The organism is Streptomyces sp. H27-H1 (assembly GCF_026627445.1).
GTDB lineage: Bacteria > Actinomycetota > Actinomycetes > Streptomycetales > Streptomycetaceae > Streptomyces.
In genome coordinates this window covers 28,045-82,592 of record NZ_JAPNLJ010000035.1, presented here as the reverse complement: position 1 = coordinate 82,592, position 54,548 = coordinate 28,045, and the positions used below count along the sequence as shown (strand labels likewise).

53 protein-coding genes and 1 pseudogene (1 of these 54 running past the window's edge) are annotated in these 54,548 nt (G+C 72.7%); 27 read left to right on the top strand and 27 right to left on the bottom strand.

From position 1 onward, the window contains the following. From OTB20_RS30300 to OTB20_RS30290, 3 genes are all read left to right on the top strand, one after another. Positions 1-172, top strand: the 3' end of a protein-coding gene (locus OTB20_RS30300; protein WP_267822346.1) for a DUF4180 domain-containing protein. The gene continues 263 nt to the left of window position 1, outside the view; 172 of the gene's 435 nt are visible here — the last part of the coding sequence; its start codon lies beyond the left edge, outside the window; it ends in the stop codon at positions 170-172. Positions 173-247: 75 nt separating this feature from the next. Then, positions 248-1,903: a sigma-70 family RNA polymerase sigma factor gene (locus OTB20_RS30295; protein ID WP_267822344.1), complete on the top strand. Its 1,656-nt coding sequence runs from the start codon at positions 248-250 to the stop codon at positions 1,901-1,903. Between the two features lie 129 nt (positions 1,904-2,032). Beyond that, positions 2,033-4,546, top strand: a complete 2,514-nt coding sequence (locus tag OTB20_RS30290; RefSeq protein ID WP_267822342.1) for a DEAD/DEAH box helicase — start codon at positions 2,033-2,035, stop codon at positions 4,544-4,546. Between the two features lie 180 nt (positions 4,547-4,726). Here OTB20_RS30290 and OTB20_RS30285 read toward each other — a convergent pair whose 3' ends face one another. After that, a complete protein-coding gene (locus OTB20_RS30285; RefSeq protein ID WP_267822340.1) occupies positions 4,727-6,118 on the bottom strand; it encodes a glutamate decarboxylase in 1,392 nt (463 codons plus the stop codon). Positions 6,119-6,214: 96 nt separating this feature from the next. Here OTB20_RS30285 and OTB20_RS30280 point away from each other — a divergent pair, with 96 nt between their 5' ends. From OTB20_RS30280 to melC2, 3 genes are all read left to right on the top strand, one after another. Then, the gene (locus OTB20_RS30280) at positions 6,215-6,379 is read left to right on the top strand and encodes a hypothetical protein (protein ID WP_267822338.1); all 165 of its coding nucleotides are present in this window, start codon (positions 6,215-6,217) and stop codon (positions 6,377-6,379) included. A 326-nt stretch (positions 6,380-6,705) separates the two neighbouring features. Beyond that, the gene (gene melC1, locus OTB20_RS30275; protein ID WP_267822336.1) at positions 6,706-7,107 is read left to right on the top strand and encodes an apotyrosinase chaperone MelC1; all 402 of its coding nucleotides are present in this window, start codon (positions 6,706-6,708) and stop codon (positions 7,105-7,107) included. Then, complete coding sequence (gene melC2, locus OTB20_RS30270) at positions 7,107-7,970, top strand: tyrosinase MelC2 (RefSeq protein WP_267822334.1); 864 nt, start codon at positions 7,107-7,109, stop codon at positions 7,968-7,970. The genes melC1 and melC2 overlap by 1 nt, the downstream gene beginning before the upstream one ends. Here the strand turns inward: melC2 and OTB20_RS30265 are convergent. Continuing rightward, positions 7,910-8,632, bottom strand: coding sequence for a response regulator (locus OTB20_RS30265; RefSeq protein ID WP_267759639.1), 723 nt, complete (start codon positions 8,630-8,632; stop codon positions 7,910-7,912). The genes melC2 and OTB20_RS30265 overlap by 61 nt on opposite strands. Continuing rightward, on the bottom strand, positions 8,629-10,329 hold the full coding sequence (locus tag OTB20_RS30260) for a sensor histidine kinase (RefSeq protein WP_267822332.1): 1,701 nt from the start codon (positions 10,327-10,329) through the stop codon (positions 8,629-8,631). The genes OTB20_RS30265 and OTB20_RS30260 overlap by 4 nt, the downstream gene beginning before the upstream one ends. A 126-nt stretch (positions 10,330-10,455) precedes the next feature. Here OTB20_RS30260 and OTB20_RS30255 point away from each other — a divergent pair, with 126 nt between their 5' ends. Further along, positions 10,456-11,820 carry a cation:dicarboxylate symporter family transporter gene (locus OTB20_RS30255; protein ID WP_267822330.1) on the top strand — a complete coding sequence of 455 codons (1,365 nt, stop codon included), beginning with the start codon at positions 10,456-10,458 and terminating at the stop codon, positions 11,818-11,820. A 229-nt stretch (positions 11,821-12,049) separates the two neighbouring features. Next, positions 12,050-13,855 carry a S8 family serine peptidase gene (locus tag OTB20_RS30250; RefSeq protein ID WP_267822328.1) on the top strand — a complete coding sequence of 602 codons (1,806 nt, stop codon included), beginning with the start codon at positions 12,050-12,052 and terminating at the stop codon, positions 13,853-13,855. Between the two features lie 60 nt (positions 13,856-13,915). On the opposite strand, the gene OTB20_RS30245 is transcribed toward OTB20_RS30250, so the two are convergent. The 3 genes from OTB20_RS30245 to OTB20_RS30235 all read right to left on the bottom strand — a co-directional run bounded on the left by OTB20_RS30245 (position 13,916) and on the right by OTB20_RS30235 (position 17,247). Further along, positions 13,916-14,596 (bottom strand): (2Fe-2S)-binding protein, encoded by a 681-nt coding sequence (locus OTB20_RS30245; protein ID WP_267822326.1) that lies wholly within the window; start codon positions 14,594-14,596, stop codon positions 13,916-13,918. Positions 14,597-14,780: 184 nt separating this feature from the next. After that, positions 14,781-15,833, bottom strand: a complete 1,053-nt coding sequence (locus OTB20_RS30240; RefSeq protein ID WP_267822324.1) for an SIS domain-containing protein — start codon at positions 15,831-15,833, stop codon at positions 14,781-14,783. A gap of 157 nt (positions 15,834-15,990) precedes the next feature. Continuing rightward, complete coding sequence (locus OTB20_RS30235) at positions 15,991-17,247, bottom strand: PTS transporter subunit EIIC (RefSeq protein WP_267822322.1); 1,257 nt, start codon at positions 17,245-17,247, stop codon at positions 15,991-15,993. A 176-nt stretch (positions 17,248-17,423) separates the two neighbouring features. On the opposite strand from OTB20_RS30235, the gene OTB20_RS30230 reads away from it, so the two are divergent. Continuing rightward, positions 17,424-18,200: a GntR family transcriptional regulator gene (locus OTB20_RS30230; RefSeq protein WP_267822320.1), complete on the top strand. Its 777-nt coding sequence runs from the start codon at positions 17,424-17,426 to the stop codon at positions 18,198-18,200. A gap of 112 nt (positions 18,201-18,312) precedes the next feature. Here OTB20_RS30230 and OTB20_RS30225 read toward each other — a convergent pair whose 3' ends face one another. Next, positions 18,313-19,119, bottom strand: a complete 807-nt coding sequence (locus tag OTB20_RS30225) for an alpha/beta fold hydrolase (protein ID WP_267822318.1) — start codon at positions 19,117-19,119, stop codon at positions 18,313-18,315. A 140-nt stretch (positions 19,120-19,259) separates the two neighbouring features. On the opposite strand from OTB20_RS30225, the gene OTB20_RS30220 reads away from it, so the two are divergent. Beyond that, positions 19,260-19,946, top strand: a complete 687-nt coding sequence (locus OTB20_RS30220) for a GNAT family N-acetyltransferase (protein WP_267822316.1) — start codon at positions 19,260-19,262, stop codon at positions 19,944-19,946. 49 nt (positions 19,947-19,995) lie between these two features. Here the strand turns inward: OTB20_RS30220 and OTB20_RS30215 are convergent, their stop codons facing one another. Together OTB20_RS30215 and OTB20_RS30210 are read right to left on the bottom strand one after the other, a co-directional pair. Next, positions 19,996-21,024 carry a TolB-like translocation protein gene (locus OTB20_RS30215; protein ID WP_267822314.1) on the bottom strand — a complete coding sequence of 343 codons (1,029 nt, stop codon included), beginning with the start codon at positions 21,022-21,024 and terminating at the stop codon, positions 19,996-19,998. Between the two features lie 32 nt (positions 21,025-21,056). Continuing rightward, positions 21,057-21,344, bottom strand: coding sequence for a hypothetical protein (locus OTB20_RS30210; RefSeq protein ID WP_420716516.1), 288 nt, complete (start codon positions 21,342-21,344; stop codon positions 21,057-21,059). Between the two features lie 340 nt (positions 21,345-21,684). Between OTB20_RS30210 and OTB20_RS30205 the strand changes: the two genes are divergently transcribed. Beyond that, positions 21,685-22,971 (top strand): alpha/beta hydrolase, encoded by a 1,287-nt coding sequence (locus OTB20_RS30205; RefSeq protein ID WP_267822313.1) that lies wholly within the window; start codon positions 21,685-21,687, stop codon positions 22,969-22,971. On the opposite strand, the gene OTB20_RS30200 is transcribed toward OTB20_RS30205, so the two are convergent. Further along, on the bottom strand, positions 22,949-24,439 hold the full coding sequence (locus OTB20_RS30200) for a carboxylesterase/lipase family protein (RefSeq protein WP_267822311.1): 1,491 nt from the start codon (positions 24,437-24,439) through the stop codon (positions 22,949-22,951). The two genes, OTB20_RS30205 and OTB20_RS30200, sit on opposite strands and share 23 nt — an antisense overlap. 157 nt (positions 24,440-24,596) lie before the next feature. On the opposite strand from OTB20_RS30200, the gene OTB20_RS30195 reads away from it, so the two are divergent. Both OTB20_RS30195 and OTB20_RS30190 read left to right on the top strand, forming a co-directional pair. Then, the gene (locus tag OTB20_RS30195; protein WP_267822310.1) at positions 24,597-24,980 is read left to right on the top strand and encodes a hypothetical protein; all 384 of its coding nucleotides are present in this window, start codon (positions 24,597-24,599) and stop codon (positions 24,978-24,980) included. 110 nt (positions 24,981-25,090) lie between these two features. Beyond that, positions 25,091-25,384 (top strand): chaplin, encoded by a 294-nt coding sequence (locus tag OTB20_RS30190; protein ID WP_267822308.1) that lies wholly within the window; start codon positions 25,091-25,093, stop codon positions 25,382-25,384. A 68-nt stretch (positions 25,385-25,452) separates the two neighbouring features. On the opposite strand, the gene OTB20_RS30185 is transcribed toward OTB20_RS30190, so the two are convergent. The 7 genes from OTB20_RS30185 to OTB20_RS30155 all read right to left on the bottom strand — a co-directional run bounded on the left by OTB20_RS30185 (position 25,453) and on the right by OTB20_RS30155 (position 31,448). Continuing rightward, positions 25,453-26,316 (bottom strand): tyrosinase family protein, encoded by an 864-nt coding sequence (locus tag OTB20_RS30185; RefSeq protein ID WP_267822306.1) that lies wholly within the window; start codon positions 26,314-26,316, stop codon positions 25,453-25,455. 6 nt (positions 26,317-26,322) lie between these two features. Beyond that, positions 26,323-26,712, bottom strand: coding sequence for a tyrosinase family oxidase copper chaperone (locus tag OTB20_RS30180; protein ID WP_267822304.1), 390 nt, complete (start codon positions 26,710-26,712; stop codon positions 26,323-26,325). A gap of 74 nt (positions 26,713-26,786) precedes the next feature. Then, on the bottom strand, positions 26,787-27,314 hold the full coding sequence (locus OTB20_RS30175; RefSeq protein ID WP_267822302.1) for a GNAT family N-acetyltransferase: 528 nt from the start codon (positions 27,312-27,314) through the stop codon (positions 26,787-26,789). Positions 27,315-27,330: 16 nt separating this feature from the next. Then, entirely contained in the window at positions 27,331-27,942 is a 612-nt protein-coding gene (locus tag OTB20_RS30170; RefSeq protein ID WP_267822301.1) for a trimeric intracellular cation channel family protein, read from the bottom strand. Between the two features lie 166 nt (positions 27,943-28,108). Then, positions 28,109-29,257 (bottom strand): acyl-CoA dehydrogenase family protein, encoded by a 1,149-nt coding sequence (locus tag OTB20_RS30165; RefSeq protein WP_267822300.1) that lies wholly within the window; start codon positions 29,255-29,257, stop codon positions 28,109-28,111. Beyond that, on the bottom strand, positions 29,254-30,447 hold the full coding sequence (locus tag OTB20_RS30160) for an acyl-CoA dehydrogenase family protein (protein WP_267822299.1): 1,194 nt from the start codon (positions 30,445-30,447) through the stop codon (positions 29,254-29,256). Before OTB20_RS30160 ends, OTB20_RS30165 begins: the two co-directional genes overlap by 4 nt. Further along, on the bottom strand, positions 30,444-31,448 hold the full coding sequence (locus tag OTB20_RS30155) for an NADPH:quinone oxidoreductase family protein (protein WP_267822298.1): 1,005 nt from the start codon (positions 31,446-31,448) through the stop codon (positions 30,444-30,446). The genes OTB20_RS30160 and OTB20_RS30155 overlap by 4 nt, the downstream gene beginning before the upstream one ends. A 212-nt stretch (positions 31,449-31,660) precedes the next feature. On the opposite strand from OTB20_RS30155, the gene OTB20_RS30150 reads away from it, so the two are divergent. The 5 genes from OTB20_RS30150 to OTB20_RS30130 all read left to right on the top strand — a co-directional run bounded on the left by OTB20_RS30150 (position 31,661) and on the right by OTB20_RS30130 (position 37,115). After that, the gene (locus OTB20_RS30150) at positions 31,661-32,773 is read left to right on the top strand and encodes a hypothetical protein (protein ID WP_267822297.1); all 1,113 of its coding nucleotides are present in this window, start codon (positions 31,661-31,663) and stop codon (positions 32,771-32,773) included. Between the two features lie 171 nt (positions 32,774-32,944). Further along, entirely contained in the window at positions 32,945-33,844 is a 900-nt protein-coding gene (locus tag OTB20_RS30145; RefSeq protein WP_267822296.1) for an SDR family oxidoreductase, read from the top strand. 115 nt (positions 33,845-33,959) lie between these two features. Beyond that, complete coding sequence (locus tag OTB20_RS30140) at positions 33,960-35,522, top strand: multicopper oxidase family protein (RefSeq protein ID WP_267822295.1); 1,563 nt, start codon at positions 33,960-33,962, stop codon at positions 35,520-35,522. A gap of 121 nt (positions 35,523-35,643) precedes the next feature. After that, positions 35,644-36,246 (top strand): TetR/AcrR family transcriptional regulator, encoded by a 603-nt coding sequence (locus OTB20_RS30135; protein WP_267759681.1) that lies wholly within the window; start codon positions 35,644-35,646, stop codon positions 36,244-36,246. A 65-nt stretch (positions 36,247-36,311) separates the two neighbouring features. Beyond that, entirely contained in the window at positions 36,312-37,115 is an 804-nt protein-coding gene (locus OTB20_RS30130) for a hypothetical protein (RefSeq protein ID WP_267822293.1), read from the top strand. On the opposite strand, the gene OTB20_RS30125 is transcribed toward OTB20_RS30130, so the two are convergent. Next, positions 37,102-37,935 carry an enoyl-CoA hydratase/isomerase family protein gene (locus OTB20_RS30125; protein ID WP_267822291.1) on the bottom strand — a complete coding sequence of 278 codons (834 nt, stop codon included), beginning with the start codon at positions 37,933-37,935 and terminating at the stop codon, positions 37,102-37,104. The two genes, OTB20_RS30130 and OTB20_RS30125, sit on opposite strands and share 14 nt — an antisense overlap. Positions 37,936-37,958: 23 nt before the next feature. After that, positions 37,959-38,723 carry a PIG-L deacetylase family protein gene (locus OTB20_RS30120; RefSeq protein WP_267822290.1) on the bottom strand — a complete coding sequence of 255 codons (765 nt, stop codon included), beginning with the start codon at positions 38,721-38,723 and terminating at the stop codon, positions 37,959-37,961. A gap of 18 nt (positions 38,724-38,741) precedes the next feature. Here OTB20_RS30120 and OTB20_RS30115 point away from each other — a divergent pair, with 18 nt between their 5' ends. Both OTB20_RS30115 and OTB20_RS30110 read left to right on the top strand, forming a co-directional pair. Then, positions 38,742-39,095, top strand: coding sequence for a hypothetical protein (locus OTB20_RS30115; protein ID WP_267822288.1), 354 nt, complete (start codon positions 38,742-38,744; stop codon positions 39,093-39,095). Positions 39,096-39,209: 114 nt separating this feature from the next. After that, positions 39,210-39,722, top strand: a complete 513-nt coding sequence (locus tag OTB20_RS30110) for a DUF3887 domain-containing protein (protein ID WP_267822286.1) — start codon at positions 39,210-39,212, stop codon at positions 39,720-39,722. Between the two features lie 12 nt (positions 39,723-39,734). Here OTB20_RS30110 and OTB20_RS30105 read toward each other — a convergent pair whose 3' ends face one another. Both OTB20_RS30105 and OTB20_RS30100 read right to left on the bottom strand, forming a co-directional pair. After that, positions 39,735-41,045, bottom strand: coding sequence for an alpha/beta fold hydrolase (locus tag OTB20_RS30105; protein ID WP_267822285.1), 1,311 nt, complete (start codon positions 41,043-41,045; stop codon positions 39,735-39,737). A 173-nt stretch (positions 41,046-41,218) separates the two neighbouring features. Then, positions 41,219-42,304, bottom strand: coding sequence for an S-(hydroxymethyl)mycothiol dehydrogenase (locus OTB20_RS30100; protein WP_267822283.1), 1,086 nt, complete (start codon positions 42,302-42,304; stop codon positions 41,219-41,221). A gap of 290 nt (positions 42,305-42,594) precedes the next feature. Here OTB20_RS30100 and OTB20_RS30095 point away from each other — a divergent pair, with 290 nt between their 5' ends. Further along, a complete protein-coding gene (locus OTB20_RS30095) occupies positions 42,595-43,545 on the top strand; it encodes an IS481 family transposase (RefSeq protein ID WP_267822282.1) in 951 nt (316 codons plus the stop codon). Here the strand turns inward: OTB20_RS30095 and OTB20_RS30090 are convergent. Beyond that, positions 43,542-44,504 (bottom strand): LysR family transcriptional regulator, encoded by a 963-nt coding sequence (locus tag OTB20_RS30090; protein ID WP_267822280.1) that lies wholly within the window; start codon positions 44,502-44,504, stop codon positions 43,542-43,544. The genes OTB20_RS30095 and OTB20_RS30090 overlap by 4 nt on opposite strands. Before the next feature lie 70 nt (positions 44,505-44,574). On the opposite strand from OTB20_RS30090, the gene OTB20_RS30085 reads away from it, so the two are divergent. From OTB20_RS30085 to OTB20_RS30075, 3 genes are all read left to right on the top strand, one after another. Next, a complete protein-coding gene (locus OTB20_RS30085) occupies positions 44,575-45,492 on the top strand; it encodes a dihydrodipicolinate synthase family protein (RefSeq protein ID WP_267822278.1) in 918 nt (305 codons plus the stop codon). A gap of 109 nt (positions 45,493-45,601) precedes the next feature. Next, positions 45,602-46,552 carry a DUF5954 family protein gene (locus OTB20_RS30080; RefSeq protein ID WP_267822277.1) on the top strand — a complete coding sequence of 317 codons (951 nt, stop codon included), beginning with the start codon at positions 45,602-45,604 and terminating at the stop codon, positions 46,550-46,552. A gap of 446 nt (positions 46,553-46,998) precedes the next feature. Beyond that, positions 46,999-47,670, top strand: a complete 672-nt coding sequence (locus OTB20_RS30075) for a LysM peptidoglycan-binding domain-containing protein (protein ID WP_267822275.1) — start codon at positions 46,999-47,001, stop codon at positions 47,668-47,670. Between the two features lie 30 nt (positions 47,671-47,700). Here OTB20_RS30075 and OTB20_RS30070 read toward each other — a convergent pair whose 3' ends face one another. Continuing rightward, positions 47,701-48,345, bottom strand: coding sequence for a MerR family transcriptional regulator (locus OTB20_RS30070; RefSeq protein WP_267754199.1), 645 nt, complete (start codon positions 48,343-48,345; stop codon positions 47,701-47,703). 96 nt (positions 48,346-48,441) lie between these two features. Here OTB20_RS30070 and OTB20_RS30065 point away from each other — a divergent pair, with 96 nt between their 5' ends. Beyond that, positions 48,442-48,951 (top strand): DUF4188 domain-containing protein, encoded by a 510-nt coding sequence (locus tag OTB20_RS30065; protein WP_267822273.1) that lies wholly within the window; start codon positions 48,442-48,444, stop codon positions 48,949-48,951. Between the two features lie 396 nt (positions 48,952-49,347). On the opposite strand, the gene OTB20_RS30060 is transcribed toward OTB20_RS30065, so the two are convergent. Beyond that, entirely contained in the window at positions 49,348-51,054 is a 1,707-nt protein-coding gene (locus tag OTB20_RS30060; RefSeq protein ID WP_267822271.1) for a serine/threonine-protein kinase, read from the bottom strand. On the opposite strand from OTB20_RS30060, the pseudogene OTB20_RS42560 reads away from it, so the two are divergent. After that, positions 50,951-51,277 (top strand): annotated as a pseudogene (locus OTB20_RS42560) (hypothetical protein); the annotation flags it as partial. The gene OTB20_RS30060 and the pseudogene OTB20_RS42560 overlap by 104 nt on opposite strands. Positions 51,278-51,521: 244 nt before the next feature. Here OTB20_RS42560 and OTB20_RS30055 read toward each other — a convergent pair. From OTB20_RS30055 to OTB20_RS30045, 3 genes are all read right to left on the bottom strand, one after another. Continuing rightward, positions 51,522-51,788, bottom strand: a complete 267-nt coding sequence (locus OTB20_RS30055) for a GlsB/YeaQ/YmgE family stress response membrane protein (protein ID WP_267822269.1) — start codon at positions 51,786-51,788, stop codon at positions 51,522-51,524. Between the two features lie 112 nt (positions 51,789-51,900). Next, on the bottom strand, positions 51,901-52,782 hold the full coding sequence (locus OTB20_RS30050) for a hypothetical protein (RefSeq protein ID WP_267822267.1): 882 nt from the start codon (positions 52,780-52,782) through the stop codon (positions 51,901-51,903). Further along, on the bottom strand, positions 52,779-53,603 hold the full coding sequence (locus tag OTB20_RS30045) for a phosphatase PAP2 family protein (RefSeq protein WP_267822265.1): 825 nt from the start codon (positions 53,601-53,603) through the stop codon (positions 52,779-52,781). The genes OTB20_RS30050 and OTB20_RS30045 overlap by 4 nt, the downstream gene beginning before the upstream one ends. Positions 53,604-53,809: 206 nt before the next feature. On the opposite strand from OTB20_RS30045, the gene OTB20_RS30040 reads away from it, so the two are divergent. Then, a complete protein-coding gene (locus OTB20_RS30040) occupies positions 53,810-54,442 on the top strand; it encodes a TetR/AcrR family transcriptional regulator (protein WP_267822263.1) in 633 nt (210 codons plus the stop codon). Positions 54,443-54,548: the final 106 nt, after the last annotated feature.

Here is a 54,548-nt window from a genome sequence, read left to right as displayed (position 1 = left end):
GTCGAGTTCCGCCCTGCGCGATCTCGTACGGGAATCGAACCAGGGTCGGCACATCTGGTTCCTGCCCGACCTCGGCGCCCTGGCCGACCGACTCGCCCCGGCCCCCGCGCCCGCCCCGGGCCCCGCCCCGGACCCCCCGGATTCCGCATCCGCGGATCCGTTCGTCGGATAACCGTTATCGGACTCCGCCTCGACGGTCTCCCAGGTATTGGGCATCATCGAGCGCCGGTACGGACAGGGACTTTCTATGAGCACTCAGCACACGGCAGCGCTGGTCGCCGCGGCCCGTGCGGGCGATCCCCGCGCGCAGGACGACCTGGTCAGCGCCTATCTGCCGCTGGTCTACAACATCGTCGGGCGCGCCCTGAACGGGTCCGTCGACGTGGACGACGTGGTGCAGGACACGATGCTTCGGGCACTCGACGGGCTGAGCGGCCTGCGCGACGACCACAGCTTCCGGTCCTGGCTGGTCGCGATCGCCATGAACCGGGTGCGCGCCCACTGGCAGGCCCGCCGCAGCGCCCCCGGCGAGAGCGGTCTGGAGGCCGCCTGGGAGCTGGCCGATCCGGGTGCCGACTTCGTGGACCTGACCGTCGTACGCCTCCAGCTCGAGGGCCAGCGCCGGGAGACGGCCCGCGCCACCCGCTGGCTGGAGCCCGACGACCGGGCGCTGCTGTCCCTGTGGTGGCTGGAGTGCGCCGGGGAGCTGACGCGCGCCGAGATGGCGCAGGCACTGGAGCTGTCCCCGCAGCACACGGCGGTACGGGTTCAGCGCATGAAGGCGCAGCTGGAGGCCGCCCGGGTGGTGGAACGGGCCCTGGGCGCCCAGCCGCCCTGCGAGGACCTGCGGGCGATGGCGGCGAGCTGGGACGGCCTGCCCTCGGCGCTGTGGCGCAAGCGAATAGCCCGGCACGCCCGCGAGTGCATACGGTGCGCCGGGCTGTGGAACGGCCTGCTCCCGGCCGAGGGGCTGCTCGCCGGGCTGGCGCTGCTGCCGGTCTCGGCGGCGCTGTTCGCGGGCATACGGGCGGCCGCGGCTTCCGACTTCACCTCCGTGGGCCTGACCACCACCGCTTCGGCGTACGACACGGACGGGCCCCTCGCCCCGGGCCCCCACTCCGCCGACGGCGGCGGCGACGCGCAGTTCGCCGCTGAGGGCGGTCCCGGGGACGGGCGCGCCTCGCTGCGCAGACAGCGGCAGACCCGCGGCCGGCGCCGGGTGATCGGTGGCGCGGTGCTCGCCGCCTGTGTCGTGGGAGGCGGGCTGACCTACCTCGGCACCCGGCCCGGAACGGTCGCCCCCGAGGCACCGGCGGCCGCGCTCGTGGCGCCCCGGTCGGGGACCGCACTGCCCCTGGAGTCGGCGTCGCCCACCCCGAGCCCCTCGGTGTCCGCCTCCCCCAGCCCCTCCCCCAGCGCCACCCCGAGTCCGAGCGCGAGCCCGACACCGAAGCCGACGCCCACCCCGAAGCCGAGCCCGAAGTCGACCCCGCCGAAGAAGCCCGCTCCCGCCCCGCCGAGCGGCGCCGCCGCCCAGGTGATCGCCCTGGTCAACGCCGAGCGCTCGAAGGCCGGCTGCGGGCCGCTCAAGGAGGACGCGCAGCTGCGCAACGCCGCCCAGGGGCACTCCGACGACATGGCCCGGCGGAACTTCTTCGCGCACACAAACCCGGACGGCGCGGACCCGGGCAAGCGGACGACCGCCGCCGGGTACCGCTGGTCCACCTACGGGGAGAACATCGCGAAGGGGCAGCGGACCCCGGCTCAGGTCATGGATTCCTGGATGAAGAGCCAGGGCCACCGGGAGAACATCCTCAACTGCTCCTTCAAGGACATCGGCGTGGGCATCCACCAGGGCACCGGCGGCCCGTGGTGGACGCAGAACTTCGGGGCCCGGATGTAGGGCTCCCCCCGGCCCCTCTCCCCCTTCCCCGGCCCGCCGTACCCGACCGACTCGATCTCCCCCCAATGATTCAAAATGGGGGCAAGATAGGAGCTGGAAGGAAATCGGCAGATCACGGGGGTGATGCGCATGAGCAGGCAGAAGCTCCGTCCGCACCAGCGTGAGGCCGTCGACGCGGCCGTGCGGGCGCTGGAGCTGCCCGCCGGGCGCAGGGTCCCACGGACCGGACTCCGTACGCAGGTCATCATGGCGACGGGCTCCGGCAAGTCGCTGGTCGCCGTGCACACGGCCGAGGAACTGCGGGCCGGTCGGGTCCTGGTGCTGGTGCCCTCCCTGGACCTCCTCGTACAGACCGCGACCGCCTGGCGCGAGGGCGGCCGGACCGGCCGCGCATTCGCCGTGTGCTCGCTGCGCGGCGAGGACGCGGGGGTGCCCACCACCACCGACCCGGCCGAACTGGCCGGCTGGGCGGGCCCGCCCGTCGACCGGGTCACGGTGTACGCCACGTACGCCTCGCTCGGCCTCGGCACCATCGAACGCGCGCACCGCGAGGGGCTGCCCGGCTGGGACCTGATCGTGGTCGACGAGGCGCACCGGACCTCGGGGCGGATCGGCAAGCCCTGGGCGGTGGTGCACGACAACACCCGGATCCCGTCGGTGCGCCGGCTGTACATGACGGCCACGCCCCGGGTCTGGCAGGACGGCGAGGACACCGATCCCGCCGAGGGCGCCGACCATCCGGAGGGGGCGCACGGCCGGGGCGACCTCGTGGCCTCCATGCAGGACGACCCGGACGGGCCGTTCGGTGCCCGCTGCTACACCCTCACCCTCTCCGAGGCCATCGACCGGGGCATCTGTGCTCCCTACCGGGTGGTCTGCGTGGACGTCAGCGATCCGGAGTTCCAGGCGGCCGTACTGCTCGGCCCGGATGGACGCTCCGACGCCGTGCGCGGGGTGCGGCTCGCGGCGCTCCAGACGGCGCTGGTGACGGCGGCCGTACGGCAGGGGTTCCGGCGCACCCTCGTCTTCCACCACCTGACCAAGGAGGCCGAGGCCTTCGCGGCCGGGCTGCCGGCGGTGGCCGCCCGACTGCGCGCCACGAGCTGGACACCCCGGCCGGTGTACCCCCGTACCGTCTGGGCGGACTGGCTGTGCGGGCAGCACACCGTGGCGCACCGGCGACGGGTGCTGGGCGCCTTCGCGGACGACCGGGTCGCGGACAAGGCCTTCCTGGGCAGTGTCCGGGTACTGGGCGAGGGCGTGGACACCAAGGAGTGCGACTCGGTGTTCTGGGCCGACGTACGCGGTTCCATGCCCGACCTGGTCCAGGCCGTCGGCCGGGCGCTGCGCATCCGGCCCGGGGAGGGCAAGGTCGCCTCCCTCGTCGTGCCGGTGCTGCTGGGGCCCGGCGAGTCCCCCGAGACGATGCTGACCTCACGGGCGTACGGGGACCTCGCGCGGCTGCTGGAGGCGCTACGGGCCCACGACACCCGGCTCGTCGAGTCCCTGGCCCAGCCCCAGGCCCCGAGCCGGCGCGGGGCCCCCGGCACGAGCGGTACGGAGTCCCTGAGCGGCTCCGGGCTGCGCGGCGGCGCGCAGTCCCTGCTGAGCTTCTCCACCCCCCGCGACCCGGCGCTGCTGGCGGCCTTCGTCCGGCTGCGCGTCCTGCACCCGGAGCACGAGCACTGGCGGCGCGGGGTGGAGGCCGCCCGGATCTACGCCGGGGCCGCCGGAGACCTCAAGGTGCCGTTCGCGTACAAGGTGCCCGAGGGCGGTGGAGCCACGGCGGCCGGTGGGGTCCCCGAGGCGACCGCGGCGGCCGGTGGAGACCTCGGAGCCGAGGTGCGGTGGCCGCCGGGGCTGGCCAGGTTCCCGCTCGGCCAGTGGATCGCGGATGTCCGGCGCACGTACCGGCGTGGCGCGCTCGGCCGCGAGCGGGTGACCCAGCTCGACGAACTGGGCATGGTGTGGAGCCACTTCGACGTGGCCTTCGAGGAGGGGCTCGCGGCGGCGAGCGGCTGGGCGGCCGAGCACGGGCACCTGCTGCCTCCCGTGGACGCCACCTGGCGCGGCGCCCCGGTCGGGGTATGGGTCAAGAACCAGCGGGCGGCGGCCCGCCGTGAGGGCCCCGGAGCCCTGTCCGAGGAGCGCCGCGAGGCCCTGGAGGCCGTCGACGCGTCCTGGTGTCCGGCCTGGGAGATCTCCTGGCAGCGGGCCTTCCACCTGACCCGGGTCCACCTGGACTCGGGCGGCCGGCTCCCGACGCGTCCCGGAGAGGCCGTGGTCCAGGGCGAGGACCTCGGGGTGTGGCTGCGCGGCCAGCGCACGTCCTGGGAGCGCCTCGCCTGGGCCCAGCGCTGGCTGCTGGAGCACGCCCTCGGGGTGACCCCGGCCGAGGGCGCGGACCGGCCGAAGCCCCGGGTCGCCCATGGGGCCGCGTGGGCGGCGCACCTGGAGGCGGCCCGGCAGTTCCACGACCGCGAGCGGCATCTGCGGGTGCCCCGTACGCACGTGGAGCGGGTCGGCGACCGCGACCTGCGCCTGGGTTCCTGGATCGCCAACCAGCGCTCCCGCTCCGCGTCCCTGGCCCCCGAGCGGACGGCCGCGCTGACGGAACTGGGGATGCGCTGGCCGGCGCCCTGAGCCGTGCCGAGCCAAAGGGCGCCCGTGTGCCCTTGATCGTCACTGGGGCGCAGTGGCCCTTCCGGTGACCCAGGGCGCGCTTCAGCAACCCAGCCGCCCGGAACCCCGAGCCCGTCCGTGAGCTCGGCCGGCAACTGTCCTTACCGAAACGGGCGTTACGCCCTTCGGTGCTCAGACTCCTCAGTGGTGGAAGCCGGACCGGGGCGGGCCCGCGGGGACCGGCTGCGGGTGCGCGACGAGGTGTTCCACGGCGCTGCGCACGTCGGATACCAGCAGTGCGATCTGGTCCCGGGTCACCCCGTGCCGGATCAGGACGCGCTGGATGACCGTGTCCTCGCGGTCGGCCGGCAGGGGGTACGAGGGCACCTGCCAGCCGCGCATGCGGAGCCGGTCGGAGAGGTCGTAGAGGGTGAAGCCCGCACCCTGGGGGTCGGTGAGCCGGTAGGAGACGGCCGGCAGCGCGCCCTGGCCGTCGTAGAGGAGGGTGAAGGGGCCCATGCTCTCGATCTCGCGGGCCAGGTACTGGGCGGTGTCGGCGCAGGCCTGCTGGACGCGCTTGTAACCGCCCCGGCCCAGGCGCAGGAACAGGTAGTACTGGGCGATGATCTCGCCGCCCGGGCGGGAGAAGTTGAGGGCGAAGGTGGGCATGTCCCCGCCGAGGTAGTCCACGGAGAAGACGAGGTCGGCCGGGAGCAGATCGGCTGTGCGCCACACGATCCAGCCGACGCCCAGCGGTGCGAGGCCGTACTTGTGCCCGGAGGTGTTGACGGAGGCCACGCGCGGCAGCCGGAAGTCCCAGACCACGTCGGGGTGGAGGAAGGGGGCCACGAAACCGCCGCTGGCGGCGTCCACGTGGATGGGCACGTCCCAGCCGTACTCGGCCTGGATCCGGTCGAGTTCGGCGGCGATCTCGGCGACGGGTTCGTAGACGCAGGTGTAGGTGACGCCGAGAATGGCGACGACGCCGATGGTGTTCTCGTCCACGTGGGCGGCGAGCTGCTCGGCGCGCAGGCCGGTGGCTCCGGGCTCCAGGGGGACCTGGCGGAGCTCTACGTCGAAGTAGCGGGCGAACTTCTCCCAGCAGATCTGGACCGGTCCGCACACCAGGTTCGGCCTGTCGGTGGGCAGTCCGGCGGCGCGGCGGCGCTCGCGCCAGCGCCACTTGAGGGCGAGGCCGCCGAGCATGGCGGCCTCGCTGGAGCCGGTGGTGGAGCAGCCGGTGCCGGTGGTGCCGGCGGGTGCGTTCCACAGGTCGGCCAGGATGTTGACGCAGCGGGCCTCGATCTCGGCCGTCTGCGGGTACTCGTCCTTGTCGATCATGTTCTTGTCGAGGCACTCGTTCATCAGCCGGTGGACCCCGTCGTCCGACCAGGTGGTGCAGAAGGTGGCCAGGTTCTGGGCGGCGTTGCCGTCGAGGAGTAGCTCGTTGTGGAGGAGCTCGTAGACCACTTCGGTGGGCGAGTGGTCTTCGGGCATCCGGTGCTTGGGGAGGATCTCGCCGCTGAGGGCGGACGCGAAGACGTCCGTCTCGGCGTCGCGGGAGCGCGGGTCCTTCGTCTCGTGGAGAGCCATAGCGGGACTATATCGGGATGAAACTTGACAGATCGTCCTTAACTCGACTTCAGGATGCCTCAGGGAAGCGGCCCGAGGACCTGCCGCGCCCAGGCCATGACCACCGCGGAGAAGTCGGTGTCCGGCGGCAAGATCACGGACGACCTGCCACTCCTGGCCCGACTCGACGCGGGCCAGTCACCCGAGCGGGTCACCCTCGGCCTCCGCGACCCCTTACGGGCCACCGCGGCCCGGCGCCCAGAAGGACGGCGGTTACCGTGACCGTCACTTCCGGGGCGGACGGGCCTGGGCCGGCCATCGCACGGGACATCGCGTCGGCCCATGGGGCGACCTGAGCGCCGGACCGGGACCCGGGGGGCGCTTCCTGCTGCGGCTTCCGGCCGTCTCCGCAGTGTGATCCCTCCCATACCCTCCCCCCGCGACCGAAAGACTTCCTGGCAACTAGGCCTCTTTGCGCAGATCTTCCGGTTTGGACCACTGGAGCCGATCCGGACGGGAAGATCATCCAACTAGTTCGACCGGAAACTTATCCGTGGATGTCCGGATAGCGGCCCTCTGTTCCCCATGCCCTGATACCTCTTCGACCCATGAACAAGATCACCCGCCGACAGGCCTTAGGCGCAACCGCCGGCGCACTCACCGTCCTCGGCCTCGCAGGCGCCACCGCGCACGCAGCCGTCACCGGATCCCGTCCCGCCAGACCCGCCACCCCCGCGGGCACCGTCGACGAGGTCTACCAGGGCCGCCTCATACGGATAGTCCCCGCCTCGGGCGGCGGCGACCACGGCGGCCATCACGGCGGCCACCAGTCGCCCGGCCTGCCGACCGTCCTCATAGACGGCCGCGAACTGCACGTGATGCAGAACGCCGACGGCAGCTGGATCAGCGTGGTCAACCACTACGAGACCTACTCCGGCCCGCTCCCGCTCGCCCGCGCCGCCGTGCGCGAGCTCCAGGGCGCCTCCCTCGTCCCGATGGGCGGCATGTGATGACGATCCGCAAGAATCAGGCCTCGCTCACCTCCGAGGAGAAGCGGGCCTTCGTCGCGGCGCTCCTCGAACTCAAGCGCACCGGCCGCTACGACCGCTTCGTCACCACCCACAACGGCTTCATCATGGGCGACACCGACTCGGGTGACCGGGTCGGCCACCGCTCCCCCTCCTTCCTGCCGTGGCACCGCCGGTTTCTGCTGGAGTTCGAGGCGGCGCTGCAGGCGGTTGATCCGTCGGTGACCCTGCCGTACTGGGACTGGACCGCCGACCGGACCGCCCGCTCCTCCCTCTGGGCCGCCGACTTCCTCGGCGGCACCGGACGGGCTCGTGACGGGCAGGTCCTCGACGGGCCGTTCGCGTACGCGACGGGCAAGTGGGAGATAGCCGTACGGGTGGACGGGCGCTCCTATCTGCGGCGCGCGCTCGGTACCGGAGTGGCCCAGCTGCCGACCAGGGCCGAGGTGGACGCGGTCCTCGCGGTGCCGGTGTACGACGCGGCGCCCTGGAACAGCTCCTCGGGCGGGTTCCGCAATGCCCTGGAGGGCTGGCGCGGGGCCAACCTGCACAACCGGGTGCACGTGTGGGTGGGCGGCCAGATGGCCACCGGGGTCTCCCCCAACGATCCGGTGTTCTGGATGCACCACGCCTTCATCGACAAGCTGTGGGCCGATTGGCAGGCGCTGCACCCGCAGTCGCCGTACCTGCCGGCCGGCGGTACCCCGAACGTCGTGGACCTGGGCGACACGATGCGGCCGTGGAACGACGTGACCCCGGCCGACATGCTGGACCACCGGAAGTTCTACACCTTCGACACCGAGCCGGTCCCGGCGGCGGCCGGGGCCGCCGCCAGCCAGCGGTAGTGCAGTTCGGGGCGGCCGACCTGGCCGTACCGGGGGGTGCGGTCCGCGCGGCCGGTGTCCACCAGGTGTTCCAGGTACCGGCGGGCGGTGATCCGGGAGATCCCGGCCGCCTCGGCCGTCCCGCCCGCGGTCAGCCCCTCGGGGGCCGCCCGTAGCAGGCCGGCGACCCGGTCCAGGGTCGGGGCTCCGATCCCCTTGGGGAGTTCGGCCGGCCGGGGTGCGCGCAGGGCCGCCATGGCGCGGTCCACGTCGTCCTGGCCCGCCGCCTCACCCGCCGCAGTCGCACGGAACTCCGCGTAGCGCAGAAGCCGTTCGCGCAGGGTGGGGAAGGCGAAGGGTTTCAGTACGTACTGTACGACCCCCAGCGAGACGCTCTCGCGGACGACCCCCAGGTCCCGCGCCGAGGTCACCACGATCACGTCGGCGGGATGGCCCGCGGCCCGCAGGCCGCGGGCGAAGCGCAGCCCGTGGCCGTCGGGCAGGGTCAAGTCGAGCAACAGCAGGTCGATCCGGGTCCGCTCCAGGACCCGGGTGGCCTCGGCGAGGGAGTGGACCGCCGCGACCGCGGTGAAGCCGGGCACGCGCGCGACATACAGCGCGTGTGCGTCCGCGGCCACCGGATCGTCCTCGATGACGAGGACCCGCACGTCGGGCGCGCTCATACGTCCGCCTCCCCGCGCGCCGGCAGCCGTACGGTGAACCGCGCGCCTCCGTCGGGCAGTTGGTCGGCCTCGGCGCTGCCGCCGTGCCGGTGGGCCACCTGCCGTACCAGCGCGAGGCCCAGGCCCCGCCCCTCACCCTTGCCCGACCAGCCGCGCCGGAACACGTCCGCGCCCTCGGGAAGTCCGGGGCCGTTGTCGGCCACGCTCAGCAGCAGTCCCTGCCCGTGGGGGCCGGCCGGGCCGTCGGGGCGGACGGTGACGCGGATCCGGCCGCCGGGTACGCCGGTGAGGGCGTCGACGGCGTTGTCGACGAGGTTCCCGAGCACGGTGACGAGGTCCCGGGCGGGCGGGCCGCCGGGCCCGGCTCCGATGACTCCGCTGTCCGGGGTGACGACCAGCTCGACCCCCCGTTCGTGGGCCTGTGCGGCCTTGCCGAGCAGCAGGGCGACGAGCACCGGCTCGCCCACGGCGGCGATCACCTCGTCGGTCAGGGCCTGGGCGAGAGACAGTTCCGCTGTGGCGAAGTCCACCGCCTCGTGGCTGCGGCCGAGTTCGATGAGGGAGACCACGGTGTGCAGCCGGTTGGCCGCCTCGTGGGCCTGCGCCCGCAGCGCCCGGGTGAATCCGCGCTCCTGGTCCAACTCCCCTGTAAGGGACAGTAGTTCGGTGTGGTCGCGCAGGGTGGTCACGGTGCCCCGGCGGCCGCCGCCCGCGACGGGGGCGCTGTTGAGTACGAGCACCCGGTCCGCGGTCAGGTGCACCTCGTCCACCCGGGGCCGGTCGGCGAGCAGCGCGCCGGTGAGCGGGGCGGGCAGGCCGAGGTCGGCCACGCCGGTCCCCTTGACCTCCCCGCGCAGGCCGAGGAGTTCGCGGGCCGCGTCGTTGACGAGGGTGATCCTGCGCCGGCCGTCGAGCATCAGCAGCCCTTCGCGGACCCCGTGCAGGGCGGCCTGGTGGTAGTCGTACATCCGGCTCAGCTCGGCCGCGTTCATCCCGTGGGTGTGGCGGCGCAGCCGGGCATTGACGATGTAGGTGCCCGCCCCGCCGAGGGCGAGGGCCCCGCCGGCCATCCAGGCGAGCGCGGAGAGCCGGGCGGCGAGGCCGGCGCTTACCGCGCGGACGGTGATGCCGGCGGCGACCATGCCGATGACCCGGCCCTCGTCGGTGATCGGGGTGACCACGCGGATGGAGGGTCCGAGCGTGCCGGTGTAGGTCTCGCTGAAGGTCTCGCCCCGCAGGGCGGGGGCGGTGTTGCCGACGAAGGGCTCGCCGATGCGCTTCGGGTCGGGGTGCGTCCAGCGGCGTCCGTCCGGAGCCATGATCGTCACGAAGTCCACGCCGGTGTCGACGCGGACCCGCTCCGCGTAGGGCTGCAGGGCCGCGGTGGGCCCGCCGGGGCCACCCCTCCCGCGCACGGTTCCGCGTACGGCCCCGCCCGCGGAACCCGGCACGTCATCGCGCACCTCGGCGCGCACGTCATCGCGCACCTCGGCGCGCACCGCCTCCCGTACCGACGGGGAATCCGCAACCGCGCGGGCCACCGCCCCGGTCTGACGCCGGGCGGCCTCCTCGGCCTGGTCGCGGGCGGCCGCGTACGCGAAGACGGCGCAACCGGCGACGACCGCGGCGACCAGCACCACCTGCATGGCGAAGAGCTGACCGGCGAGGCTGCGCGGCGGCCGGGGGAAGCGGAACATGGCGCTCAGTGTGCACCCGGGCGTGAACTCAATGAACGCAAGGGTGACCGGGGTCACAGCGGCGGGCGATGGTCTCCCGGGACGCCTTCGACATCTGGGAGGCGAAGGGCACTACCAGGAGGCATCGTGGCCGCCAGACGCGACAAGACGCATTATCTGTACATCGCGGTGATCGGCGCGGTGCTGCTCGGCATCGCCGTCGGGTTCGCCGCGCCCGGCGTGGCCGTGGAGCTCAAGCCGCTGGGCACCGGGTTCGTCAATCTGATCAAGATGATGATCTCGCCGGTGATCTTCTGCACGATCGTGCTGGGCATCGGCTCGGTGCGCAAGGCCGCCAAGGTCGGTGCGGTGGGCGGGCTGGCTCTCGGCTACTTCATGGTGATGTCCACGGTGGCGCTGGCCATCGGACTGCTGGTCGGCAACCTGCTGGAGCCGGGCAGCGGACTGCACCTGACCGAGGCGGCCCGGCACGCGGGCGAGGCGCAGGCGAAGGCGGGCGGCGCGGAGAGCACGCCCGAGTTCCTGCTGGGGATCATCCCGACCACGCTCGTGTCGGCCTTCACCGGGGGCGAGGTGCTGCAGACGCTGTTGGTGGCGCTGTTGTCCGGGTTCGCGCTCCAGGCCATGGGCGCGGCGGGCGAGCCGGTGCTGCGCGGGATCGGGTACGTGCAGAAGCTGGTGTTCCGGGTACTCGCGATGATCATGTGGGCGGCGCCGGTGGGCGCGTTCGGCGCGATCGCGGCGGTGGTCGGAGCGACCGGAATGGACGCACTGAAGTCCCTCGCGGTCATCATGATCGGCTTCTACACGACCTGCCTGATCTTCGTCTTCGTGGTCCTGGGCACGCTGCTCCGGCTGTGTACGGGGATCAGCGTCTTCGCCCTGCTGCGCTACCTGGGCCGGGAGTTCCTGCTGATCCTGTCCACCTCCTCCTCGGAGTCGGCGCTGCCCCGGCTGATCGCGAAGATGGAACACGTGGGGGTCTCGCGGCCGGTGGTCGGCATCACGGTCCCGACGGGCTACTCCTTCAACCTCGACGGGACCGCGATCTATCTGACGATGTCCTCGCTCTTCGTCGCGGAGGCGATGGGCAAGCCCCTCGCACTGGGCGAGCAGATCTCCCTGCTGCTGTTCATGATCGTGGCCTCGAAGGGCGCGGCCGGAGTGACGGGCGCGGGTCTCGCCACCCTCGCCGGAGGGCTCCAGTCGCACCGGCCTGAACTCGTCGACGGTGTCGGCCTGATCGTGGGCATCGACCGGTTCATGAGTGAGGCGAGGGCGCTGACGAACTTCGCGGGCAACGCGATCGCGACCGTGCTGATCGGCACCTGGACGAAGGAGTTCGACCGGGTCCGGGCCGCCGAAGTCCTTTCGGGCCGACTGCCGTTCGACGAGACCACGCTCACCGACGACGCGCACGAGCAGGCCGCCGCCGTACCCGTCCAGCCGGACGGTTCCAAGGACGGCACCAAGGACGGCGTACCCGTCTGACGGGGACGTCCCGCGGACCGGCCGGACAGGGCTCGCCCCCACGGTGCCCAGCCCGGCCGGTCCCGACACCTCTCGGAAGCGTCTTTTTTCAGCCAAGATCACATTAGCTGTCTAGCGGTAAAAGGTACTTCCGTACCGGGGCAGGCTTCTGACATCTTGCGTCCACCACTCGTTTCGTTACGGCCCGGTAGGTGCCACCCGCACCGCGGGGCCGTCATCGGAGGACGCATTGATACCCCACATATCCAGCCGACCTCGCCGCACCCTCGTACTGGCGGCCGCCCTGGGCGCGCTGGCCTTCGGGACTCCCGCCGCGCTCGCCGGCACGGCGCCCGTCTCCCCGGCGGGCATCCCGACCGCCTCCGCACCCGCCAAGGCCCCGGCCGCGGCGCCGGCTTCCCAGAGTGCGACCTGGGCTGCCGGCACCCGCGCCTACCTGGTGATCACCGCAGCCGGTGACAGCTCGGCGGTCCGCTCCGCCGTCACGTCGAACGGCGGCACGGTCTTCTCGTACTACGACTCCATCGGCGTGATCGTCGCCCACTCGACCTCCTCGACCTTCGCGGCCACCATGCGCGGGGTCAGCGGTGTCCAGAAGGTCGGCGCGACCCGCACCTCGGACGTCCCGGCCGACGCCTACAACCCGGCGCTGCCCGCCAACCCGTCCCAGTCGACGACCCCCACGGGCGAGCCCGTACGCGTGGACATGAGCCAGATCAAGGCCGACCAGGCCTGGGCCGTGACCACCGGCTCGGCCTCCGTCAAGGTCGGCATCCTGGACACGGGCGTCGACGACCAGCACCAGGACCTGGCGCCGAACTTCAACGCCGCCGACTCCGCCTCCTGCGCGTACGGCAAGCCCGACACCCGCGTCGGCGCCTGGCGCGACGTGGACACCCACGGCACGCACGTGGCGGGCACCGTCGCCGCCGCCAAGAACGGCAAGGGCGTCGTCGGCGTGGCCCCCGGCGTGAAGATCTCCTCGGTCCGCGTGGCCGAGCCGGGCAACTCCTTCTTCTTCGCCGAGAACACCATCTGCGCCTTCGTATGGTCCGGCGACCACGGGTTCAAGGTCACCAACAACAGCTATTACACGGACCCGTGGCAGTTCAACTGCCCGGACAACATCGACCAGGCCGCGATCATCGAGGGCGTCAAGCGCGCCCAGGAGTACGCGGAGAGCAAGGGCTCCCTCCAGGTCGCCGCGGCGGGCAACGAGAACTACGACCTCGCCCACAAGACCACCGACTCGGCGAGCCCCAACGACTCGAACCCGACCACCCGGACCATCACCAACGCCTGCCTCGACATCCCGACCGAACTCCCGGGCGTGGTCACGGTCGCGGCCAACGGCACCGGTGTCACCAAGGCCTCGTTCTCCAACTTCGGCCAGGGCGTCATCGACGTCGCGGCGCCGGGCAGCAACGTCTACTCCACCGCGCCTGGCGGCGGTTACAGCACCAAGAGCGGCACCTCGATGGCCACCCCGCACGTCGTGGGCGTCGCGGCGCTCATCGCCAGTGCCAACCCGGGCATCACCCCGGCGCAGATGCGCGACAAGCTGGCCACCCAGGCCAACGACATCGCCTGCCCGTCGGACACCCGCTGCACCGGGACCACCGCCAACAACGGCTTCTTCGGCGAGGGCCAGGTCGACGCGCTGAAGGCGGTCGGCGGTTCGACGCCGCCGCCCGGCAAGTACTTCGAGAACCTCACCGATGTCGCGATCACCGACAACGCGACCGTGAACAGTGCCATCACGGTCAGCGGGGTGACCGGCAACGCGCCGGCCACCCTCAAGGTGGGCGTGGACATCAAGCACACCTACATCGGTGACCTCAAGGTCGACCTCGTGGCTCCGGACGGCTCGGTCTACGTCCTGAGCAACCGGGCCGGCGGCAGCACGGACAACATCCTCCAGACCTACACCGTCAACGCCTCCAGCGAGGTCGCGAACGGCGTCTGGACCCTCCGTGTGAACGACAACGCCAACTCGGACATCGGCAAGATCGACGCCTGGAACCTGACCTTCTGATCAGGGGCACCACGGGGCCATCGGGGAGCGGTACGACCGCGCCCCGGTGGCCCCTTCCGGCTACCGGGTCCGCAGTACGCAGTCCCCGCAGAGCCCGCCGCCCGGCACCTTGTAGTACAGACAGCAGCTGCGGCGCACGAACGCCACCCCGAGGCCGGGTTCGTGGACGAAGGTGCCGGTCCCGCCGAGCGGGCCGCCGTCGGCGAGCAGCGCGGCCGCGAGGGCGGCCGCCTCCTCCCCCGGCACCCGGTCGGTGAGCACCCGGACGGCGCCGACCAGCCCGGAGGCCACGTTGCCGCGCAGCACCCGGGGCGAGACGCCGAACCGCTCGCGCAGCCTCGCGTCGAGCACCGCCACGTTGGCGAGCACCGTGTCCGCCAGGGCCTGCGCCGGGGTTTCCCCGGGCTGTTCGACGGGCTCGGGCAGCCACAGCTCCAGCGACCCCGCAGCGGGCAGTCGCCACCACAGGCGGTCGGGACCCAGGTCCGGCACCCGCCCGGACAGGACGGCGCAGCCGAGGGCGAGCGACCAGAGCCGGGAGGCGATCCCGAACTGCGCCGTCGAGGCGGCCACCCGACCCGGCCCGCTGCCGATACGGCGCCCCACCTCGTCGACGTAGGGCCCGAGCTGCTCCCCGTACAGCTCGCCGAGCGGCCGGAAACCGCTCCCGGGCGGCTCCTTCCCGTACGCCACGGTGAAGAACGGCCCGACGGAACCCAACTGCCGCAGTACGCCGTCCATCCCGGGCTCCGTCCATCGTGAAGGGGTCCCTCGTGCGGGGGTCCGTCCGGTGATGATCTCAGGTCGGCGCCGGGCCGCTCCGCGCCGGGGACGCGGCGGCGCGTGCGGCGGAGCCCTGCACGAACGAACGCCACGACCCGCGGGATCCGGAGGATCCGCGGGTCGTGGCGCCGGCGCCCGGGGGTCAGGCCTGGGTGAAGTCCGCGACCTCGAAGTCGGACATGTCGAGGCCGCCCTGCTTGGTGTCGTCGTTGGCGAAGACGAAGGACTCGATCGGGACGTCCCGCTCGGCGCTGAGCTGGGCGACCAGCTCCTGCAGGACCACCGTCTCCAGGACCACCCGGACCGCGTCCGCGACCTCGGGCAGGCGGACGACGGACAGGCTGTCCGCCGGCTCCACCTCCGCCGCCGTGATCAGCAGCGTGAGGTGGCCCGCGCCCGCCAGCGAACGGGCCAGCTCGGTCTCGCGGCCGTCACCGTAGACGAGGTGGAGGGTGTTGCCCGCCGACTCCATCTCGCCGTGCAGGTAGTTGCGGGTCGCCGAGGCGGCCGCGGTCATCCGCACCACCTCGCGCAGGAGCAGCGCGCCCTCTTCGGCGGAGGCCCGGGAGGCCCCGGCCGCCACGCCGTCGGAGGCGATGCAGAGGGCGCCGCGCTCCCGCAGGCCCGCCACGATTTCGGTGGCCTGGTGGTGGACCGCGGTGGTCTGCTCCTCGATCTCGCCCCACGGGTCACCGGCGCGGCCCGCGACGGCCCCGGCGATGAGGTCGAGGGCGACGATGGTGCCGGTGTAGCCGATGGTCGAGGCGTACGAGTCGGCCTCGTTGCCGAGGTCCACGGTGAGGTCGGCGAGGTCGCCGAGCGGCGAGGGGACCACGTTGAGCAGTGCTGTCTTCGTGATGCCGGGGGCGGCGCATTCGAAGGCGGCGATGGTCTCGGAGCTGCGGCCGCCCTGGGAGACGGCGATCAGGCAGTCGGTGTCGAAGCCGGCGGTGCCGGTCTCGATCTCGCTGGACAGTACGCGCTGGGTGACGATCCCCGCCTCGCGCAGCTGCTGTACGGGGACGGCGAGGGCGGCGTACGAGGCTCCGATGCCGGTGAAGAGGGGGCGCTCGGAGGCCCGTAGCCCGGCGAGATCCGGGGAGGCGAGCTGGGTGCGGACGCGGTCGGCGATCCGGGCGAGGGCTGCGCCCTGGCCGGCCTGGCCTTCGAGGAACGTGATGCGGGATCCGGACATGGTGGGGGTCCTTGGGAGGTGTGTGGGGTCGCGGCGCCCCCGCCGGTACGGCGGGCCGGGGGCGGGGCATTCGGGCGGGGCGGGACGATCGGCGCGGGGCCGTCCGCGCGGGGCGGCGGGGCCGTCGGCCCGGAAGCGGCCGGCGCTCGGCGCGGGGTCAGGCGGAGGCGTCGGCCCTGGCGGCCGGCTGGGACTCCTCGTCGCGTTCGCGGCCCGGGGTCGGGAGGTCGAACCTCACGATCGCCCAGCGGAAGAGCACGTAGTAGAGGGCGGCGAAGGCCAGGCCGATCGGGATGAGCATCCAGGGCTTGGTGGCGATGCCGTAGTTCACGACGTAGTCGATGGCGCCGGAGGAGAAGCCGAAGCCGTCACGGATGCCGAGGGCGTAGCAGACGGCCATCGAGACGCCGAAGAGGAAGGCGTGGATCGCGTAGAGCACCGGGGCCACGAACATGAAGGCGAACTCGATGGGCTCGGTCACGCCGGTGACGAAGGAGGTCAGGGCGACGGAGATCATCATGCCCTTGACCATGACGCGGTTCTCGGGGCGGGCGGTGTGCGCGATGGCCATGGCGGCCGCCGGGAGCGCGAACATGTAGATCGGGAAGCCGCCGGTCATGAACTGGCCCGCGGTCGGGTCTCCGGCGAGGAAGCGGGCGATGTCCCCGTGCACCTCGGTGCCGGTGGCCGGGTTGACGAAGCTGCCCGCCTCGAACCAGGGGAAGACCGAGAAGAAGTGGTGCATCCCGATGGGGATGAGGGCCCGGACGACGAGGCCGAAGAGGCCCGCGCCCCAGGCGCCGGTGCCGACCAGCCACTCGCCGAAGTGGAAGAACCAGCTGCCGACCGTGGGCCAGACCACTCCGAATACCACTCCGATGCCGACGCCCGCGAAGGCGCTGAGGATGGGCACCAGTCTGCGGCCGCCGAAGAAGCCGAGCCACTCGGGCAGTTTGGTACGGCTGAAGCGCTGGTAGAGGAGGGCGGCGACCAGGCCCATCACGATGCCGCCGAGGACCTTGGCGTCGAGGGGTTCGCCGTCCACGCCCTTGGGGAAGGCCGGGCTGGCGAGTACGGCCTTGAAGACCAGGTAGCCGACCACGGCCGCCAGTGCGGTGGAGCCGTCGGACTTCTTGGCGAAGCCGATGGCCACACCGACCGCGAAGAGCAGCGGCAGGTTGGCGAAGACGGTGTCTCCGGCCGCCGACAGCACCATCGCGAGCTTCTGCACGAGCACCGGGAAGTTCTCGCGGCCCAGCAGGTCGTGGCCGCCGAGGCGGGTCAGCAGGGCCGCGGCCGGCAGCGTGGCCACGGGCAGCATCAGGCTGCGGCCGATCCGCTGCATGACCGGCATGATCCGGCCCGGCCTCTTTCCGGCAGCCGGCGCGGTGGCCGGAACAGTGGCCGTACTCATCTCGGGACTCCTCGTCGAGCGGGGTGGTGGGGACGACTCGAAGGTAGCCAGTGGTTTTGAATTGGTCAACGGTGGTCTTCCGTGGTCTTACAGAAAATATCAAGATGAGGGCTTAGGTCCCAACCCCGCCAGGCCTGAAGCCGGATGAAGTGGTAGCAAGTGGTATGGTTCGATCCATGACCGACGACGCCGCCCTCGCCGCCGCCTCCTCGATCACCTCGACCGCCCGCGCCGCGGACCCCCTGTGGGCCCAGGCCGCGGACCGGATCCGCGAGGAGATCGCCCACCGCGGCCTGTCCGAGGGCAGCAAGCTGCCGCCCGAGCGCGAGCTGTGCACCCGGCTGGACGTCTCCCGCGTCACCCTGCGCCGCGCGCTCGCCCACCTCGTCGAACAGGGCCTGGTCACCGCGTCCCACGGACGCGGCTGGTTCGTCGCGGCGCCCGTGGCGCCCACGCCGGCCCGCGAGTGGCCCAAGGACCTGGAGTCCTTCACCGCCACCGCGCGCCGCAAGCACATGCGCGCCAGCTCGGTGGTCCTGCGCCACGACACCGTCACCGCTTCCCTGGACGACGCCGACCGCCTCGACGTGCCCGCCGGCACCCCGCTGCTCCGCCTGGAGCGGGTCCGTCTGCTCAACGACGTCCGGATCGCCGTCGACCGGACCCTGGTCGTCGCCGAACTCGCGCCCGACCTCGCCCGCACCGACTTCCGCGAGACCTCCCTCTTCGAGGAACTGCACCGCTGGGGCGTCGAGCCCGACCGCGCCGAGGCGACCATCGAGGCGCGCAACGCCGACGGGGAGCTCGCCGGACACCTGGGCATCGCCGAGGGCGCGCCCGTACTCGTACTCGACCAGACGGTGTACACCAAGGACCAGCGGCCGCTGCTGCTGTCCACGGTGGAGTACAGCGGCGACCGCTACCGGCTGCGCACCACCCTGCAGACAGACTGACACCGCCCGTCCGGCGCGCGGTAGCCCCGTTCGGCACCCGCCGGACAGCCGAAAGCCCCGGCCCGGGCAGTCCTTTGCCCGTCCGGGGCGCGTCGGGGGCCGCGCGCGGCCGTCAGATTCCCGCGAGGAACTCCAGCAGTGCCCGGTTGAAGGCCTCCGGCTGCTCCACGCCCGGCAGGTGACCGGCCCGCTCGACCACGGTGAGCACCGAGTGCGGGACCAGCGCGTGCAGGGACTCGGCCTCGGCGACCGGGGTGTAGACATCGTCCCGGCCGACCACGATCAGGCAGGGCACCTCGGCCGGCAGCGCCGCGAGCACCGGCGCGTAGTCGGGCCGTTCGGCCCGCCCGCGCAGTGCGGCGGCCGCCCCCTCGGGGGCGGTCGCGTACATCATCGCGGTGACCTCGGCCGCCGCCTGCGGCATTCCCGTCACGTTGTACGGCGCCAGCATCTTGTCGATGACCTCGTCGGTATAGGGCTTCATCCCCTCTTCGAGGAGCCGCTCGGCAAGGTTTCGGCGGAAGGTTTTACCCTCCTGGGTTTCCGCCGGAGCGGAAGTGTCGGAGAGGACGAGGGCCCGCACCCGACCCGGGTGGCGCAAGCGCATCTCCATGGCGATCTGTCCTCCCATGGACACACCGCCGACGACCGCTTGTTCGATGCCCAGACGGTCGAGCAGAGCAGCGATGTCGTCGGCGAAGTCCGCAAGCAGCGTTGTGCCCGGCAGAACCGGGCTTTGCCCGTATCCCCGCAGGTCAGGGGTGATCACGCGATAGCCGGCCGTGGTCAATGCGGCCGTCTGGGGATGCCACATCGAGTGGTTGAACGGATGCCCGTGGATCAGGATTACGGGGGCGCCGCCACGCGGCCCCGAGTCCTCGAAAAAGAGTGTCGCGCCATTGCCATTCAGGGGGTTCATGGGAGGACTCTAAGGGGCTACATTGAGCCACTCGCGTTCACCTGACAGCCCGTTGCCTTTCACCCGTGTTTTGCACTGGGGGCGACGTCAGGGACGCAGACTGTGCAACCACCCCACCGCCCAGAAGGACCGAAGGCTCCGTGCCCGTACCCGTACTCCTCGCCGGCCGCAGCGTGCGGCTTGAGCCCCTCGCCCCCCACCACACCGAGGCCCTGGCCCGTGCCGGGGCCGAGGATCGTACGACTTACGCCTTCACCCCCGTACCCCACGGCGTGCAGGCGTCCCACGAGTACATCGAACGTGCCCTCGCCGATCAGGCGGCGGGTCGGTCGCTCCCGTTCGCGGTGGTCAGAGCCACCGATGGGCGGGTGGTCGGTTCGACCCGTTTCCTGGAACTGGACTACTGGCAGGGGCCGCTGGTGTGGCCCGCCGTGCCCGGCGTCCCGTTCGGCGATCCGGCGACGGCGATCCCCGATGCCGCCGAGATCGGCAATACCTGGCTGTCCCCCGGGGCCCAGGGCACCGGCATCAACACCGAGGCGAAGCTGCTCATGCTCCGTCACGCCTTCGAAACCTGGGGCGTCCGGCGCATCTCGCTGCGCGCGGACGCCCGCAACGGCCGGTCCCAAGCCGCCATGGAACGGCTCGGGTTCACCAGCGAAGGGGTCCGCCGGGCCCATTCGCGGGGCCTGGACGGCGCGGTCCGCAGTACGGCCTTCTTCTCGATCCTCGACGAGGAGTGGCCGACCGTGAGGTCGGTCATCGAGCTCAGGATGTCGGCGGTCGCGCAGCGCAAGCGGCGGCGCAAAACGCTCATCCCGGCGTAACGGTCCTTCCGCTCGGACGGCGAGCGGCCCCCGCCCCCTCTTCCCGGTGTCAGCCGAGGAAGGCGGGGGCGAGGGCCGACGTCATGAACCGGGCCGGGGCGCCGCTGCCGTCGGCGGGCAGCGAGTAGAGGTCGGCGCCGAAGTCACCGGGCAGGGAGTAGACGACGGTCCTGTCGTCCGTCCACACCACCTGGTCGTCGACGCTGCGCTCCTCGGCGAGCGGGGCCTCCGCCATCGAGGCGAGGTCCAGGACGTACAGCCGCCACGGCGCGTCCGGCGACAGGCCGGACACCCGCTTCTTGAACACCAGCCGGGTCCCGTCGGGCGACAGGGACGGGCATTCGAGGTTCTCGCGCAGCGTGGTGACCGTGCGCGCCGCGAGGTCGCCGCGGACCAGGTAGGTCTGGCCGCCGGTCGCGAGCGTGGCGTAGAAGGTCCGCTCGTCGGCGGCGAAGGTGACCCCCCAGAAGTTGACGTCCGCGTTGCGGTACGTCTTGCCGTCCTTGTGGATCGCGAAGTCCTCCAGGGAGGCGTCGTACTTCCCGGTGCGCAGGTCCAGCAGCGAGGTCCGGGTCGAGAAGTTCGTGCCCGCGTACGAGTCCCCGCCCACGAAGACCGTCCAGGCGGCCAGGTGGCCGCCGGGCGAGACCCTGGCCCGGGTCGGGATGCCGGCCAGCGGACGGCCGGCGACCTCCTTCAGTCGCGCGTCGAGGACCACGGCCTTGTAGCTGTCCTGCACCGCGCCCTTGTCGGCCTGGAGGCAGATCCCGGTGCCGGCGGCGGAGTGGAAGCGCAGGCAGCTGACCCCGGAGGCGGTACGAGGCCCTTCGGGTGCGGCGGCCGGCGTGGTGGCGAGCTCGTCGCGGTGCGGCCCCCAGGCCATGTTCCGGAACACGATCCGCCGGCCGCCGTCGCCCGGGGCGAGGGACACCGCGCCCGGGGCGATCACCGGCCCGCCGGCCTGGGCCCGGTTCTTCTCGTCGGCGCGCGAGGAGGCCCGTACGACGGCGAGCGCTCCGATCGCGGCGAGCAGGACGACGGCGCAGACGAGTATCAGGATCCGGCGTTTGAGGGGCATGTGTGGGGGCCTTTCGGGATCTGCGGGAGGGATCAGGGGGCTGCGGCAACCGGCTCTGCGTCCGGCCCTTCCTCCGGACCGGCGTCCAGCGCGGCGCCGGCCGGCCGCAGCCGGACGCAGAGCAGGACGGCCCCGGCCAGTAGCGCGGCGGCGACGGCCAGCGCGGGGCGGGCGCCCCAGAACGTCCAGGCAGCGCCGAAGCCCAGCGAGGCGGCGAACCTGGCGAGGGCCTGCCCGGTCTGGACGAGGGCGAGCCCTGCGCCTCGGTGCCGCTCGGGCCTGCCGCGTGCGCGGGCTGAGCGGCGGCGACGCCCGCCCACAGCGCGGCGCCGGCGGCAGTGACGCCGAGGGCGGTGGCGAGGGCGGTCTTGCGGCGGGACCGTGAAATGGGCATGCCGAACACGGAAGTACCTCCGGGCAGGGGGGTGGTCTGGGGCGGCGCGGACGTACCGTACCCAGCGGCATGTACAGGGGCCAGAGATTCTCGGCGAACAGAACAGGAACTCCACAGGCCGTTTTCGCGTCGGGCAATGTCCTGCTCTGCGGAACCTCAAAAGACGGAAAAATCCGGAACCCGCGAGCACGTACGCTCATCTTTCGATCGAAAGCAGTCCCACCCCGCCCCAACAGGGTCAGCACCAAGCCGGAGAGCAACCGCACATGTCGCACTCACCCGACGGACAGCACCAGCCGTACCGGTCGGCAGGGCCCTACCAGCAGCAGCCCTACGGCGAGCCTTACGGCCGGCAGAACGGGCAGCCCTACGGGGAGCCGTACGGGCAACAGAACGGGCAGCCCTACGGCGAGCCGTACGGGCAGCCGTATCCGCCGTCCTGCGGGGAGTCCCTCCCTCCGCTCCCCGAGGAGCCGCGCCGTCCGTCCCGGATCCGGCGGTGGGTGATCGCGGGTGCCTCCGTCCTCGCGCTCGCGGGCGTCGCGTCGCTCGTGATGAGCCACTACGAGATACCGCCCTTCACCGACAAGGGCGACTCCGTCTCCTTCGGGCAGCAGCCCCCCGGCGGCTCCGCCGGAGGCGACACCGGCGGGGCGTCGGACGCCAAGCCGCCGGCGCACTCGAAGATGTCGATGCCCACCGGTCCGGCGGCCGACTTCAAGAACTCGATGACCCTGCCCGACGGCACGCACGTCGCCGTCACCACCCTGGACGGCAAGAAGTCCGGGTTCAAGGGCAAGGTCTGGGTGTGGGCGCCCAAGGCGTACAGCGACCCGAAGTTCGCCAAGAGCGGTTTCCCGGTCATGGTCGCGCTGCCCGGCGGCGCCGGTTACCCGAACAACTACTGGATGGGCACCGACCTGGGCCTCCAGGCCAGCATCAGCAAGTGGTACGCCGAGGGGAAGAGCAAGCCCTTCATCCTGGTCATGCCGGTGCTGAACCCCGGCCCGGACGACAAGGGCATCTACTGGGACGGCTCCGACATCCCGGGCCAGCCCAAGATGGGCACCTGGCTGACCGACGACGTCCCGGACCTGGTGCGGGCGAACTTCCGCACGATCAAGTCCCGTGACGGCTGGGCCTACATGGGCTCCTCCACCGGCGGCTTCGCCAGCCTGAAGGCCGTGCTGAAGTACCCGGAGAAGTTCAAGGCCGCGATCTGCTCCGGCCCCGACATCGTCCCCGACTCCCCGTTGTGGAAGGGCCACGACAAGGAGAAGGCCGAGAACAACCCCGAGCTGCTCGCCAAGGCGCTGACCGGCAAGAAGGGCGCCCCGGACGTCTACCTGGCCTTCCAGGTCGGCACCAACGAGAGCAACAAGAACACCCTGCCGAACGTGCAGAAGTTCATCGCCGCCTACGGCAAGGGGCCCGTCCACACCGACCTGAAGGTCATCCAGGGCGGCAAGCACAACGCCAAAACCTATGTGCCCAACATGGGCGAGGGCCCGATCCAGTTCATCAGCAAGGTCATGGAAGGACCCGTCGAGTAGTCGGTGCGCCGACCCGCACCGGCGCCTCGCGCCCCGGCCCGCCGAACACCATCGGCGGGCCGTCGGCCTTCCAGGGCGCCCAGCCCGGGTCCCCCTCGACGGCGAAGCGCACCCAGGCCGCGTGCATCTGCGCGGCCAGTTCCCGCGGGGCGTCCGGCCCCGTGAGCCAGGACGCCTCGGGTGCGTCCAGGGTGTCGAAGACGAAGCCCAGTTCCAGGGCGTGGCAGGACCCGAGGCCCCGGACCCCGGACGGCCACGCGAACTCGTACACGAAGCTCGGCGCGCTCCGCCCGGGCGCGCCCGCCAGCGCCCGCAGCGGGTCGCGCAGCAGCCGGTCGGTGAGCAGGTGGCCGAGGAGGTCGGCCGGGCCGGCGCCGGGCCGCTCGGCGCGCAGCGCCCGTACCGCGGCCCGGTCCTTGCCGGAGCGGATCCGGCCCAGGGCCACGGACAGCGGGCCCAGCCGGTCCAGCAGCCGCATCGCACCGGTCGGGGCCAGCCAGAGCCGGTACTCCTCGGCGGTCCAGCCCAGCAGCAGCGGTACCTCGCAGCCCGCAACCGCGGCTTCGAGCGGGTCGAGCGGCAGCGTGTCCGGGTCGGTGACGAGGCCGAAGGCGGGGCCGCCGACCAGCGGTGAGGAACGGCGCAGTACGGCCGCCTGGGCGGCGAGCAGATCGGGAAGCGAGGCCCCGGCGAAGGCCTCGGCGGTGGCGGGCACCCCGAGCAGCGCGGCCATCCGCCGGGCCATGGTGCGCACCCGGTCCCGGGGCAGCACTTCGGGGGCGCCGCTCTGCAGGACGGCCTGGTGGAAGAGGCCGGCGGCGCGGGGTGCGGCGAGCAGCGCGCCGATGCTGACGGCCCCGGCGGACTCGCCGAAGACGGTGACCCGGGAGGGGTCGCCGCCGAAGGCTCCGATGTTGTCCCGTACCCAGGTCAGGGCGGCGATCTGGTCGAGCAGGCCCCGGTTGGCGGGGGCGTCGGGGAAGAGCCCGTAGCCGAGGATGCCCAGCCGGTAGTTGACGGAGACGAGCACCACCCCGTCCCGGGCGAAGGCGGAGCCCTCGTAGACGGGCACGGCCGAGGAGCCGCGGGTGAGGGCGCCGCCATGGATCCACACCATGACCGGCAGCCGGGCGGAGGGCGTCTCCTCGCCGACGGGGGCGGGGGTCCACACGTTGAGGTTCAGGCAGTCGTCCCCGGGGATCCCGGGGTCCGGGAGCAGCGCGGCGAACGCCTCGGGGTAGGGCACCTTGGGCGCGGTGGGGCCGTACGCACCCGCGTCGCGTACGCCGTCCCATGCCTCGGGGGGCTCGGGCGCGGCGAACCGGCGGGCCCCGACGGGCGCGGCGGCGTAGGGGATGCCCCGGAAGACGGCGACGGCGCCCGGCCCGGTCCGGCCCTCGACCTCGCCGTAGGCGGTCCGGACCCGGGGACGGGCCCGGTCGGGGGTCTCGCTCGCCGGTGCGGCCATCGTGTCCTCCTGGGGTCGGGAGCCCGGGGTTCCTGGAACCCCTGGAGCGGCTGGAGCCGGTGTTCCGTGCGGCGCCGGTCGCACGGTCGCACAGGCATGCGCGGGGTGACAAGGCGTGACCCCGCCCGGGCCGCCGGGTTGGGGGAGCATGCGATCCATGTCTCTCCCCCTTGCCATTCGGAGCCTCGTCCGTACCGGATCGGTCCCCGTTCTGCTGCTCGCGGCCACGGCCGGGGCGGCGGCCGGCACCACCGCGTACGCGGCCGACGGCCCGACGGCAGCCCTCGGGACCCCGACGGCCGTCGGGCCCGCCTTCCAGTACCTGGGCACGGACGACCGCCCGCACGGCGTCGACGCTCCCCGGGGCTGCGTGGACGCCGAGGGCGGCGGCGGCCGGGCGGTGACGAACAAGACCCGCGGGTCGGTGGCCCTGTACCGGGAGCCGGGCTGCGTGGGCACCCCGGTGGAGGTGCTGCGGCCGGGCGCGGTCACACCGGTGCGCCCGTACTTCGCCTCCGCCCGCTTCGGGACCGGCCGGTAGCACCGGCGGCCCAGCGGCCGTGACCCTTGGGCGCTCCCCGCGTTGTATGCCATGTCAAACGCCGCAGGCTCTGTTGCTGCGGCACCCCCTTTTCCTCTTAGGAGATCTTGATGTCGCGTATCGCGAAGGCATTCGTCATCACCGCTGCCGCCGGTAGCGCCCTGGCCGCCGGCGCGGGTCTGGCGGCTGCCGATGCCGGAGCGCAAGGTGCGGCGGTCGGCTCCCCCGGTGTCCTCTCGGGCAACCTGCTCCAGGTTCCGGTTCACGTCCCGGTCAACGTCTGCGGCAACACCGTCAACGTGATCGGTCTGCTGAACCCGGCGTTCGGCAACACCTGCATCAACCAGTCGGGTGGCGGCCACCACACCGAGGGCCACCACACCGAGGGCAACTACGGCGGCTGAATCGCCTGGTGACCCGAAGGGCCCCCGCCGGACGGCGGGGGCCCTTCCTCGTGTTCCGGGGCCGCGGCTCACTCGTAGCGGTAGAGCCCCTGGTGGCCCAGCATCTCGCGCGGGGTGACGTCCCACGGCGGCATCGGCTCGTCGAGGGCGATGACCCGGCCGCGCTGGAGGTCGCCGACCGCGAGCGGGGCCGCGGGCAGGTAGCCGGAGCCCGGGTGCCGCTGCTGCCACCGGTCCCAGAGAAGGTCCACGAAGGCGTGGTGCAGCCAGAAGGCCGGGTCGTTGGGCGCCGTGCCGCCCGTCATGTGGCCGCCGATCCACTGGTGCACCTTGTTGTGGTTGCGCCACTTCTCGCTCTTCGGGGCGGCCCAGCCCTCCAGCTTGTTTCGGAAGCCGCCGCGGGCGGCCGTCGAGTCCCAGGGCGAGCTGTCGTACGCCGGGTCGTCGATCGCCCACTGGAGCTCGGCCGGGGCCGGCAGCCTGATCGGGTTCTGCGGCCGGCCCAGGTTGCGGGTGAGGAAGCGGGCCTCCGTGATGCCGACCGTGACCGTCCAGTTGCCCTTCCCGTAGGCGAACGGGCCGGTCATCACCTGACGGTCGCTCTCGCGGCCGGTCCCGCCGAGGAAGTCCTCGGCCCACAGGGAGGAGGCCGGGCTGTTGTCCACGGTCCAGTCCCAGTAGGGGATGCTGACACCCGGGTCGACGCTCTGGAGCCGGCGTTCGAACTCCAGCAGGTAGCGCCGGTGCCAGGGGAAGAAGGACGGCGACATGTGACCGACGCGCAGTTTGCGGTCGCGGTCGGGGACGAAGTACTTGTCGTGGGTGCGGACCAACGCGTCGTAGGTGCCGTTGCGCTTGAGCTCGATCACGGCCGCCGTGAAGCGCTTCTTCTGCGCACTGGTGAGGTTCCTCTGGTTCTGCCGGGTGTACACGGCGTGCTACTCCTGTCCCCCGTGGTGCGCGGCGGTGAACGCCAGCTGAGTGGTGCCCAGTTCGTCAACGGCCGCGCGGGCGAGCTCCAGCGGGGTCGCGTAGGACTGGAAGTGGTTGATCCCGCTGAGGTACGTGCCGTCCGAGCGGCGCATGACGTGCAGGGGACGGCCGTCGATGCGAACGGCGGTCCCCTCCGGGTCGAAGGCGATGTGCCGGCCGCGGTACGTCTCCTCGCCGAACGGGGCCAGCGGGGCCGGTGAGAGGGTCTGCCGGGGACGGCGGGCGCGCAGTACGGGGGCCAGTGCCGCAGCCGTGCCGGCGAACACGGCGGCGGTGAAGGCGGTACGGAGGAACGCGCGGCGGGTGAGTGGTGCGGCGGCGGGGCTTGCGTACATACGGTCTCCCTCGCTCGGTGGCCGGTGGCTACGGGTCTAACGCCGCGCGGCGGGCGAGGTCACCGGGAACGCCCCTACTGCTCGGTGTGCTTGTAGTAGAGGGTGGTCGCCACCAGGCGGCCGGCCGGATCGGTGGCGTAGTCGGGGATGGATCCGGCCTCGGTCCAGCCGGCGGCGCGGTACACCCGCTCGGCCCCGCTGCCGCTCTCGGTGTCCAGGAACAGCAGCACCACCCCGGCGCGGGCCGCGGCGGCCTCGGCTTCGTCGAGGAGCGCGCGGCCGGTGCCGCGGCCGCGGGCCTCGGGGTGGACCATGAGCTTGCGGACCTCGGCGCGGTGGCGGCCGTTCGCCTTGGTCTCCCTGCTCCAGCTGATGGTGCCGTCGACCCGGCCGTCGGGCCCCCGGGACACCCACAGGGCGAGGGAGCCCTCCTCCAGTGCGGGCAGCAGGGAATCCCACCAGGCGGCGGCCGCCCCCTGGTCGAGGTCGGCGAGGAAGCCGATGGAGGAACCACCGCGTACGACGGCGAGGAGCAGCGCGGCGAGTTCCTCGCGGTGGGCGGTCAGGGCCGCGGCGTCGATCCGGGTCAGGGAGGCGTTCATCCGCCGAGGATAGGGATCAGCCGGCGGCGCGCTGGAGGCGGGGCAGGTGCAGATCGCGGAAGACGGCGGTCATGCGCAGGGCGAAGACCAGGGAGGCGGACACGACGATGTTGGCGGTGTCCGGGGCGCCGGCCCAGTGCAGGCCGAGGTAGGAGAGCGCCCCGGCGACCGCGGCCGTCGCGTACACCTCCTCGCGCAGGAGCAGCGGCGGGAACTCCCCGCAGAGCACGTCCCGGACGACCTCGCCGGTGACGCCCGTCAGGACGGCGAGAATGAGCACGGCGACGGGGGTGACGTGCGCGTCGATGGCGGCGCGGGCTCCGATCACGGTGACGACGGCGAGGCCGACGGCATCGACGACCATGAGCGCGCGCTGCGGGAGCTCCCTGCGGCGCAGGTAGAGCATGGTGGCGACGGCGACGGACGCAATGAGCACGAGCAGCAGCCAGTCGTGCGTCCAGTAGAGCGGGTGCCGGTCGAGGATGAGGTCGCGCAGGGTCCCGCCGGAGATGCTGGCCGCGAAGGCGAGGACGAGCCCGCCGAAGGGGTCCATGTTCGCGCGGTGTGCGGCGAGGACGCCGGAGGCGGCGAAGGCGGCGATGCCGAGGAGGTAGAGGGCGTGCAGCATGACGCCTCCCTTCGGGGGGCGGGGTCGTCGAGGACCCGTCAAGGCTGCCGTACCCCGCCCGCGCCCCGCATCGGCCGTTCGGCCGGTCCCCGCGGGGCGCGGGGTGCGGGGCGGGGCTCCCGGCGGGGGGCCTCCCCGCCGGGGGACCTCCCCGCCGGCGGGAACCCTAAGGAGCCGGGAGTTCCGCGAAGTCGGCCACCAGGCCGCGGTGGTGGCCGGCCGTGCCGAGGGCCAGGGAATCCGCCTTGGCCCGCTTGAGGTAGAGGTGGGCGGGGTGTTCCCAGGTCATGCCGATGCCGCCGTGGAGCTGCACGCACTCCTCCGCCGCCCGGACCGCGACGCCCGAGCAGTAGGACTGGGCCACCGCCACCGTGAGCGGCGCGTCCGCGGCGCCGGTCGCGAGGGCGTCGGCGGCGGCGCGGGCCGCCGCGCGGGCGGAGGCCACGTCGAGCCAGAGTCGGGCGAGACGGTGCTTGAGGGCCTGGAAGGAGCCGAGGGGGCGGTTGAACTGGTGGCGGGTGCGCAGGTACGCCACCGTCTCCGTCAGGCACCACTCGGCGGTCCCGAGCTGCTCCGAGGCGAGCAGTCCGGCCCCCGAGAGCAGTGCTCCGGCGATGGCCGCGCGGGCGGTGGCCGGGTCGGCGAGCCTGGTTCCGACGGCCCCGTCGAGGGTGACGGTGGCCAGGGGGCGGGTCAGGTCCAGGGCCACGAGCGGGGTCCGGGAGACCCCCGCGGCCTCGGCCGGGACGGCGTACAGACCGGTGTCGGCGAGGACCAGCAGCACGTCGGCGCAGACCGCGTCGGCGACGAAGGAGACGCTCCCGCTGAGCGAGCCCGTGGCGGGGCCCGCGCCGGGGTCGGCGGAGGCGTCCCTGACCGGTGTCGGGAAGGGTGCGCCCGGGGCCAGGGTCAGGGGCAGTGCGGGCACGCAGATCCGGCGGCCCGCCGCGAGCTCCCGTAGGAGGTCGGTGGACTGCGTGCTCTCGCAGCCGAGCAGGATCTCCGTCGCCAGGACCGCGCTCGTGAGGTAGGGGACGGGCGCCACGGCCCGGCCGAGCTCCTCCAGGACCACGGCCGCCTCCCGGTGGCCCGCGCCCTGCCCGCCCAGTTTCTCCGGTACGAGGAGTCCCGCCGCGCCGATGCCCGCGGCGAGCACCCGCCACAGTTCGGGGTCGTGGGGGTGGCCGCCCTCGATCCGGCCGAGGACGCCGGCGGGGTCGCAGCGGGCGGTGAGCAGGGACCGTACCGCCGTGCGGAGTTCGTCCTCCGCCTCGGAGTACAGCAGGTCCAGGGGGGCGGCGCCGGGAGAGCTCATCGAGCAAGGTCCTTCCACGCGAGGTCCTTGTCGTCGCGCGGTTCGGCGGGCAGGCCGAGGACGCGTTCGGCGACGATGTTGAGGAGGATTTCGCTGGTGCCGCCCTCGATGCTGTTGCCCTTGGCGCGCAGGTAGCGGTAGCCGGCGTCGCGGCCGGTGAAGTCGACGATCTCGGGGCGGCGAAGGGTCCAGTCCTCGTACAACAGACCTTCCTCCCCCAGGAGTTCCACCTCCAGTCCGCTGATCTCCTGGTTCAGCCGGGCGAAGGTCAGCTTCATGCCGGAGCCCTCGGGGCCGGGCTGGCCCAGGGCGAGCTGCTGGCGCAGCCGCTCCCCGGTCAGCCGGGCGACCTCGGCCTCGACCCACAGCTCCAGCAGCCGCTGGTGGAGGTCGTGCGTCCGCAGCTCGGGCCGTTCGCGCCAGGCGGCGGCGACCGGGGCGATCATGCCGCCCTCGCGCGGGATCCGCATGCCTCCGATGGAGACGCGTTCGTTCATCAGGGTGGTGCGGGCCACGGCCCAGCCCTGGCCCACCTCGCCGAGGCGGTGGGCGTCGGGGATCCGGACGCCGGTGAGGAAGACCTCGTTGAACTCGGCCTCGCCGGTGATCTGGCGCAGCGGGCGCACTTCGACGCCGGGGGCGGTCATATCGCACAGGAAGTAGGTGATGCCCTGGTGCTTGGGCAGCGCGGGGTCGGTGCGGGCGATCAGGATGGCCCAGCGGGCGGTGTGGGCGCTGGAGGTCCACACCTTCTGACCTTCCACCACCCAGTCCTCGCCGTCGCGGACCGCGCGGGTGCCGAGGGCGGCCAGGTCGGATCCGGCGCCGGGCTCGCTGAAGAGCTGGCACCAGACCTCCTCGCCGGTCCACAGGGGACGCAGGAAGCGCCGCTTCTGCTCCTCGGTGCCGTACGCGAGGATCGTGGGCGCGGCCATGCCGAGGCCGATGCCGATCCGGCGCGGGTCGTTGTCGGGCGCTCCGGCCGCCTCCAACTCGGCGTCCACGATGCCTTGCAGGGAGCGGGCCGCGCCGGTTCCGCCGAGACCCTCGGGGTAGTGCACCCAGGCGAGTCCGGCGTCGAAACGGGCCCGCAGGAACGCCCCGCGCGCGGTGGTGGCGGGCGGATGAGCGGCGAGCAGTTCCCTTACACGGGCGAGCAATTGGTCGGCGGTGACCGCGGCGGCCGTCATCGTGAGCCTCCGGCCTGGGCGGCCGCGGCCGGGCTCCCCGCGTCCAGGGACGGTACGACGACCAGCCGGCCGGTGGTGGTCCCGTCGGCGAGGCGCTGCACGGCGTCCGCGGCTCCGGCGAGCGGTACGCGCTCGCTGACCAGCGGCTTGATGGCGCCGTCGGCCGCGAGCCGGGTGAGCTCGGCGTGGCAGGCGGCGATCGCGGCGGGGTCCTTGGCGGCGTACAGGCCCCAGTGGAGGCCGAGGATGGCGTAGTTCTTGACGAGGGCGTGGTTGAGCGCGGGCGCGGGGATGGTGCCGCTCGCGAAGCCGACGACGATGATCCGGCCCTCGAAGGCCACGCATTTGGCCGAAGCCGTGTAGGCCTCGCCGCCGACCGGGTCGTAGACCACGTCGGCCCCGCGTCCGGCGGTGAACTCCTTGACCCGGGCCACGAGTTCTTCGCTCGTGCGGTCGATGACGAGGTCGCAGCCGAGCTCCTCCGCGGTGCGCACCTTGGCCTTCCCGCCGACGACCCCGATGACGGTGGCTCCGGCGGCTTTGCCGAGCTGGACGGCGGCGCTGCCGACGCCTCCGGCGGCGGCGTGCACGAGGAGCGTCTCGCCGGCCTGGATCCGGGCCCGGCGGTGCAGGCCGAACCAGCCCGTCTGGTAGCCGATGTGCAGGGCGGCCGCCTCGGCGTCGTCGAGGGTGTCCGGGGCGGGGAGCAGGCCGCGCGCGGAGGCGGTGACGTACTCGGCGAAGCCGCCGTGCGGCAGGCTCGGGTTGGCGATGACGCGGCGGCCGTCGTCGGTCTCGCCGCAGATCTCCACGCCGGGGGTGAAGGGCAGCGGCGGTCGGATCTGGTACTGGCCGCGCACGAGCAGCGCGTCGGGGAAGTTGACGTTGGCGGCTAGCACCTTGAGCCTCACCTCGCCTTCGCCGGGCACCGGTTCGGGAACCTCTTCGAGGCGCATGGCCTCGCGGGGCTCGCCTGGGGTGTGTACTCGCCATGCCTGCATCCGGGGCCTCCAGCCGCCGATGGGAACCACGCCTCGCGGGCATACTAAGCGGTCGCTTGCGCTGCTGTGAACCAGTGGATCCGGGCCGCCTCGGACCACTCCCGCAAATCCGGCCGCTTCCCGCCCCCCTTCGGGCAGCATGTGGCGTGCACGTGTCATGACTTAACGGGGAACAGCACGAGTCCAGGGGGAACCACCGCATGAAAAGAAGCATGTCCGCGGCCGCTGCCGCCGCCGTCCTGGCGGGTCTGGCCACCGCGGCGGGCCCGGCCACGGCCGCCGAGGCGAAGTGCACGCCGAAGATACAGGTACTGGGACATCTGGCACCCGACACCTACGTCCCGGACAGCGCGCCGACCCAGGGGGTCCTGGACCTGGGCGCGGGCAACCTCTCCGTCGGCGTCTCCGGCCACAAGCCGGTGTACTGGACGGGCACCAGGCTGCACCTGGTCCCGCTGGCCGACGCGACCCGTACGGGCGAGGTGATCGCCGTCAACCGGAGCGGCCTGATGCTGGGCCGGGTGACCGGCGAGAGCGGCTACCTCTTCACCTACCGGGCCGGGGACGCGGCGGTCACCCAGCTCCCGGGGAGCGGTTGGCCAGACATCGAGGCGGACGTCAACGACGCCGGATACGTCGTCTCCACCACCGCACAGGGGGTCGGTACGGTCTGGAAGGACGGCCTGAAGGTTCGGGAGCTCCCCCTGCCCGCCGACAGCGGCCCCGGGACCCGCATCAGGATGGTCACCGCCGTCAACACCGCGGGCGACGTCCTGGGCCTGGCGGAGCAGGACTACGAGGTCCCCGAGACGGGCCGGCACGAGTGGTGGAACTACCCGCTGATCTGGCCCGCGGACGGCTCGCCCGCCCGGGCGCTGGCGCCGAGCGGCGGCGGAGGGTTCGAGGACAGCTACGTCCAGGACATGGACGAGAGCGGACGGGTCGTCGGCTACGACTGGCTCGGCCCGTGGCACGAGTACAAGCCCTTCGTCTGGACCCCGCCGCACACCGGCCCCGCCTCCTCCCCCGGGGTGCTCAACACGCACCCGTACGGCACCTTCGAGGCGATCAGCCCGACGACCGGCGTGAGCGTCGGCACGGCCAAGTTCCACCCGGAATCGCAGACCCTGCCCGACCAGGCGCAGCTGTGGCCCGGTTCCGGGCCGGTACTCGCGCTCCCCCGGCTCTCGCCGAACGGCGCGAGCACGGCGGAGGCGGTCTCCGACCGGGACCGGGTCGGCGGATCGGCCGTGAACGCGAAGGGCAAGCTGAGGCCGGTCGTCTGGACCTGCGCCAGCAAGCAGGCCTACCTGCCGCAGCAATAGGTCGCAGCAATAGGTCGCAGCAGTTGGTCTCAGTAATGGGCCGCAGCGATAGGTCGCGGTAGCAGGCCCCGGCAACAGACCGTCGCGGCAGTGGGCCGTGGCAGTGAGCCTCGGTATCGGCCGGTGTTCCGGCCATGGTGATCTGAGCCTGCGCACGCTATCGATGGCCGCATGGATAACCCCCTGCGCGGTCTGCCCGCGCCCCCGCCGCTCGGTTCCGCCGCCCTGCCGCCCGGCACGTTCACCGGCCGGGCGGTGCTCGTGACCGGCGGCGGGACCGGGCTGGGCAAGGCCATCGCCACCGAGTTCGCGCGGCTCGGCGCGGATCTGGTGATCGCCGGCCGCCGGATCGAACAGCTGAAGTCGGCCCAGGAAGAGCTGGCGGCCGTACCCGGAGCGGGCAGGGTCACGGCCGCCGTCTGCGATATCCGGGACCCGGAGCGGGTCGCGGAGGTCTTCGACGCGGCCGGAGCGGCCTTCGGCGGGGTCCCGGACGTACTCGTCAACAACGCGGCCGCCAACTTCCCCTGTCCCGCAGAGGACTTGTCCCCCAATGCCTGGCGGGCGGTGGTCGACATCACCCTGACCGGCACCTGGTTCGTGACCCGGGAGTTCGGCCGCCGCCACCTCGCCACGGGCAGCGCCGGGTCCATCGTGAACATCGGCGCCTCCTACGCCTGGACCGGCGGTCCGGGCTACGCGCACAGCGCCGCCGCCAAGGCCGGGGTGAAGAACCTCGTCGAGACCCTCGCCGTCGAGTGGGGGCCGTACGGCATCCAGATCAACGGCCTGGTCCCGGGACTCTTCCCGCACGCGGACATGACCGAGGACATCCGGGGCGGCCTGGAGCGGGCCGCCCCCGACGCCAAGGACAACAGGCAGCCCGCGCTGCGGGTCGGCGCACCGCGCGAACTGGGCTGGGCCGCGACCTTCCTGGCCTCGCCCTACGCCCGCTTCATCACCGGCCACACCCTGGTGGTGGACGGGGCGAACTGGCAGCGGCGCTCGCTGGTCAATCCCGAAGTGGTACCGATCCGCGACCAGTTGGGCCGGGGCCCGTTCACCGCGTGAAAACAACCCGCACGGCGGCCGGCCCGTACCCCTGAACCGTCTCGGGGGCGGAGTCGGGGTGAGGCCCGGGTCGGCCCCCGATGTGAAGCGCGAGCACCGTTCGTAGCGTCAGGGCATGGCGAAAAACGAAAGCAGTGGGCGGGGCGGCAAGCGCAGGATGGCGCGCTGGAAGCGGGTGCTGCTGGTCCTCGGTTCACTGGTCGCGGGCCTCGCCCTTGTCATCGGCGTGCTGTTCACGTGGCTCTACACCGGAGCCGAGGTGTCCACCGTGGGCGCGGTGGACTTCAGCGACGCCCTCGCGGTGCCGCCCCTCGCCGCGTCCACGGTGGAGGCGGACGGGACCCGCGTCTTCGACCTGCGGATGCAGGCGGGAGAGACCGAGTTCACCCCCGGGGCCAAGACCCCGACCTGGGGTTTCAACGGAAGCTACCTCGGCCCCACCCTCCGGGCGGCGAAGGGGGAGAAGGTCCGGGTGAAGGTGGCCAACAGCCTGCCGGAGGAATCCACCGTCCACTGGCACGGTATGCACCTGCCCGCCGCGATGGACGGCGGCCCGCACCAGATGGTGCCGGCGGGCGGCAGCTGGGCCCCCGAGTGGACGGTCGATCAGCCTGCCTCGACGCTCTGGTACCACCCGCACCCGCACGGTGCGACCGAGACGCACGTCCAGCGGGGCCTCGCGGGCCTGTTCCTCCTGGACGACGCAGAGTCGGCGGCCCTGCCCCTGCCCAAGACGTACGGGGTCGATGACATCCCGGCCATCGTGCAGGACGTGACCTTCGACGGCGCGAAGCTCGACCACGGCCACAAGCTGATGCGCAATGTCGGTTTCCTCGGCGACCGGACGATGGTCAACGGCACGCTGGACCCGTACGTCACCGTCCAGGACGAGCTGGTGCGGCTGCGCCTGCTGAACGCCTCCACCGCCCGCGTCTACACCTTCGGGCTCGACGACGGCCGCGAGTTTTGGCAGATAGCCACGGACGGCGGCCTCCTCGAAGCCCCGCAGAAGACCAGCCGCCTGCGCCTGTCGCCCGGGGAGCGTGCGGAGGTCGTCATACGGATGCAGCCGGGCGAACGCAGGATCCTGCGTTCCTACCCCCTGGATGCCGAGCTGGACTTCTGGAACCAGCGTTTCGGCGGCGGCGACGACTCGTTCGACGTGATGCAACTGCGCGCGGCGCCCACCCTGAGGCCGTCGGCCCCGTTGCCGGAGTCGCTGGTGGCGTCGACGCTCCCCACCGGCGAGGACTCGGTCCGCAGTCGCTTCTTCGAACTCGAGATGTCCGGCATCAACGGCCGGAAAATGGACATGTCCCGGGTGGACGAGACGGTCACCCGAGGCTCGGCCGAGACCTGGACCCTGCGCAACGACGACGGGATGCCGCACAACTTCCACGTCCACGACGTCCAGTTCCGCGTCCTTGACATCAATGGCGCGGCCCCGCCCCCGTCGTCGCGCGGGCCGAAGGACACCGTCTTCATCCCGACCGGTGCGACGGTCCGCATCGCACTGCGCTTCGACGGCCCCGCGGACCCGAACACCCCGTACATGTACCACTGCCACCTGCTCTACCACGAGGACAAGGGCATGATGGGCCAGTTCGTGGTGGTCGGCCCCGGTCAGCCGCCCGGCACGCCGAAGCTCCCGCCCACGTCCGGCTCACACCGGCACTAACCGGGGCGGGGGGCTCGCAGCGCAACTGGCATGCCACGTGCCTATGACACGACGCGCCAGGGTGCGATGGTGTGGCACATTGGGCCCGTCCGTCCCTGCCCGTCCGTCCCTGGAGGTTGCGGTGAGCACGGCGAGTACGAGCCGACCGTCGTTGACGGAGCGGCGCAGGGAGACCACCCGGTACGAGATCGCGGAGGCCGCGGCCGCGCTGTTCTCGGAGCGGGGGTACGAGGCCACGACGGTCGACGACATCGCGCGGGCGGCCGGCATCTCGCTGCGCACCTTCTACCGGTACTGCCCGGCCAAGGAGGATGCCTTGACCCCGGTCCTCACCGCCGGAGTCGCCACCCTGGTCGAGGAACTCGCCCTGCGCCCCGCGGCGGAGCCGCTCACGGAGGCGGCGCAGGCCGCCTTCACCACCGCGACGGCGAACGCGCGCTACGAGGAGCCGGGGCAGACGGTCCGCCTCATCCAGGTGATGAGCGGCGTCCCGGAGATCCGCCTGCGCTGGCTGGCGGCCGCCCGCGCGATGCAGGACCGCCTGGTGCCGGTCCTCGCTGTCCGTACGGGCCGCCCCGAAGCCGCCCTGGAGACGCGCGTCTTGGCGGCCGTCCTCATCGACGCGGTCACCGTGGCCCTCGAGCACTGGGCCGCCGAGGGCGGCCTCGAGCCCCTGCCGGCCGTCTCGGCCCGCGCCCTGGCCCTCCTGCGCCTGGAGGAGTAGCGGGGCTCCGGAGCCGCCGGGCCCCGGAGCCGCGGTTGTCAGTGGCCCCGGGCAGCATGGGCCGTATGGAACTCGCCGATCTGACCCTTGACCTGTGGCGCTCGCTCGGGCTGCCGGACGTCCGACGGTTCGCCCGGGAAGCCGCCGACCGGGTGGGGGGACGGGTGGGCCCGGTCGATGTCGTCGAGCATCTCCGCGGGCCGCTGCACCGTGTCCTCGTGGAGCGGGACGGGCAGCAGTTCGCGCTGGTCCCCGGGGGAACGGTCCGCCTCGGGTTCGATGTGGACGCATGGGAGCCCACAGCGGAGCAGACCGCCGACTACGCGCGAAGCCTGGACGAGGAGTTCGGGTACGGCCCCGACCTCAAGGCGCACCTCACGGAGTTGCTGAGTCCGCCCCGGACCGTGACCCTGGCGACGGTGTTCATGGCGGTGGAGAACGAGGCGCTCACCGAACCCCCCTGCGACATACCCGCATTGCTCGCGGGGCGCGGGCTGCGGATGCCCGGCGGCGACGAGTGGGAGCACGCGTGCGGGGCCGGGGCGCGCACCCTCTTCCGGTGGGGCGGCACCTGCCCGCTCGACGAACCGTCCTGGGGCGGCGGCGCGGGCGGACCGCGGTGCGAGCCCAACGCCTTCGGGCTGCGCATCGCCTACGACTCCTACACTGCCGAGCTCAGCAGCGACCCGGGCGCCGTGCACGGCGGGGACGGCGGCGAGTCCGTCTGCGGCGGCTACGGGGACCTGTGGGCCTGGCTGACGCTGGCCACGGCGAACCGCAACCCCTCGATGGCCGAGTTCGTGTACGGCCCGGACGGTGCGGACGCCTGGGACGCCTTCTCCGTGCGGCCCGTGCTCAGCCTCCGGTGAAGTGCGGGGGCCGGCGCTGCGCCTTGGCGGCGTAGCCCTCGCGGGAGTCCTCCGAGGTGAGGGTGAGGGCCGCCGTCATCGCCACGCGGTCGAGGGCCGCGGGCAGAGCGGCGTCCGCGTAGGAGTCGATCGCGCGCTTGATGCCCTGGACGGCCAGCGGGGCATTGGCCGCGATCTCCGCCGCGAGCGCGCGGGAGACCTGCTCCAACTCATCGAGCGGGACGACCTGTTGTACCAGATTCAGGCGCTCCGCCGTCCGGGCGTCGATGCGGCGGCCCGTCAGTGCCAGGAACTTGGCCCAGCCGGCTCCCGCCTCGCGGGCGATGCGCAGGTCGCCGCCCGCGTCCACCGCGACGCCCAACTGGGCCTCGGGCAGGGCGAAGAGGGCGTCCTGTGCCACCACCCGGATGTCTGCCATGAGGGCGAGTTCGAAGCCGAAGCCCAGGCAGTAGCCCTGCACCGCCGCCACGACCGGCTGCGGCAGCCGGGCCAGGACCGCGAAGCGTTCGTGGACCCAGCGGATGCCCTCGTAGTAGTTGCGGTTGCGTTCGGCGGCCGAGGCCCCCGTGATCGCACCGCCCGGGGCCGTCACGTCGATGCCCGCGCAGAACGCCCGGCCCTCGGCCCGCAGCAGCACCACCCGTACGGCCGGGTCGAAGCGGATCCGGTCCGCCAGCAGCCCGAGCTGGCGAGTGGACTCCCAGCTCCAGCCGTTGAGCTTCTCCGGCCGGCAGAGGGTGAGTTCCGCGATCCCGTCCGCGATGTCCAGACGGATCCGTTCCTCACCCTCCTCGATCTCCGTGCTGATGGTGTCGATCACGCGGACACCTTAGGGCGCACCGCTCAACGCGGGAAGACCTCGAACGCCACCGCCGGGCGGCCCGCGAACCGGGGCGCCACCTGCAGGGCGTTGCGCGTCAGGAAGGTGCGTACGTACGTCTCCGGGTCCTCGTCCGTCAGCGCCGCGATGTACGCCTTGTGTTCCATCAGGGACTTCACCGAACGCTCCATCCCGGGGCCGGCGTCGGCCGCGTGCGTGGGCGTCGTGGTGCCGGACACCGCCACCCAGCGCACCCCGTCCCACGGCTCCAGGCCGTTTTCCGTGAGGAGTTCGGGGAAGATCCAGCGGTTGCCCGCGTCGCTCGCCGCGTCCAGGGTGGCCCGGCCGACCGCCTTGTGGTCGGGGGAGTTCCAGTTGCCGCCGCCGTCGGCCCCGCCCCACGTGTCCCGGTGGTTCAGCGTGATCACCAGCTCGGGGCGGTGGCGCCGGATGGCGGCCGCGATGTCCCTGCGCAGGTCCGGGCCGTACTCGACCACCCCGTCGCGGTGGTCGAGGAACTCCACCGTGGGCACCCCGACGACGGCCGCGCTCGCGCGCTGCTCCGCCTCGCGCAGGGGGGCGCACGCATCGGGGTCGATGGTGTCGATGCCCGCCTCGCCGCGCGTGGCGAGCAGGTAGACGATCTCGCGGCCGCCGTCCGTCCAGTCCGCGATGGCCGCCGCGCAGCCGTACTCCAGGTCGTCGGGGTGCGCCACGACGGCGAGCGCCTTCTGCCAGTCGGTGGGCATGGGCTCCAAGGGGGCGGGCCCGTCCAGTCGTTCGTTCATACGTCGCACAATAGGCGAATGGATATTCAAGGGCGCGTGGTGGCCCTCCTGGACGCCACCGGCTCGTTCTTCGAGCCGGCGCGCACGGCGTTCCCGGGGGCGAGCGCGGCCGCCTGGGGGCGGGCCGCCCGTACAGAGCGCGGAAGTGGCGGCCCTGGACCGGGCGGACCCGGTGTGGGACTGGTCACCGGTGACGTACTGGTCCATGCGGTACAGCGGGCCGATCCGGCGGTCCCGTACTCCCCCGAACGCGACCGGGCCGCCGCCCGAGCCTCGCGGGAGGTCCTGGCCCTGGCGGTGCGCCGGCGCGCCCTGCTGGCCGCCGCCCACCTGACCCAAACCTTCGTGGAGCCGCCCGGACCGGGCGCCTGAGACCTCGGGCGCCTTCCGGCAGCCGACATGCGACCGCCATGGGGCCGCCCTAGCATGAAGGGCGGCGTCCCAGGCGAATCCTCCGGGCCTCTCGAACGGGAGAAGGAGAGGGCCATGGTCCTGATGTGCGGCAAAGGCGCGACGCGTGGCCGGAAGCGGCGAGTGGTTCAGGTCGTCCCCGCGGCGGTGCTGGCTTCCAGTGCGTTGCTGCTGACCAGCGGTTCCACGCCGGGTGTGGCCATGACCCACGCCCCCGCGGAGGTCGCGCGGGTCATGGCCCCGGCTGTGATGACGGTGCCTGCCCGGGCCGATGACGAGCGGCTCGCACTCGATACGCTCGAGGAGGTGGTGCGAGGCGACTTCACCGCCGTCTCGAACCGCTTCGACGAGACGATCCGGCACCAAGCGTCTCCCGAGTCGCTCGCGACGTCCTGGAAGGACTACCAGGAGCAGTTCGGGGCTTACCGGTCACACGGGGATCCGCAGCAGGTCGCGTCCCTCCAGGGGACCGTGGTCAACGTGCCCCTGCGCATGGCGAAGCGGCCCGGAGAATTCCGCGTCACCTTCGACGCGGACGGACGCCTCACCGGTTTGTACTTCCTCCGAACGGGAGTGCCGGTCCCCTGACTTCGCGGGGGCTCAGGCCTCGTCCCGTACGAGCGCCAGCAGCCGGTCCAGGACGCGCGGGCCGCCTGCACGGACCCCGTCGTGTTCGAACTCGTCCGTCACCCAGGTCTTCAGCCCCCGGACGGCGCGGGCGGTGGCCAGGGAGTGCTCGGTGTCCACGTACATGTCGTCGTGGTAGACGGCCGCGGCCACCGGCACCTCGTTGGCGGCGAGCCGCGCCCGGTCGTACAGCGGGGTCCAGCCGGTGCGTGCCAGCAGCAGCTCCGCGGTCTCGCGCAGCGGGGCGAGCGCCGGATCGCAGTCGAAGTGCCAGGGGTGGATGGTCTCACCGGTGAAGTAGAGCGGCTCCGCGCCCGCGAGGGTCTTGGCGGCGTCGAAGCGCGGATGGCCGGTGCGGACCCGCTCGGCGGCCCAGCCGATGGGCGCTTGCGGGTCCTGAATGTAGATCGCCTCGTGGAGCAGGGCGTAGAGGGGGTGCCCGGCGAAGGACAGCTGGGCGTGCACGGCCTCCAGGAAGGCGTCGGAGAGCGCGGGTCCGGCCGGGGTGGGGACGAAGGCGTCCTCCAGCAGGTAGTGCAGCTGGTGGCTGCCGTCCGAGCCGCCGAGGAGGAGGCCCAGGGACTGGAAGGCCTCGGCCGTCAGCCGGTATCCGCCGGGGAGTTCGGCCGGGCTCTCGAGGAGGTGGGCGGCGATGCGGCGGGCCCGGTCCACGTCCATGGGGTAGCGGGCGTAGTGCGCCCGGTTCTTGCGCTCGATGCGGGGGTACGCGGCTTCGTACACCTCGGCCGCGGTGGCGTCGAGGGAGGGCAGCCCACCGGTGATGAGGGCGGCGGTCAGCCCCTCGGGCGCGGCGCCCAGGTAGTGGGTGACGCAGAAGCCGCCGAAGCTCTGGCCGAGGACCGTCCAGGGCGCGCCGCCGGTGAGGAGCGGGCGGATGGTCTCGGCGTCGCGCACGATGGAGTCGGCGCGGAAGTGGGCGAGGTACTCGGCCTGCTGCGCGGGGGCGCCGCGCAGCGGCAGGGTCTGCCGGTTGACCGGGGTGGAGCGGCCCGTGCCGCGCTGGTCGAGGAGCAGGACCCGGTACTCGGCCAGGGCCCGCTCCAGCCAGGCCTGCCGGCCGGTGAACCGGCGGGCGCCGAAGCCGGGACCGCCCTCCAGGTAGAGCAGCCAGGGCAGGGACTGGGGGTCCTTGCCGGTGGCGACCAGTTCGCGCGCGTACAGGTCGATGCGCTCGCCGTCGGGGCGGGCGTGGTCGAGGGGCACGCTGAACCGGTGGTCGGTGAGGACGACACCGGGCTGGCGGTAGCTGGCGCTGGCGGTCACGGAAGGCCCCTCGGGTACCTCTGCCCCGGCCGGGTCGCGGCCGGGGGGTACGGATCTGGCGGTGCCCCGAGTCTAGTACGGGCCGAATTATGGTCATGGCCCTTACCGGCGCCGGGCCCCGGGCCGGGTGGACCCGGCCGCGGCGGGCCGGGCCGCGGTGGTTTGGAGGCGGGTCAGAACTCGACCACCGAGCGGAGCACCTCGCCCCGTTCCATCCGCTCGAAGGCGGCCTCGACCCCGTCCAGTGCGATCCGCTCGGAGACGAACGCGTCGAGGTCGAGGCGCCCTTGCAGGTAGAGGTCGATGAGCAGCGGGAAGTCCCGCTCGGGCAGGCAGTCCCCGTACCAGGAGGACTTCAGGGCACCGCCGCGCCCGAAGACGTCCAGCAGCGGGAGTTCGAGGCGCATCTCCGGCGTCGGGACGCCGACCAGCACCACCGTGCCGGCCAGGTCGCGGGCGTAGAACGCCTGGCGGTACGTCTCGGGGCGGCCGACGGCATCGATGACCACGTCGGCGCCGTTGCCGCCGGTCAGCTTCTGGATGGCCTTGACGACGTCCTCGGTCCCGCCGTTGACGGTGTGCGTGGCGCCGAGTCCCCGCGCCCACTCCAGCTTCCGGTCGTCCAGGTCCACGGCGATGATCCGCGAGGCCCCGGCCAGCCTGGCCCCGGCGACGGCGGCGTTGCCCACTCCCCCGCAGCCGATGACGGCCACGGAGTCGCCGCGCTCGACGTTGCCGGTGTTCAGGGCGGCTCCGAGGCCGGCCATCACCCCGCAGCCGAGCAGTCCGGCGGCGGCGGGCGAGGCCGCCGGGTCCACCTTGGTGCACTGACCGGCGGCCACCAGGGTCTTCTCGGCGAAGGCCCCGATGCCGAGGGCCGGGGAGAGCGGGGTGCCGTCCTCGAGGGTCATGGGCTGGGTGGCGTTGTGCGTGGCGAAGCAATACCAGGGGCGGCCGCGCTTGCAGGCCCGGCAGCTCCCGCACACCGCCCGCCAGTTGAGGACGACGAAGTCACCGGGTGCGACGGAGGTGACGTCCGGTCCGACCGATTCGACGACCCCGGCGGCCTCGTGGCCCAGCAGGAAGGGGAACTCGTCGTTGATCCCGCCCTCCCGGTAGTGCAGGTCGGTGTGGCACACCCCGCAGGCCTGGACCCGTACGAGCGCCTCGCCGGGGCCCGGGTCGGGCACGAGGATCGTCGTGGTCTCCACCGGCGCGCCCTTGCTCCGGGCGATGACCCCTCGTACGCGATGCGTCACGTGCTACCCCGTTCTCGTTCACGGTCTCGTCGACTGCACCGGCGGCTCCGCGAGGGCTCCGCCGGTCCGGCCAACGTACACGCGCTGTCCCGCGCGCGGGAGTTGCCCCGCGCCGCCGCGCCCCCGTGCCCCACCGCCCCGGCGCGTCGGGCCGCCGCGGGAGCGCTAGGTCTTCTGTCCCGGGAGGTTGTGGACGGGTGATGTAGGTCTCGGCTGAGGGATCTTGAATGGGTGAGGGCCTTCCGGGTTCGGTGTGGATTGCGACGTCTACACCGACCAGAAAGGCCCTCATGCCCCACCGTAATGCACCCCTGACCGAGACCGGACGCCTGCGGCTGGCCCGCTGCGTGGCCGTGGACGGCTGGCCGCTGCGGCGTGCCGCCGAGCGGTTCCAGGTGTCAGCGACCACCGCCCAGAGGTGGGCCGCCCGCTACCGGGCCTCCGGTGAGGCCGGCATGGCCGACCACTCCTCGCGCCCCCACCGCAGCCCCAAGCGGACACCCACCCGCACCGAACGCCGGATCATCAAGGTCCGCGTCCTGCGCCGGTGGGGACCGGCCCGCATCGCCCACCACCTGCGGCTGGTCCCTTCCACCGTCCACCGGATCCTGACCCGGTACCGGATCGCCCGCCTGACCCACCTCGACCGCGCGACCGGCCGTGTCATACGCCGCTACGAACGCGAACGCCCGGGTGAACTGGTCCACGTCGACATCAAGAAACTCGGCAACATCCCCGACGGCGGCGGCCACAAGACCCGCGGACGCCAGGACGGCCGCAAGAAGCGCGGGGCCGGCTACCAGTACATCCACACCGCCGTCGACGACCACTCCCGCCTCGCCTACAGCGAAATCCTGCCCGACGAGAAGAAAGAAACCGCCACCGCGTTCTGGCAGCGGGCCCAGGCCTACTACACCAGCGTCGGGATCACCGTCGAACGCGTCCTGACCGACAACGGCTCCTGCTACAAGTCATATGCCTGGCGGGATCTACTGGCAGCGGCCAGGATCACCCACAAGCGAACCCGGCCCTACCGGCCCCAGACCAACGGCAAAGTCGAACGCCTCAACCGCACCCTGCTCGAGGAGTGGGCCTACGCCCACCCCTACCGGTCAGAACAAGAACGACGCGACGCCTACCCCCAGTGGCTCCACACCTACAATCACCACCGCGGACACACCACACTCGCAGGCAAACCACCCGCCAGCCGCGTCCCCAACCTCACAGGGCAATACACCTAGGCCAGTTCGGGCGGCAGCGCCTCCCGCAGGGCCGCGCCGAAGGCGGCCACGGCGGGGTGGGCGGCGGCTCCGCTGCGGAAGGCCACGTTGGTGCGGCGCTCCATGGCGAGGCGGGTGAGCGCGACGGCCGGATCCGCGTGCCCGGTGATCCCGAGCTGCGGCACCACGGCCACTCCCTGGCCGGCCGCGACCAGGGCGAGCACGGTGGCGAACTCGTCCACCTGGTGGCGGATCCGTGGCGTGAACCCGGCGTCCCGGCAGGCCCGCACGGTCATGGCGTGGCAGAGCGTGCCGGGCGTGGCGGTGATCCAGGGCTCGTCGGCGTGCGCACGGAGCAACGCGCGCTGCCCGGCTCCGCCCGCCCCGGGAACCCCGGCCGGAACCCCGGCAGGGGCCACGGCAGGGGCCACGGCAGGGGCCACGGCGCCGGCCGGACCCGCCAGGTACATCGCCTCGCGGTAGAGCGGTTCGGTGGCGAGCCCCGGCTCCTGCGGCGCGGGAACGAAGTCGTACGCGTGAATCAGGGCCACGTCCAGGTCCCCGGCCCGCAGCGCGTCCGCGACCGCCGCCGGGTCGGTTTCGGACACCATCGGCTCCAGTCCCGGGTGCCGGCGGGCCAGGGCTGCCAGGGCCGCCGGCACGATCGCCCGGGTCGCGGTGGGGAAGGAGCCGATCCGCAGTGCTCCGGCGAGTCCGCCGCGCGCCTGGGCGAGCTCGGCGTCGGCCCGCTCCAGCAGCTCCAGCACCGCGTCGGCGCGGCGGACCAGGTTCTGCCCGGCGGGCGTGAGCCGGACCCGGCGCCCGGTGCGTTCCAGCAGGGGCAGTCCGGCCTCCCGTTCGAGGACCGAGAGCTGCTGGGACACCGCCGAAGGGCTGAAGGAGAGCGCATCGGCGACCGCGGCGATGGTCCCGCGGTGGGCCAGTTCGCGCAGCAGGCGCAGGCGTCGTACATCGAGCATCGGATCAGCTTACGGTTCAGGTAAGAAACGCGAACTGGATTCGATGCTCGGGACGGTCCAGGCTCGACCCATGACCCAGACTCCGAGAACGCCGCCGCCCACCGCACACGCCCCTCAGGGGATCCACGTACCGCTGATCACCCCCTTCGCCTCCACCGGGGAGGTCGCCTACGACGCCCTGGAGGCGATCGCCCATGAGGTGCTCGACGCGGGGGCCACCGGGATCGTGGCGCTCGGCACCACCGGCGAGCCGGCCGCCCTCGACGAGGCGGAGCGCGACCTCGTCACCGACGTCTGCGCCCGGGTCTGCCGGGAGCGCGGGGCGGCGCTGACCGTGGGCGCCGGGGCGAGCGGAACCCGGGCTGCCGAGGAGTCGCTGGCCCGGCTGGGGCGGTGGCCCGAGGCGCGGGCCGCGCTGGTGACCGTGCCCGCGTTCGTACGGCCCTCGGCCGCCGGGGTGCTCGCGCACTTCGAGCGGCTGGCGCGGACGAGCCCGGTACCGCTGATCGTCTATCACGTCCCGTACCGGACCGGGCTGCCGCTGGACGCGTCCCTGCTGCGGGAGATCGGGGCGCTGCCCGGGGTGGCCGCGGTGAAGTACGCGGTCGGCTCGCTCGACGGGGAAGCGGTGGCGCTGCTCGGTGATCTACCGGACGGCTTCGCGGTGTTGGCGGGCGACGACGCCTTCCTCTCGCCACTGCTGGCACTCGGCGCGGCGGGCGGGGTCCTCGCCTCGGCCCATATCGCGACGGCCCGGTTCGTCGAGCTGGCGGCCGCCTGGAGGGCGGGCGAGGCGGACCGGGCACGCGCTCTGGGCCACACGCTGGCCCGGCTCTCCGCGACCCTCTTCACGGAGCCCAACCCTGCTGTCATCAAGGGGGTGTTGTGCGCGCAGGGCCGCATCCCGACCCCGGAGGTACGCCTCCCCCTGCTGCCGGCGGGCAGGGAATCGGTCGCTGCGGCGCTGCGGGAACTGGCGGCGCTCTAGCGCTGTGGCCGGAGGAGTCCACTCTCTCCGGCTAGCACACCGTCGTCTGTTCGGGGCCGAGTTGCCCATGCTCCCGGCGGCCGGTCCGGAGCTGTGCCCAGAATGCGGGATGAGCAGCGAGGTACCCCCCGGGCGCGAGCACCTCTACATGAACGTCGAGCACGCGAAGCATCCGGTGGCCGCCGCACAGGAGGCCGATGCCTCCGACGCCGCGCGGCGGTACGCGCACTACATCATCCGGGGGCCGCTCTTCGGAATCGCCGCCCAGGACGTGGGCGACGGGCACCGGTGGCGGGTGCTGACCCCGGTCGCCTGCGGGTTTCCGCAGGACGCCCGGGACCGGCTGAACTCCGCCCTGTGGTTGCGGGCCAAGGACGACACGGAGGACCGGGCGGTCCGCCGGGAGCTGCTGGCGGCCGTGGCGCGGCTGGAGACGGAGCCGGTCGACGAGGTGACCGCGGCCGGCACCCGCTACCGGCTGGTGCGGTGCGAGGAGATCGTCTACGGCAACGGGGAAGGGCTCGAGCCGCCCCGGCCCACCGATCCGGAGCCGGCCGTGCGCGACTGGGAGCCGGAAACCCGGGGCCCGGACGTCGACGAGGGCTTCGTGATCGACCACATCGCGGCGGCGAGCGTCATGGAGGCCTCCGAGCGACTCGCGCTGATGGGCCTGCACTACCGCAGCACGCGCTACCCGGCCCAGGTGCGGGCGGACTCGCGGAGCGCGCTGCGCACACACGCCGGGATCGTGCTGCTGCCGACCGCCTACCGGGTGCTCGAGCGCACGGCGGCGGGCTGGCAGCCCGCGTCCGAGGTGCTGTCGAGCCCGCACGCGGCCCGCAGGGCGCTGGTGCACACCCTGACCCCGCTCCGGCCCGCCGTGTACGAGCTGCCGGCGGCCCGGCGTGCGGGGTACGAGCGGGCGGCGGCGGAGTTCCGGGCGGCCGGGGACTCGAACGCCGTGCGCCTCGACGACGGCCGGGAGCTGCTGATCGTCCGGATGCGCCGGCTGGTGCGGATCGGGCCCGACGGGCCGGAGAGCGCGCGGCCGTCGGACTAGGAGGTGGACGGGGAGGGACCCAACCGGCTCCGCCCCGCGACGGCTGAGGACGGCACGATCACCTAGGCACGGTCACCCAGGTGGGCCGATTGACCCGGGATGGGCGATTCGCCGCCAACGGGCGGCTCGCCCGAATCAGGCCCGGCGACGGGCGACTTGCCCGGATTGGGCCCTCGCCCGCCGGCCCGTGATGTGAGTCACGCCCGCGGCGTCAACATCATTTCCCCCCGAGGGGCGATTCCCTTTTCCCGGTTGGACATTCGGGAATTCCAAGAGCCCTTTTCAAGGTCATCCATCGGGCCGGTCACAGGAAGTTGATCTCCCGGTCGAATTCATGGCTTGTTCCGGCCCGCCGGGCCACCTACGGTCACCTCATTCCCGGTGGTCAGCTGCCGAATCCGGCCTCCGCCAGGGCTCTTCCGTACCCCCACGTGAGGAATTCCGCCATGCCCGCAAAGGGAAAGCACCGCCGGCCGAAGCAGCACCACGCACTCACCCGCACGCTGGCCCTCGCCGGCACGGGCAGTGCGGCGCTGGCCCTCCCACTGATCAGCACGACCACCGCCGGAGCCGCCGAGGTGGCCGTCGCCCCGACGACCTACTCCGTGGTCAGCGGTGACACCCTGAGCAAGATCGCGGCCGAGCACTCCATCGGCGGCGGCTGGGAGAAGCTCTACGAGGCCAACCGGAGCATCGTCGGCGCCAACCCCTCGGCCATCCGCCCCGGCCTGAAGCTGAACCTCACCACGGGCGCCGCGCCTGCCGCGGCCAAGGCCGTCAAGGCGTCCACCGGTTACGCGAACAACCTCGACGGCTGGATCCGCCAGTCGCTCGACGTCATGGCGCAGCACGGAATTCCCGGCAGCTACGAAGGAATTCACCGCAACGTCATGCGCGAATCCTCGGGAAATCCGATGGCCATCAACAACTGGGACTCCAACGCGGCGGCCGGCATCCCCTCCAAGGGACTCCTCCAGGTCATCGACCCGACTTTCCGGGCCTATCACGTCCCGGGCACCCCCCTGGACTCCTACGACCCGGTCGCCAACATCACGGCCGCCTGCAATTACGCGGCCGCCCGCTACGGTTCGATCGACAACGTCAACGGCGCCTACTGAGCGAGCTCGCGGTACGCCGCTCCCGCTCGCTCACTCCAGCCCGTAACGCCGCGCCGATTCCTCCTCCTGCGCCAGCCGGTGCAGGGCCTTCAGTACCGGCTGGAAGAGGACGGCCGCGGCCACCACCATCTCGACCTTCTCCGCCTCGGAGGGGTACGTCTCCATGAGGTCCAGGTCGCGCACAGCCGCCTGGTACATCAACTCGGCGTACGGGGCCATCAGTTCGGCGCCCCACGGATAGCCGAGCCGGATGAGCGTCGACACCGCCAGTACCAGCGAGCGGTGCACCGGGGACAGCGCCCCCACCTCCCGGGCCGTCGACCAGCCCAGTGTCTCCAGCAGCCGGTCCACCTCGTAGCGCGCGGTCACCACCGCCGGGTCCTCGTCGTCCGACTCGGGACCCTGCGGCAGCGCCCAGAGCGCCGCGCCCATCCGGATCGTCCGGCCCAGGGACTCGTCGTCCACGTGCGCGAGCACTTCCCGGGCCTTGGCCACCGGAATCCCGCCGACCTGGATCAGCGCGCGGATCAGCCTCAGTCTCCGCAGATGCTCCTCGTCGTAGTCGGCGGTCGTCGCACTGACCCGCCGCCCCGGCGCCAACAGGCCCTCTCGCAGGTAGTACTTGATGGTCGCTGTGGAGACGCCACTGCGCTCGCTCAACTCCGCCAGTCGCATCTCTTGAACCTTCCCTTGGAGAGTGCAACTATCCAACGGTGCACGGCAGTGCGGTCGGACAGTGCCGCAATCCAACCAGGCCACTTCGGAGGCAGAGTGACCGCCAAGCCATTACCGGGCCGCACCACCGCGGCAGCCGAGGGCGACGTCGTCGTCCTGCTCATCGGAATGCGCATCAACCACTTCTGGGCCCTGCACCACTGGGTCCCGGTCCTGCTCGCCATGCCCCGCATGCTCCGCGAACTGGCCCGGGACGAGGGCCGCGGCCTGCTCGGCCACGTCCTGCTCACCGCCTCGCCCCGCACGTACTACGTGGTCCAGTACTGGGAGTCGAAGGAGAAGCTCTACGCGTACGCCGCGGCTCCCGACATGTTCCACCACCGGGTCTGGGCGATCATCAACCGCAAAGAGGGCGCGGGCAAGCTCCGCCGCCACGTGGGCCTGTGGCACGAGTCGTACATCGTCCCGGAGGGCTCGTACGAGTCGATCTACGCCGACATGCCGCCCTTCGGCCTGGCCGCGGCCACCGGAGTACTCCCCCTGGAGGCCCGCGGCCGCCGCGCCGCCAACCGCCTGAGCCACCGCTCCCGCCCGGAAGCGGCTTAGCACTGCCCGGGTCCCGGAACCTCCGGTGTGTGGAAAGCGGACTCATCGGACCAGCTGCGTCTGTCGCCCTGTGCGTCGTCTGCTTCGGCGTCTGCCTCGGCGTCTGTCGTGCCGCCTGCTCCGTCGCCCGCGTCCTCGTCTGCCTCATGCCCGACACGCTACGGACGGGTGCCGGGCCTCCGGCAGAGTCGCGCGTACGGACTCCAGCCGTACAAATGTCACTGCCCGGCGGCCCGTTCGCGTGGGCGGGTCAGACGGCGGTACGCCGCCTGCGCGCCCTGGCGGCGCACCGGGGTGCGCGGCGGGGCCCTGGGCAAGGGCCTCGGCTACGGCGCTGGTCCGGGGAGCCGGTCTCGGCGGCATCGTCGAGCCGGTTCGTGAAGGCGCGCCCGGCTGTCAGTTCACGTAGACCTTTTTGATCTTGAAGTCGGTGCCGGCGAGGACGTAGCCGCCCTGTCCGTACTCGTCGTTCAGATAGGGACGGATCGCGGGGGTCTGGAGCCAGGGCGAGACGTTGAGGTAGCGGGAGCTCGGGTTGTCGACGCCGAGCTCCTTCGTCGACTGGGCCAGCAGGCCGGGCAGCGCGTCCCAGTCGAGTGCCTCCATGTCCATGAGCGGGTCGCCGGCCTTCACGGTGCCGGAGGGGCCGGTGCGCTTGGCGACGCCGCCGCGGTACTGCCAGGAGTCGACGGTCTTGGCTCCGGGAGCGGTCGGGATGTCGGCGAGCACGTACTCGTCGTAGACCTTCATGTCGACGAAGGTGGTCGTTCCGGTCTGCTGCTTGAACGCCTCGACGGCCGTACGGATGTTGGCCGGATCGATGAGGCTGCCCTTGGGCGGGGTGGCCGTCTTCGGGGCGCTCGCCTTCGGGGTGGGGGCGGAGACCACCGCGGTGACCGGGACCGGAGAGACCGGCGCGGAGGCGGACGCGGACGCGTTGCCCGAGGGCGACGTGTCACCGCTCTTGCCCGCGGCTGCGCCGGCGTTACCGTCGGGCAGCCACTTGACGAGGCCAATGATCCCGCCGGTCAGGACCACCGCGAGGAGTCCGGCGAGCAGGGCCGGCCGGCGGTGGCGCGGACCGGCCGGGGTGGCCACGGGGACGGTGTAGGCGTACGGGTTGCCCGCGCCGGGGACGAACGGCGCATGGGAGGGTGGCGCCGCCGGTATCGGGTTCATGGCCGGACCGGGGTCCGGGGCCACCGGCCCGAAGTTCCCGAGGGCGACCGGCGGTACCACCGGGGCGGCGCCGCCGAGAGCACTGCTCGCACCACGGAGCAGTGCTTCCAGCTCCTCGGCGTCTGGCCGCACGGCCAGGTCCCGTACCAGCAGCCGTTCCAGTACGGGTCCCAGCGGGCCGGACCGGACCGGCGCCGGGATCGGCTCGTCGAGGATCGCGACCACGGTGGCCAGGCTCGTGGCCCGGCGCAGCGGGTGCAGCCCCTCCGAGGCCACGTACAGCAGCATCCCGAGCGACCACAGGTCGGAGGCGGCCAGCCCCTCCTCGCCGCGCGCCCGCTCGGGCGCGATGTACTCCGGGGACCCGATCAGCACTCCGGTCGAGGTCAGCCCGGTCGCGCCGTGCAGGGCCGCGATCCCGAAGTCGGTGAGCACCGCGGAGCCGTTGGGCCGCAGCAGCACGTTGGCCGGTTTCACGTCACGGTGCAGCACCCCCTCCGCGTGCGCGGCCCGCAGCGCGGAGAGCAGGTCCAGGCCGAGCCGCAGCACGTCCGCCACCGGCATCGGCCCGTCAGCCAGCCGGTCGGCCAGGGAACCGCCCCTGACCAGTTCCATCACGATCCACGGGTGGCCGTCGGAGCCGGGCTCGGGCTCCACGATGTGGTGGATCGTGACCACGTTCGGGTGGGCGAGCCGGGCCAGGGCCCGGGCCTCGCGGACGGCTCGTTCGCGCAGCTGGACGACGAGCCCCGGCTGTGCGGCGGCGGTCGCCGGGTCCGGCGGCCGCACCTCCTTGAGCGCGACCTCCCGGTCCAGCGCGATGTCACGGGCGCGCCACACGGTCCCCATCCCGCCGCTGCCCAGGGGCCGCGCGAGTTCGAAGCGCCCGTCGATCAACCGTCTGCCGGCCTCACTGCTGTCCATGGCCGGTCATCGTAGGCGCCACCACCGACGACGGCGCACTCGTACCGGGACGTGGACGACTCGGGCGTACGTCGAGACCATCCCCCGGGCGACCGCTTACGCCTGCCTCTACTTCACCGAGATCGCCGGCCGCCCGGTGCAGCTCCGTGCGACGCGCTCCACGGAGGCCTGGCAGTGGCCGGGCCGGAACATGGACCACGGCGAGACGCCGTGGGAGTGCGCGCTCCGGGAGTGTCGGGAGGAGACGGGAATCGTCTTCGAAGGCGAGCGGAAGCTGCTGGGCACGCAGTTCGTCGGCCACCGGGGTGAGGCCTGGCCCGCCAACCACATCGGATTCCTCTTCGACGGCGGTACCTCGCCGACCTGCGGATCGCCGCCATCGTCCTGGACCCAGACGCCGTACCGGCACGGTGGCCATGGAGGCCCGACCCGCCGACCCGCCGACCCGCGATCCGCCGGTCCGCCGGTCAGTTCCGGGAGTTGCCGAAGAGGAGTCGGTAGGCGACGAGGAGGACCAGGGAGCCTGCGATGGCGGAGCCCCAGGTCGCGAGGTCGAAGAAGTCGTTCTGGATCGACCGGCCCAGGAACTTCGCCGAGAGCCAGCCACCGGTGAAGGCGCCGGCGACGCCGATGAGGGTGGTGCCGATCAGGCCGCCCGGGTCACGGCCTGGCAGCAGGACCTTGGCGATCGCGCCCGCCAGCAGTCCGAGGATGATCCAGCCGATGATGCCCATGCCCGTTCACTCCGCTTCGATGTGCGCGCCTCGTGCGCGCGTCGTGTGCTCGTGTCTCACGGAGTCAGACGCTCGAACGGCGCAATCGGTTCTCGGCCGGGCCGCGTACGGATCAGGCCGCCACCCGGGCTCTGGGCGTGACCGTAGCGGAAATCGGAGCGGTAAGGGGCGTCGGCTGCTGCGGAGTTCGCGTGAGCAGCAGCACGCCCCGGGCCGCCGCGAGCGCCCCCAGTACGGCCAGCAGCACCCCGAGCACTCCGCCCTGGATGCGTTCGCCGAGCAGGATCATGCCGATGGCGGCCGCGGCCAGTGGGTTGGTCAGGTTGACCACCGCGAGCGGGGCGCCGAGGCCGCCCCGGTAGGCACGCTGGGAGAGGAGCATCCCGCCGACCGCGAAGACCACCACGAGCAGCGCCACCGAGACGACCCGGAAGCTGAGCAGCGCCCCGCCCCGGCCGGCCGCCAAGGCGACGGTCTGGGTCAGGGCGGAGGCGGCCGCGGAGGCCAGTCCGGAGGCCGTCGCGTGGCGCAGGCCCGAGCGGGTGTCCTTCCGCGCGGTGAGCAGCATGATCACCCCGGCCGTCGCCGCGGAGACGGCGAGTGCCTCGGCCAGGGTCAGGGTCTCGGCGGGGCCGGGGCCCGAGGCGGGCAGCAGGAGCAGTCCGAGGCCGACGACGGTGGCCAGGGTGCCGCGCCACTCGGTGGCCACGACCCGCCGCCCGGCGCCGTGCGCGCCCAGCGGGACGGCGGCGACGAGGGTGAGCGCGCCGAGCGGCTGGACCAGGGTGAGCGGCCCGTACCGCAGGGCGGCGGCGTGCAGGAGCGCGGCGGCGGCGTTCAGGCCGGCCGACCACCACCAGGCGCTGTTGCCGAGCAGCGCCGCGGTGCTGCGGGCGACCCCGCGGCGGGCCAGGCGTTCCTGGGCGACGGCGGCGGCCGCGTAGGCGACGGCGGCGGCGAGGCAGAGCAGGACGGCGAGGAGCGTGGCGTTCACCGGGCCGCTCCTACGGGCTCCATGGGCTCGGTGCCGGCCGGCGCGGGCAGCGGCGGCGGTCGTTGGCCGGGCACGCTCCGCCGGGCGATGAGCGAGCGGCCGGCCGGGCGCGGGACCAGCAGCAGGGCGGCCCCGAGGAGCACGGTGACGACGATGGCGTCGAGCCAGTAGTGGTTGGCCGTGCCGACGATCACGACCAGGGTGACGAGCGGGTGCAGCAGCCACAGGGCGCGCCACCGCGAGGAGGTCGCCGCGATCATGCCGAGGGCCAGCATCAGCGCCCAGCCGAAGTGCAGGGAGGGCATGGCGGCGAACTGGTTGGCCATGGTGTCCGCGGCGGGCGCGGCCCCGTAGACGGTCGGGCCGTAGACCTGCCCGGTGTCGATCAGGTGGGTCGCGTCCAGCATCCGCGGGGGCACGAGGGGGAAGGTCAGGTGGATGACCAGGGCAGCGCCGGTCAGGACCGCCAGGACGCGGCGGGTCCAGAAGTAGTGCGCGGGGCGGCGCACGTAGAGCCAGACGAGGAAGATCACCGTGGCGGGGAAGTGCACGGCCGCGTAGTAGGTGTTCGCCGTGTGTACGAGGGCGTCGCTGTGCAGGAGCAGGCGCTGGACCAGGCCTTCGCCGGGCAGGTGCAGGGTGCGCTCGGCGTCCCAGATCCGGGTGCCGTTGCGGAAGGCCTCGTCCGTGCGGCCGGTGGCGAGCATGCGGCCGCACTTATAGACGGCGAAGAGGCCCACGACGAGCAGGAGCTCTCGCAAGAGGCGGCGGCGGGCGCCCGGCCCCGCGCCGGCCCCGGTAGATGTGGTGTGGGAGGTCATCCCCCGGTCTCGCTTCCTGTACACGGCTCACAATCGACACACCAGTGTATCGATACATTCCCGTATCGATACGAGCGTGTACCGATACGCTCGCGTTCCCGTAGACTTTCACTAGAGGCCGCTGGGGCGCGAGCGAATATCGCCGCCACGGACGGGGGAAAACCCGCCCGCACAGCAAGTGGCACGCATCACCGAGGAGAGCCGCCATGACGTCGCCGACGCCGGACGCCGCCCCGGCCCCCGCGCGCCGCTCCAAGATCACACCGGAGCGGGAGCGACAGCTCTACGACGCCGTCCTGGAGCAGTTGCGCGAGGACGGCTACGAGGCGCTGACCATGGAGAAGATCGCCGCCCGGGCCATCTGCGGAAAGTCCACGCTCTACCGGCAGTGGAAGACCAAACCGCAGCTCGTCGCCGCCGCCCTGCGCGCGGACCGGCGCGGGACCCTCGCCGCGGTGGACACCGGAACCCTCGTGGGCGACCTGCGCGAGGCGGCCCGGATCGCCGCCTGCACCTCGGGGCGCGACACCCGGCTGATGCAGGCCCTCGGGCACGCGGTGCTGAGCGACGAGGAGCTGAAGGCGGCTCTGCGCGAGGCTCTGGTGGAGCCGGAGCGGGCGGCGTTCGACTCGATCGTGGAGCGGGCCGTGGCGCGGGGCGAGCTCGCCCCCGGGCATCCGGCCGTGGAGTTCCTGCCGGCGCAGCTGATGGGCGTACTGCGCATCCGGCCCGTGCTGGAGGGGCGCTACGCCGACGCCGAGTACCTGGTCCGGTTCGTCGACGCCTGCCTGCTCCCGGCGCTGGGCGTGACCCCGTCGGAAGCGCACAGGGCCCCCTGAACCAGCGGGCCGCCGCCTCCGATGACCGGACGGCGACCCGCTCGCGCCGCCTCGTGGGGACGGTGGCGGCGCACCCCCGGGCCGGGGGGCGGGCCCACCCCCGCGG

Excerpts from the sequence above, each read along its gene's own strand:
- OTB20_RS30285 (WP_267822340.1), bottom strand. The coding sequence starts at position 6,118 with ATGGCTCTCCACGAGACGAAGGACCCGCGCTCCCGCGACGCCGAGACG.
- OTB20_RS30235 (WP_267822322.1), bottom strand. The coding sequence starts at position 17,247 with ATGAGTACGGCCACTGTTCCGGCCACCGCGCCGGCTGCCGGAAAGAGG.
- OTB20_RS30190 (WP_267822308.1), top strand. The coding sequence starts at position 25,091 with ATGTCGCGTATCGCGAAGGCATTCGTCATCACCGCTGCCGCCGGTAGC.
- OTB20_RS30295 (WP_267822344.1), top strand. The coding sequence starts at position 248 with ATGAGCACTCAGCACACGGCAGCGCTGGTCGCCGCGGCCCGTGCGGGC.
- OTB20_RS30150 (WP_267822297.1), top strand. The coding sequence starts at position 31,661 with ATGTCCGCGGCCGCTGCCGCCGCCGTCCTGGCGGGTCTGGCCACCGCG.
- OTB20_RS30080 (WP_267822277.1), top strand. The coding sequence starts at position 45,602 with ATGAGCAGCGAGGTACCCCCCGGGCGCGAGCACCTCTACATGAACGTC.
- OTB20_RS30175 (WP_267822302.1), bottom strand. The coding sequence starts at position 27,314 with ATGAACGCCTCCCTGACCCGGATCGACGCCGCGGCCCTGACCGCCCAC.
- OTB20_RS30040 (WP_267822263.1), top strand. The coding sequence starts at position 53,810 with ATGACGTCGCCGACGCCGGACGCCGCCCCGGCCCCCGCGCGCCGCTCC.
- OTB20_RS30075 (WP_267822275.1), top strand. The coding sequence starts at position 46,999 with ATGCCCGCAAAGGGAAAGCACCGCCGGCCGAAGCAGCACCACGCACTC.
- OTB20_RS30290 (WP_267822342.1), top strand. The coding sequence starts at position 2,033 with ATGAGCAGGCAGAAGCTCCGTCCGCACCAGCGTGAGGCCGTCGACGCG.
- OTB20_RS30120 (WP_267822290.1), bottom strand. The coding sequence starts at position 38,723 with ATGAACGAACGACTGGACGGGCCCGCCCCCTTGGAGCCCATGCCCACC.
- OTB20_RS30245 (WP_267822326.1), bottom strand. The coding sequence starts at position 14,596 with ATGGACGGCGTACTGCGGCAGTTGGGTTCCGTCGGGCCGTTCTTCACC.
- OTB20_RS30045 (WP_267822265.1), bottom strand. The coding sequence starts at position 53,603 with ATGACCTCCCACACCACATCTACCGGGGCCGGCGCGGGGCCGGGCGCC.
- OTB20_RS30055 (WP_267822269.1), bottom strand. The coding sequence starts at position 51,788 with ATGGGCATCATCGGCTGGATCATCCTCGGACTGCTGGCGGGCGCGATC.
- OTB20_RS30215 (WP_267822314.1), bottom strand. The coding sequence starts at position 21,024 with ATGCCCCTCAAACGCCGGATCCTGATACTCGTCTGCGCCGTCGTCCTG.
- OTB20_RS30155 (WP_267822298.1), bottom strand. The coding sequence starts at position 31,448 with ATGCAGGCATGGCGAGTACACACCCCAGGCGAGCCCCGCGAGGCCATG.
- OTB20_RS30095 (WP_267822282.1), top strand. The coding sequence starts at position 42,595 with ATGCCCCACCGTAATGCACCCCTGACCGAGACCGGACGCCTGCGGCTG.
- OTB20_RS30115 (WP_267822288.1), top strand. The coding sequence starts at position 38,742 with ATGGATATTCAAGGGCGCGTGGTGGCCCTCCTGGACGCCACCGGCTCG.
- OTB20_RS30170 (WP_267822301.1), bottom strand. The coding sequence starts at position 27,942 with ATGCTGCACGCCCTCTACCTCCTCGGCATCGCCGCCTTCGCCGCCTCC.
- OTB20_RS30160 (WP_267822299.1), bottom strand. The coding sequence starts at position 30,447 with ATGACGGCCGCCGCGGTCACCGCCGACCAATTGCTCGCCCGTGTAAGG.
- OTB20_RS30195 (WP_267822310.1), top strand. The coding sequence starts at position 24,597 with ATGTCTCTCCCCCTTGCCATTCGGAGCCTCGTCCGTACCGGATCGGTC.
- melC2 (WP_267822334.1), top strand. The coding sequence starts at position 7,107 with ATGACGATCCGCAAGAATCAGGCCTCGCTCACCTCCGAGGAGAAGCGG.
- OTB20_RS30085 (WP_267822278.1), top strand. The coding sequence starts at position 44,575 with ATGACCCAGACTCCGAGAACGCCGCCGCCCACCGCACACGCCCCTCAG.
- OTB20_RS30200 (WP_267822311.1), bottom strand. The coding sequence starts at position 24,439 with ATGGCCGCACCGGCGAGCGAGACCCCCGACCGGGCCCGTCCCCGGGTC.
- OTB20_RS30165 (WP_267822300.1), bottom strand. The coding sequence starts at position 29,257 with ATGAGCTCTCCCGGCGCCGCCCCCCTGGACCTGCTGTACTCCGAGGCG.
- OTB20_RS30260 (WP_267822332.1), bottom strand. The coding sequence starts at position 10,329 with ATGTTCCGCTTCCCCCGGCCGCCGCGCAGCCTCGCCGGTCAGCTCTTC.
- OTB20_RS30205 (WP_267822313.1), top strand. The coding sequence starts at position 21,685 with ATGTCGCACTCACCCGACGGACAGCACCAGCCGTACCGGTCGGCAGGG.
- OTB20_RS30240 (WP_267822324.1), bottom strand. The coding sequence starts at position 15,833 with ATGTCCGGATCCCGCATCACGTTCCTCGAAGGCCAGGCCGGCCAGGGC.
- OTB20_RS30090 (WP_267822280.1), bottom strand. The coding sequence starts at position 44,504 with ATGCTCGATGTACGACGCCTGCGCCTGCTGCGCGAACTGGCCCACCGC.
- OTB20_RS30230 (WP_267822320.1), top strand. The coding sequence starts at position 17,424 with ATGACCGACGACGCCGCCCTCGCCGCCGCCTCCTCGATCACCTCGACC.
- OTB20_RS30110 (WP_267822286.1), top strand. The coding sequence starts at position 39,210 with ATGGTCCTGATGTGCGGCAAAGGCGCGACGCGTGGCCGGAAGCGGCGA.
- OTB20_RS30130 (WP_267822293.1), top strand. The coding sequence starts at position 36,312 with ATGGAACTCGCCGATCTGACCCTTGACCTGTGGCGCTCGCTCGGGCTG.
- OTB20_RS30180 (WP_267822304.1), bottom strand. The coding sequence starts at position 26,712 with ATGTACGCAAGCCCCGCCGCCGCACCACTCACCCGCCGCGCGTTCCTC.
- OTB20_RS30070 (WP_267754199.1), bottom strand. The coding sequence starts at position 48,345 with ATGCGACTGGCGGAGTTGAGCGAGCGCAGTGGCGTCTCCACAGCGACC.
- OTB20_RS30060 (WP_267822271.1), bottom strand. The coding sequence starts at position 51,054 with ATGGACAGCAGTGAGGCCGGCAGACGGTTGATCGACGGGCGCTTCGAA.
- OTB20_RS30265 (WP_267759639.1), bottom strand. The coding sequence starts at position 8,632 with ATGAGCGCGCCCGACGTGCGGGTCCTCGTCATCGAGGACGATCCGGTG.
- OTB20_RS30225 (WP_267822318.1), bottom strand. The coding sequence starts at position 19,119 with ATGAACCCCCTGAATGGCAATGGCGCGACACTCTTTTTCGAGGACTCG.
- OTB20_RS30280 (WP_267822338.1), top strand. The coding sequence starts at position 6,215 with ATGACCACCGCGGAGAAGTCGGTGTCCGGCGGCAAGATCACGGACGAC.
- melC1 (WP_267822336.1), top strand. The coding sequence starts at position 6,706 with ATGAACAAGATCACCCGCCGACAGGCCTTAGGCGCAACCGCCGGCGCA.
- OTB20_RS30145 (WP_267822296.1), top strand. The coding sequence starts at position 32,945 with ATGGATAACCCCCTGCGCGGTCTGCCCGCGCCCCCGCCGCTCGGTTCC.
- OTB20_RS30140 (WP_267822295.1), top strand. The coding sequence starts at position 33,960 with ATGGCGAAAAACGAAAGCAGTGGGCGGGGCGGCAAGCGCAGGATGGCG.